Genomic DNA, 57,671 nt, shown 5'->3' with positions numbered 1-57,671 from the left:
AGCTACACCGCGACGAAAGCGAAGCGCAGGCACTGGTAAAAGAGGAGCAAGCGCTCACTCAAGAATGGCAGACGCTGTGTGACGCGCTGAACGTTACGCTGCACCCTCAGGACGATATTTCACCGTGGCTGACCGCCCGGCAGGACTATGAACAACAGCTGTATCAGCTCAGCCAGCGCCATATGTTGCAGGCGCAGATCGCCGCCCATACCGGGCAGGTTACGCAATTTCAGCAGCAAATCGACCAGCGTCAAACTACGCTGCTGTCTGAACTGCGCCGCTACGGGTTATCCCTGCCCGCCGACGGAGAAGAAGCGTCGTGGTTAAACGCCCGCGCGGATGACGCGCAAACATGGCAACAGCGCCAGACGGAACTGGGCGAGCTACAAACGCGCATCGCGCAGTTGACTCCCCTGCTGGAGACACTACCGGAAACAGATATTCTCCCGGAGAGCGATGAGCGCGTGGCGCTGAATAACTGGCGGCAGGTACATGATGATTGCGTTTCGCTACAGAGCCAGTGGCAGACCTTGCAGCAGCAGGAAGCGCAGGAAATGCAGCGGGTAGCACAGGCGCAGGCGCACTTTGACGCCGCGCTCAAGGCCAGCGTATTTGACGATCGCGCCGCCTTCCTTGCCGCGCTGCTGGACGATGAGACCATCGCCCGCCTCGAACAATATCGCCAGGCGCTGGAAAACCAGTTACAGCAGGCGCAGGCCTTAGCCGCTCAGGCGAGCCAGGCGCTGGCAGAACATCAACAACATCCGCCCGAGGGGCTGGATCTCACGCTCACGCCTGAACACATTCAGCAGGCCGTGACGCAATTAACCGGACAACTGCGGGACAATACGACGCGTCAGGGGGAGATCCGCCAGCAGCTCAAACAGGACGCGGGTAACCGCCAACAGCAGCAGTCTCTGATGCTGGAGATTGAAAACGCCTCGCAGCAGGTGGAGGACTGGGGTTATCTGAACGCGTTAATCGGCTCTAAAGAGGGCGATAAATTCCGCAAATTTGCTCAGGGACTGACGCTGGATAACCTGGTCTGGCTGGCGAACAATCAGCTGACTCGCCTGCATGGTCGTTACCTGCTCCAGCGCAAGGCCAGCGAAGCGCTGGAACTGGAGGTGGTCGATACCTGGCAAGCGGATGCCGTTCGCGATACCCGCACGCTGTCGGGCGGCGAAAGTTTCCTGGTCAGTCTGGCGCTGGCGCTGGCGTTGTCCGATCTGGTCAGCCACAAAACGCGCATCGACTCCCTGTTCCTTGATGAAGGGTTCGGCACGCTGGACAGCGAAACGCTGGATACCGCGCTGGATGCCCTGGACGCGCTGAATGCCACCGGTAAGACGATTGGCGTAATAAGCCATGTGGAAGCGATGAAAGAACGCATTCCTGTGCAAATTAAGGTGAAGAAAATCAACGGGCTGGGTTACAGCAAACTGGATAAGATGTTTGCTGTGGAATGACGGTTGTTCTGCCGGATGGCGGCGTAAACGCCTTATCCGGCCTACAGGGAGCACGTTGTAGGCCCGGTAAGCGTAGCGCCACCGGGCATTACGCCTTATCCGGCAAAAAACGATTTACTCCTGCGGCCACAACCATGCCGCGCCGCGAACGCCGCTGGAATCGCCATGTAACGCCTTACGAACCGGCGTTTCGCATTCGCCGCCAAAAACAAACGGTTTAATCAACGATGGCACGGTGTTGTACAACCGGTCGACATTGCTCATCCCGCCGCCTAACACGATAACGTCCGGGTCGAGGATGTTGACCACATGGGCTAACGATTTCGCCAGGCGCAGTTCATAACGGCTAAGCGCCCGTTCCGCCAGCGCGTCCTGCTCGTTAACCAGACGGATAATGTCATTCCCTTTCAGCGGATGACCACTCAGACGATGGTAATCCGTGGCAAACCCGGTTCCTGAGATAAAGGTTTCAATGCAGCCTTGTTTGCCACAATAGCAGGGCACTTCTTCACGGTAGCGCAGTTCATCTTCATCCATCCACGGCAAGGGATTGTGCCCCCACTCGCCTGCCGTACCGTTGCCGCCGGTATGGGCCCGACCGTTCAGCGCCACGCCAGCCCCGCACCCGGTGCCGATGATCACCGCAAAAACGGTCTGCGCTCCGGCCGCCGCGCCATCCACCGCTTCGGACACCGCCAGGCAGTTGGCGTCGTTCGCCAGGCGCACTTCCCGCTGCAAACGCGCACTCAAATCTTTATCGAACGGCTGACCGTTAAGCCAGGTTGAGTTGGCGTTCTTTACCATGCCGGTATAAGGCGAGATCGAACCGGGAATACCCATCCCTACCGTACCCGTCTGGCCCGTCGCCTTTTCCGCCATCTCGACCAGCGAAGCGATGGTCTCTATCGTTTGTCGATAATCATCCCGCGGCGTAGGCAGACGATGGCGAAACAGCTGTTCCCCCGCATCGCCGAGCGCAATCACTTCCGTTTTCGTGCCGCCTAAATCGATACCTATACGCACACATCGCTCCTCATTTTTAGGGAATATCAACAGAGTAGAGGCGGGTGTTCTGGTTGGCAATGCAAGCCCGCCGACAATTCGTTATTATACCCGCTGGATTTAACGACAAGGCCGTGGAAATTATCATGCTGTGGTTCAAAAATTTAATGGTTTACCGTCTTAGCCGCGATATTTCGTTGCGCGCCGAGGAGATGGAAAAACAGCTAGCCTCGATGACGTTTACCCCTTGCGGCAGCCAGGATATGGCAAAAATGGGCTGGGTTCCGCCAATGGGCTCGCACAGCGATGCGTTAACGCATACCGCCAATGGCCAAATTATTATCTGCGCGCGTAAAGAAGAGAAAATTCTGCCGTCGCCGGTAATCAAGCAAGCGCTGGAAGCGAAAATCGCCAAACTGGAAGCTGACCAGGGGCGCAAGCTGAAAAAAACGGAAAAAGACTCGCTGAAAGATGAAGTGCTGCACTCACTGCTGCCGCGCGCCTTTAGCCGTTTTAGTCAGACAATGATGTGGATCGACACCGTTAACGGTCTGATCATGGTCGATTGCGCAAGCGCTAAAAAAGCGGAAGATACGCTGGCGCTGCTGCGTAAAAGCCTCGGCTCGCTGCCGGTGGTTCCGCTGGCGCTGGAAAATCCTATCGAGCTGACGCTCACCGAATGGGTGCGTTCCGGTACGGTGGCGCAGGGATTCCAGTTGCTGGACGAAGCAGAGCTGAAAGCAATGCTGGAAGACGGCGGCGTGATCCGCGCGAAGAAACAGGATCTGGTCAGCGACGAGATCGCCGTGCACATTGAAGCGGGTAAAGTGGTCACGAAACTGGCGCTCGACTGGCAGCAGCGCATTCAGTTCTTGATCTGCGATGACGGTTCGATCAAACGCCTGAAGTTCAGCGATGAACTGCGCGATCAAAACGAAGATATCGATCGCGAAGACTACGCTCAGCGTTTTGATGCCGATTTCATTCTGATGACGGGTGAACTGGCGGCGTTAATTCAAAGCCTGGTTGAAGGTCTGGGCGGCGAAGCGCAACGCTAAGTGAATATTCCCTCTCCGCCGGGAGAGGGAAGCGCCATTATAAATAGCGGCAAAGATAGGACGTCGGTTCAGCCACCTGCAAATGGAACTCACTTTGGCCAGGGACGTTAAACACCTCGCCCGCCGCGTAGACTTTCCACTCGGTTTCCCCCGGAAGCAGTACGTTCAACGCGCCACTGACCACCGTCATCTCCTCCGGCGCGGCAGTGCTAAAGGCATATTCGCCTTCCGCCATCACGCCGACACTGGCGCGACCAGTACTGCTGCTGGTAAAGCCGATCGATTTCACTTTGCCGGAAAAGTATTCGTTACTTTGTAGCATAAACTGGCCCTTTCTCATGGTTACGTTAAGCACCAATATAGGGTCGCGACCTTCTGCCTGTCACGCAAAATTAACCGAGTAACTCCGAAGCCAGTCGTGCAATCAAGACATTAGAGAGCAAGACCGGAACATCCAGCGCTCTTTGCAATAAATCACGATGACGCTGATTAAATCCAATGGAATCCAGCATGATCACATCCGCGCCCTGTTCCAGCAAATCTTTACCGGCATCAATCAGTTGTTGTTCCGATCCCTGCACGGGATTCGCCAAAGAAAAGACCGGAGGACGTTGTAAGACCTGCCATTTTCTCGCCTGCACATCCAGTAACTCTTCAACCGGCACAATCACGCCCACCTGGTGGCCATCAACAATCGACGCCACTAACGGCGGGATAATACGCAACGGTTCCAGCAGGATCGTGTTACGCGCGGTCATACTGTTAATCGCGGCGGTATTCATCAATAAAATGACATCGTAGCCCTGGTTATCCAGCACTTCGATAATACTTTGCAGGTCGCGCTCTACTTTCTGGCGCGAAACATGGACGATTTGGTTATCACTGAGCAACGTTAATAGCGGATCATCTCCGGCCTCGACGGCGTACTCCGCCAACACCTCTTCACGGCTGATCTCACCCAACAGACTATGATGGGTAATATGTTGCTCATCAATATATTCCGTCAGAAGCGGCAGCACTTCGCTCATTGGCACAACGCCGATCGTGAGGATAGCCAACGACGCACTCATTTTCTGTTCCACCTTCTTTTTACTTCGTCGTTAATTCCCGGGTAAATGCCTGAACACTTACCTGCCCTGCGCTACAAATGCAGAAAAGCGTAGCAGGAGATCGGCAATGCATTGTGTAAAGATTCCAAATCACTCCAGTAGTATATTGTTATCGTTTAATTTTCAGTTTTAGCAGAATGCGGCAATGAGTGAAAAGTGTGATGCAAGTACGTTGTGACGTGACTCAGACGCCTTGCCGGGCGTTCCACACGTCAGGATTTATCAGCTTTTATCGGGATCTTCATAGCGCGTTTTGGCATCCATCGCTTCCTGCGCGGAAGGATGCTCGCTGATCAGTGCGTTGGGTTCGGGATAGTCGGCGCGGAGCTGATACCAGGTCACCGTCTGACCTGGCGTTCCTTTCTCAACGGTGACGATATACGCTTCCCGGGGATAAGGCGGTTTTGTTGGCATAGTTCTTCCTTTTTACTGGATGAACTTTAATTATAGACGCCGCCCTGCAATCGTTGCGCCGCCTGCGACAACGCCGCAAGAATTTCAGAAACAACCTGGTCAGGGGCATGGCTCGCATCGATGATGTAATGCGCGGCTTCACGATACAGCGCGTCGCGCTGTTCGAGCACTTCCTGCACCTCTTCACTTAAGGGCTTGCCGGTTAGCGTCGGGCGCAGTCCCTCTTCTGGCGCGGCCTCCAGCCGGTTCACCAGCGTGGACACTGGCGCGCTTAAATAAATCACAATGCCATTTTCGCGCATATAGCGACGATTGTATTCGGTGAGGATGATCCCTCCCCCCGTCGCAACCACCGTTGACGGCGCGGTAACCGCCTTCAGCGCTGCTGTTTCTCTGGCGCGAAAGCTGTCCCACCCTTCCCGGTCAACAATCTCCGCAACCGTCATCTGAACGTGCGATTGCAACCACCGATCGGTATCAACAAACTGGAAATCCACTGCCTGCGCAAGCGCCATACCGGTTGTTGTTTTACCACAGCCGCGAGGGCCAACAAGAAAGAGAGGTTGCGTCATAGCGGGCTTTCCCCAGAGAGCCGCAAAGGTGCGGGATCTGATGTCATCAAAGTAATAATCATACCACCAAACTAGTACATCGTTAAATGTAAATAAATCATTCCACAAAAACCGTGAAAGATTGTACGCGCTTACTATAACAAGAAATCATCAGCAGCAAAGTGTAAAAATAACATTACATTTAGCGCGTTCTGCGCTGGACTTCCAGCCACCACTTATCCAGCTCGGCGGCGAAATGCTGGCGATCGCGCGGAGAAAGGCTGTCCGGCCCGCCCGTCTGAATCCCGCTGGCGCGCAGGGTATCCATAAAGTCACGCATTGTCAGGCGTTCGCGGATCGTTGACTCCGTATAGCGTTCGCCGCGTGGATTCAGCGCCGCCGCCCCTTTTTCCAGCACTTCAGAGGTCAGCGGGATATCCGCCGTAATGACCAAATCTCCGGCTTCGCACTGACGCACAATCTCGTTGTCAGCGACATCAAATCCGGCGGGTACGCGCAGTGTGCGGATAAAACGCGAAGGCGGTACGCGTAAATTCTGGTTTGCCACCAGAATAAGCGGCATCTGCATACGTTCAGACGCACGGTACAAAATCTCTTTAATCACATTCGGACACGCATCCGCATCCACCCATATTGTCATAACCGCTCCAGGCTCATGTGCAATCGTCTATTGTCTCGTGCTTTTGTCTTCCGTCAAAGTGCTGTTTCTCCTTCATGAGACTTTCAATCCACGTTAAGCTAATAACCCCAACTAAAAATACGCATAGGGAGTGACGAAATGGAGAAGAAAATCGGTTTTATCGGTTGCGGTAATATGGGAAAAGCCATTCTGGGCGGCCTGATTGCCAGCGGTCAGGTTCTCCCCGGGCAAATCTGGGTCTATACCCCGTCCCCGGATAACGTCGCCGCGCTGCACGATCGGTACGGCATCAATGCGGCGCAGAGTGCGCAGGACGTCGCGCAGGTTGCGGATATCGTTTTCGGCGCCGTGAAGCCGGGCATCATGATTAAAGTGCTGAGCGAAATCAGCTCCAGCCTGAACAAGGACTCATTAGTCGTCTCTATCGCTGCGGGGGTCACGCTCGATCAGCTGGCGCGCGCGCTGGGGCACGATCGCAAAATTGTTCGCGCGATGCCAAACACGCCGTCTTTAGTCAACGCGGGCATGACCTCCATAACGCCAAATGCGCTGGTCACGCCGGAAGATACCGCTGACGTGCTGAACATTTTCCGCTGCTTTGGCGAAGCGGAAGTGATTGCCGAGTCGATGATCCACCCCGTCGTTGGGGTCAGCGGTTCCGCTCCGGCTTACGTCTTCATGTTTATTGAGGCGATGGCCGATGCCGCAGTGCTGGGTGGAATGCCGCGCGCGCAGGCCTATAAATTCGCCGCGCAGGCCGTAATGGGCTCCGCCAAAATGGTGCTCGAAACGGGTAAACATCCGGGTGAACTGAAAGATATGGTGTGCTCGCCTGGCGGGACGACCATTGAAGCCGTTCGCGTGCTGGAGGAGCGAGGGTTCCGGGCGTCGATTATCGAAGCGATGGCGAAGTGTATGGAAAAATCAGAGAAACTCAGTAAGTCCTGAGCCAGTTGCCGGACGTCAGGCCGCCACTTCGGTACGGTTACGTCCGGCGTTCTTTGCTTTATAAAGCGCCATATCCGCCGATTTCAGCCATTCCCGGTAGTGTCCGATTTGCGTGGTCAATGGCGCAACGCCCACGCTGATGCGCAAAATAACCTGTGGCGCGCACGGCAGGCGTAACGCGTTTAATCGCTCATGAACCCGCGACATCGCGGCAATCGCGTTATCCGCTGGCGTACCGCACATGATCACCGCAAACTCGTCGCCGCCAAAACGTCCTATCACATCGCTGCCGCGCAGCGTCATCTGCAACTGGCGCGTCAGGGCAATAATCGCCTCATCTCCGACATCGTGCCCCCAGGTATCGTTAATGCTCTTAAAGTGATCGATATCGATGATGAGCAACGTGGCGTCCCGGTGGTAGCGGCGACAGTTATCAAATTCATTACGCAACAATATTTCCCAGTGACGCCGGTTATAGACGCCGGTCATGCCATCCCGCATGCTCATCACCTGTAGCCTGCGTTTATGTTCCGCCAGTTTGGTCGCCGTCTGGTAACTCACCCAGGCAAACAGCAAGGGATAAATCACAATCACCGGCAGGGAGAACCACCACTCCAGCGGCGCGCTGCGAAAAGCCACGGTAATTCCGGTCAGCTGTAACGTCACCAGACATGACACAACCATTAACACCATACCGGCAATAAAGAGCCGCAGCCCTCCCGCGCCCATCAAATTCATACACATCATCATCAGCAGAGCCGTGGAGGGCAGCACGTTGACGCCCATCACCCCAACCCAGACGCCAGCAAGAATGGCGTCCGCCTTTAAGTTGTATATTTCCCGGCTTAAGGGATCGATGGCTTTACTCGCCAGCTGCCACGCCAGGTGCGGCCAGACGAAAGACCAGCCGACCAGAAACAACCACCATCCTCCCGCAATCGGTTGTGAAGCCAGTACAGCGGCGATCGGGAGAAACATCCATCCCAGTCCTACCGCACGCGGCAGTCTCACCCGCCTGGCGAATCGCAGCCCGGAGCGTTGATGGTCATTTTGAGGAGAGTGAGGTGGCTCACTCTGTGCGACCGCTTTTTTGTAAAAGTTTTCATCATTCATTATTTTTTGGGAACATTCTGAAACAATTTTCCCAAATTATAGAGAGGGGGATTGTGAAGGAAGTATGAAATTTCGGGTGAGTGATTTTCTCAGCTCACCCGTTAGCACTATGCGGATTTTTTCAGACAGGCACTCATAAACTTGCTGCGATCGTCGCCTTTCAGCGACTGGTCCGTCGCCTGCTGGTTGCACTCACGCATTCTCTGTTGCTGCGGCGTCAGGCTTTTCTCACCTGGGGCGGATTTACTGTTTTTCAGGCAATCGCTCATGTAGGTCTTACGCGCATCCCCTTTTAACGCCTGCGCCGTCGCCTGCTGATTGCAGCTCGTCATACGCTGTTGTTGCGGGGTTAATGTCTTCTCGGCAGCGCCGACGGCGGTTAAAAAAACCAGCCCAAACAGCAGGGTAACCAGTAATGTTATTTTCATAGCACCATCCTTCTGTGAGTGTTGACACTACACGTCATCCTTCTGGTTACGTGCGCCGTAACCGAAGGAGGCTAACTCTAAGTCTGGCTGCTGACGACGAAAATACCACCTGACGGCAAAAGTATTGCCGTCAGGTGTCCGTTTACTTCAGTCCCAACGCTGCTTTCATGGTGTAGAACAGATCGGTCTGGTCCGTTAATCCGACGACATTCGCCGCATGCGGGCCGTATGCGGCAATGCGCAACTGGCTGCCGGTATGTTCCTGCGACTCCTCTTCCGAGTTGCCGTAGCTGATGACCATCACCGCGCCATCTTTGGTATTTAACGCCTGCGTCAGTCCCGGCGCTTTGCTTTCCGGCGCGATAATCTGGCTGGAATGCGCATGATCGGCAGTCACCACAACCAGGGTATTGCCCTCTTTTTTAGCGAATGCCAACGCACGCTGCACGGCTTCGTCCAGATCGACCGTTTCGCCGATCTGCCCGCATGGGTTGGCGGCGTGATCCTGTTTATCGATAGACGCGCCTTCAACCTGCAAGAAGAAACCTTTTTCATTCTTACTCAACAACTCAATCGCTTTATCCGTCATTTGCGCCAGCGTAGGCACGGTATCATCGCGCTGCGGGTTTGCCTTGCAGGTCACCGCAGGTTGTTCAAGGTTGCCGTGATAAGAGGCTTTCGGGCCTTCCCAGCGAACCGGCATGTTGCCGTCGGAGAACAAGCCCAGCAGCGGCTTATCCTGATTTGCCGCCGTTACCGCCTTCAGCGAGGCGGCATCGTTCACCAGCTGATATCCACGCGCCAGCGCCTGCTCACGCAGCGTTTTCCCCTGCCATTCGCCTGCGGTCGCCATTTCAGCAAAGGTGGCCGCGCCGCCGCCAAGCGTAACGTCCGCCCGCGCATTCAGCAGTTGCTCGGTGATCGACCCTTTTCCACCCTTCTCCAGCGCGTTTGTCGGGCAAAGAGTGCTGGTAAGGCTGGGGCCGTAGCATTTGCGTGAGGTTACATGGGAGACTAACGCGGCGGGTGTCGCATCCTGTAATTCTGCGGTCGAGACGTTGCCCGTCGCCAGACCTGCCGCTTTGGCCATCTCCAGGATCGTGGTGTGATCTTTTTCGTGGATATCGACGCCTAACGCGCCGTTATAGGTTTTTACTCCCGTAGACCACGCCGTTGCCGACGCGGCGGAGTCTGTGACGTAATCCGGTTTGCCCGTTTCTTTATCCAGCGCGTAATGGGTGTATTGCCCGGTCAACGGTAAAGCATCAATTCCTTTAAAAAAGCCGCCGGCCCCTTGCGCATAATTTCGCGCCGCAGTGATTTCAGAATCCCCCATACCATCGCCGATCAGCAGGATAATATTTTTGGCCGGTTTATCGCTCAACGAATCTCGCAGCGCCGCCGTTTGATCGCCCGCTAATCGGCGCGCCCCGCCCGGCGTGGTAATATCTCCCTGTGCGGCACGATTATCCAGCACCGTCATCGTGGACGTCCTGGCATGCGTAATGGGGGTAAACAGCAGAGGTAACAGGGCAATAGCAATAGCGCTTTGTTTCACTTTATTTTCTCCATGTGCCTACCCTAAATAATTCGGATTACAGAAAGCCAATACATATGCAACCTGAAGTACAACGGGTATAAATACAGTAAAATAAAAACAAAGCGACTATAGGTAACTGACGTGACAAGGTTATGACAGTGTTTACTCTGAATACGATCAGCTACGAGGATGCCTCAGTAACTTTTTTACATACTGGCGCAGCAATTCCGTATCGTAATCTGGAACGCTGGCATCCGGCTTTACGCCGTCGAGCGCATCCTCAACCTGATGAATGAGCTTCTGCTGCTCATTTTGCGCCATATTACGCAGCATCGCCGTGACAATAATCTCTAACGCTTCTACCTGAGCAACCAGTTCTTTCGACTCTTCTTCTTTTTGGGCGAGCCTCAGCAACAACTCTGAAATGAGATTTTTCATGACCGTATTTCCTTATCCGAGGAATGCTGACGTTATCATTATGGTTCACGACTGCCTAGAGGGTAAAAGTAGTATTTTTATGATAAAGGAAAGACTTTCTGTAAATAATGCGCTGACAAAATGGAGCGAAACGTTTCTCGCAAGAAAATAATTCAACCGTAAAAAATCAGGGTATATATAGTCACGCCATTGCATAAATTAAAGTTATGGTAAATACGCCAAAATTTAACTTAAAGCGTATCGCCATAATATATTTGATATCCCAGATTGACCCTGTCCAGCGTCTCTTTTCCGCCCAGACGTTTAATCAGCATATCTGCGGCTACGCTTCCCATATCGTAGCGGGGGGTAATCACGCTCGCTATTTTTTGCAAACGTGCGCGGCCGATTTCCAGGCCATGAAATCCGGCAATAGCAACCTGTTGCGGAACGGGGATCTGCTGCGACTGACACTCCAGCAGCGCGCCAACGGCTAAGTCGTCGTTGGTGCAAAAAATCGCGTTAATATCCGGTCTGTCGCGCATCGTCTGCAAAAACAACTGACGACCTAAGGCCAGTGACGAAATGGCTTTTGGCACCACATGGTAAGGCTGTAACCCCTGCTCGCTCAGCGCACGCTCAACGCCGCGATAGCGACTGACATCACGCGGGTCGTCCATAGAGCCGAAAAACGCCACGGCGCGTTTTCCCGCCTCCAGAAACGCCTGAGTCATATCCCACGCGGCTTTTTCGTTATCAATACCAACCTGCATATCCAGACAATGCTCGGTGATATCCATTAACTCCGCCACGGGGATACCGCTGGCGCGCACATACTGCACCATACGTTCAGTATGTTGTTTTCCGGTCAGAATCAGCGCATCAATGTTGTAGGAGAGCAGGTTAAGCACTTCGCGCTCTTCCCGCTCCGGGTCATATTCATAGTTAGCGATCAGCGTCTGGTATTGATGAGCGGAAGTCACCGACTCAATCCCCGCCAGGACATCGGCAAAAATCTGGTTGCGAAAGGAGGGAATCAGCACCCCGATCGTTTTACTGCGCGCATTAAGCAAAATCTCGGGGGCGCGATTGGGAATATAATTATTCTCCTCCATGATCTTCGAAATCAGCTCGCGGCTACGCTGCGAGACCTGATTGGGATCGCGAAGATAACGGCTTACCGTCATCTTATTTAGCCCAGCCAGCGTGGCGATATCCTGCAAGGTCATCCGATTGTTTTTCATGAAGTTCTCTGCGAAAGACAGCGTGATCAATTCGCAGAGAACCTTAACACAGCCAGCGAGGGACTGCATCTTATCCGACCGGATTAGCCCACCGCTTTCCCGGTTTGTAAGGATGTGGACGACGGCGCCTGGTTAGCGCGCACGTTATACATCAATACCACCGAGGCCAGCAGGGAAATCGCCATAAAGGTGTACGAAACGCCCGGCCCGCCCGTCAGACCATTGAGATACCCCACCAGCCATGCGCCGAGGAATGCCCCTAACGCGCCGAAACTGTTGATTAAGCCCATCGACACGCCCGCCACATTACGCGGCAACAGTTCAGGAATTAAGGCAAAAAACGGGCCGTAAGGCGCGTACATGCAGGCTGCGGCAACCACCAGCAATCCATAAGAGAGCCAGAAAGCGTTGCTCCCCAACAGCCAGGAACATAAGAAAGCGATGGCGGCAATCAGCAGCAACGGCCAGATAAACAGCTTACGGTTCTGAAACTTATCCGATAACCACGATACGGTAAGCATCAGACAGATCGCCGCCAGATAAGGCACGGCGGCCAGCCAGCCGACGGATACGATATCCATTTGGGCCGCTGATTTCAGGATGGATGGCATCCACATCATGAATCCGTACACGCCGATACTCCACAAAGCATGTACCGCGCACAGCATGACAACGTTACGCGAGCGCATGGCTTCGCCGTAGTTACGTACCGGTTTAATATGGGTTTGCTCACGATCCATCGCCTGTTGCAGCGTCTCTTTTTCCTCCGCCGTCAGCCAGCTGGCATCGGCCGGTTTATCACGAACCAGCACCCACCAACAAAATGCCCACAGTACCGCCGGGATGCCCTCAATAATGAACATCTCGCGCCATCCCCAGGCCTGAATCAGATAACCGGAGACAATCGACATCCACAACACGGTGACCGGATTACCCAAAATCAAAAAGGTATTCGCCCGCGAGCGCTCGGTTTTCGTAAACCAGTTGCTGATATAAATCAGCATGGCTGGCATCACCGCCGCCTCAACCACGCCAAGAGTAAAACGGATCGCCATCAGCATGGGAATATTACTGACAAACCCCGTCGCGGCGGCACATATTCCCCACAGAATCAGGCTGAAAAAGATCATTTTCCGTACGCTGCGTTTAACGGCGTACAAAGCTCCCGGCACCTGAAAAAAGAAATACCCGAGGAAAAAAAGCGCGCCAATTAAGGATGCAGTTCCTTTCGTAATACCCAGATCGGTTTCAATACCTGCCGCGGCGGCAAAACCATAATTGGCGCGATCGAGATACGCTAAGCTGTAAGTAATAAAAATAATCGGCATTAAATACCACCAGCGCCGGGCTGGTAATTTAGCAAGAGCGTTCATACACATTCCTTTTGATAATGAGTCTATACCGCAGCTAACATTCCGCCGTCGACGAAGAGAATATGACCGTTAACAAAATTCGAGGCCGGGGCCGCAAGATAAACTGCCGCGCCAATCAACTCCTCCGGCTTTCCCCAACGCGCGGCAGGCGTGCGCTGGTACAGCCAGGCAGAAAAGGCGTCGTCGTTCACCAGCGCTTCCGTCATCTCTGTGGCAAAATAGCCCGGCGCAATGCCGTTAACCTGAATATTATATTCCGCCAGTTCCACGCACATTCCTCGCGTCAACATTTTCACCGCGCCTTTTGAGGCAGCGTAGGGTGTAATTGTTTTCCGGCCTAATTCACTCTGCATGGAACAAATATTAATAATCTTCCCTTCCCGGCGCGCCATCATATATTTGGCTACCTGTTGAGAAACAAGGAAGACGGATTTCTGATTGACATCAATAACGCGATCCCACTCTGCTTCAGGAAATTCCGTCAGGGGGTAACGACGCTGGATACCGGCATTATTGATGAGAATATCAATCGCCCCAATTTCCTGCTCAATATGCGCAATCGCTTTTTCCACCTCCGCCGCGTGAGTGACATCAAACCCATAACCCACGGCGTCATAACCCAGAGCCGTCAGTGTGCTCGCGGCCTGTTCCGCCCGCTGCTGCGTAATGTCGTTAATCACCAGGCTGGCGCCATGCTCTGCCAGCCCCCTTGCCAGCAAATTACCGATTCCCTGCGCTGACCCCGTAATCAATGCGCGTTTACCTGCAAGACTAAAAATATTTTTCATCAAAAACCTCTTTTTCGATAGCTGTTACGCGTAACTGTATACGCGTAACAGTAGAAAAAAGAAGTTCTCTTACACAACTAATGGTCAATTTGTGATCTACGTTGGATTTGGTAGCAAAGAAAGGATCATGTACAGAATGCTTTCTGCACATGATCACGATTAACAGCGGATCTCAGGCAGCGTGACGGCGGCGCAACGCAATCGCCAGTTGCCAGATATTCACCAGCACAATGAGCGCCGTCGCGACAAATACCCAGCGAAAGCCCGCCATCGCCGATACGGACGCCCCCATCAGCGGCCCGGCCACATTTCCGAGATACATAAACGACTGGTTATAACCAAAGATACGGCCGGTTATTCGATCGCTGGAATACTTCACCAATAAGGTCTGTACGGCAGGCAGCATCGCGCCATCGGCAAAACCTAACAGAAAACGCAGAACCCCCAACTGGAACGGCGTCGTCACCCACGACATGGCGAAAAACAGCACCACGGCACAGACCAGCGTCGCCATCAGAATCCTTTCCGTCCCGATCCTGTCGCCAAGTTTGCCAAGGCGGGGGGCGGAAATGAGCGCTGAAACGCCGGGCACCGACGCAATTAATCCGCTCAAAAAGGCAATGTTCGTGCTGTCCGGCAGCATGGATTTGATAAACAGCGCCAGGATGGGGCTGATCGAACCGTTACAGAGCTGTATCACCATCGTCGTGAAAAACAGGCTAATCACCAGACCCGGATAGGGCAATGAGGCAAAAACCGCTTTGCCGCTCAGTCGTTCACTCTTTTTGAGAGTCGGACGAACGCCCTCTTTAATTAAAAACAGCGTTACCAGAAAGCTCACCATCAACAACGTGGCGGTAATAAAAAAGACCGCCCGCAGCCCGATATGATCGGCAATGACTCCGCCCATTAACGGCCCGCCGATCACCCCGCTGATCTGGGCGGTGGAAAGCGTGCTGAGCGCCCAGCCGCTACGCTCTCTCGGCACCTGCGAAGCCACCAGCGCCATCGCGTTAGGAATGTACCCGGAGGTAAGCCCCATGACGCCGCGCAAAAGAAACAGTTGCCAGACATTGGTCGCAAACGCCTGAAGTAAAATCGCGATCGCCATGCCGAGCGATGCGCGCAGTAGCATCAGTTTGCGGCCTTTACGGTCAGCCAGACTGCCCCACATGGGCGAAACAATCGCGGAGATGAGAAAGGTAATACTGAAGGTTAAGCCAGACCACATGGAGAGCGCTTCATGCGAAGTGACGCCCATTTGCGAGATATACAGCGGTAAAAATGGCAGGATCTGACTGATCGCCAGCCCGGTAAAAAAGCAGCCGAACCAGACGGAGATAAGATTAACCTTCCAGGATTCCATAAGTGCTCATAACGATAAATAGCTGAAAACGCTCACCAGCTTAGCAAGTTGCGTCAGCAGAAGCGGTTCCAGAGATGCGGTAACCTCTATTTTGCTATTTTATCTCCCCGTTCATCAGATTTGTGAAATATGTCACATTATATACCCGTTCAGAACAGGGATTTATGCTTCAACGACAAAGCCCGTATCCGCGCATACCGAGATGGAAATGGTTGGCGTGCGCGGCGTTGTACTCCGGCCCCAGTCCATTGCCATAATAAGTGCAACTGGCGTTAAGCATCGCGCGCAGCCAGGGGGCGGTTTTCTCATCCTTCCATCCCCGCAGAACCGTAACTTTTCGACCGTCCGCCAGTTGAAAACCGCTGATATCCCACGCCTGTGCGCTGGCATGTTCACTGCGACGCGCATCCGCCCGGTGATAGATATTGCGACAGGCATAGCTGCCAAGGTGCTCAATACGGGTCAGTTGACTGCCCATAAACGACTGGGTTAGCGGTTTCGCCTGGCGCGCCACAAACAGCGCAGAACTCAGCGCCAGCGGGCAAGAGGCCAGGAAACTGCTGCTCAACGACACGGAGCCAAAATGCCTGACCCGTACCACGTCTGACAGCGGACATTCGCCCGCGCTGTCGGCAACGGGTTGCGACGAGATCATTCCCTGGCGATTGGCCTGCTCAAGTAATCCCTGGCACTGTTGCGGCGTCAGACGCTGTAGTTTGAATTTGGTGAGCCAGCCCGGAGGATCGGACAGTTGCAGGGGAACAAAAGGATTGTAATGCGACGGAAGAGAGCGGTAACCCACCACACCCACGGCCCCCAGCAGCACAATCGCAAGCCAACCCTTACCTTTCACGCCCCCTCCTCTCTGATTCCCTTAAACATTATGGCAGAAGCCCGCGAATCCGACGTTTTGTCGTGGTAATGTATACGCTTTGCGTTCGATGGAATGGGTTTTTAAGATGGCAAAATTGCGGGTAGGTATCGTATTTGGTGGTAAATCAGCGGAACATGAAGTGTCTTTGCAATCGGCAAAAAATATTGTCGATGCTATCGACAAAGCCCGCTTTGACGTTGTGCTGTTAGGCATTGATAAACAAGGGCAATGGCATGTCAGCGATGCCGAAAACTATCTGCTGAATGCAAACGACCCCGCGCACATTACGCTGCGCCCCTCTTCTACCAGCCTGGCGCAGGTTCCGGGCAAACACGAACACCAGTTAATTGACGCACAGAACGGCCAGCCGTTGCCGACGGTGGACGTCATTTTCCCGATCGTACACGGCACGCTGGGGGAAGACGGCTCGCTGCAAGGGATGCTGCGCGTAGCGAATTTACCGTTTGTCGGCTCCGATGTGCTGGGTTCCGCCGCCTGCATGGATAAAGACGTCACCAAACGTCTGCTGCGCGATGCCGGGCTGAACATCGCGCCGTTTATTACGCTGACTCGCGCGAATCGCGATGCGATCCGTTTTGCGGAAGTGGCGTCCCGGCTGGGCCTGCCGCTGTTTGTGAAACCCGCAAATCAGGGCTCCTCTGTGGGCGTCAGCAAAGTCACCAGCGAAGCGCAATATGAACAGGCCGTCGCGCTGGCGTTCGAATTCGATCACAAAGTGGTTGTTGAGCAAGGGATCAAAGGCCGTGAGATCGAGTGCGCCGTGCTGGGCAACGATCACCCGCAGGCCAGCACCTGCGGCGAGATCGTCCTGAACAGTGATTTTTACGCTTACGACACCAAATATATCGACGACAACGGGGCGCAGGTCGTGGTTCCCGCCCAAATCCCGCAAGAGGTGAACGACAAGATCCGCCAGATCGCCATTCAGGCGTACCAGACGTTAGGTTGTGCGGGAATGGCGCGCGTGGACGTTTTCTTAACGGCGGAAAACGAGGTGGTGATTAACGAGATCAATACGCTGCCGGGATTCACCAACATTAGCATGTACCCGAAACTCTGGCAGGCAAGTGGCTTAGGGTATACCGATTTGATTACCCGTCTGATTGAACTGGCGCTGGAACGTCATGCGGCGGATAACGCCCTGAAAACCAGCATGTTATGATGACGATGCGCCATCTGGTGTTGATCGCCTGATGGCGCTTTGGCTTATCAGGCCTACGACGTTTTACGCTCGTAGGCCGATGCCGCCATCCGGCACACTACCGCATTAAGCTTCTTCGGTTTTATCATCCTCACGGCGACGAATAATCAGCCCGGCAAGCCAGAAACTGAATACCCACGTCACCAGGCCTACCGCGTAGGTTTGCCATCCTTTTGCTTCAAAGCCCAACAACCCCACCACGCCATTCAAAATAAAGATCAGCCCAATGGCGAAAGCATAATAGTGCCAGTCACGGCGAATTTTTACAGGCAGGTTCATGACAGCTCCGACGCTAAAACAATAAAAAATCATCCTCGCACATTTCTGCCTGAGCGTCTGTGGCCTGTGCGGAATTTCTCAAATGTTAATCAATTTAGATTAAGGTAACAAAATTGTGACATCAAACAAAAAATCCGCAATCCAGGAGTCATCCCTGAGTGAAATTACCATCATTCTGATATTGACAAACACGATGACCTGTCAGACTTCACGATAAGCCGCTGGCATGACGCCAGATTCGTGCAGAAGACTATCCCGGAGGTCTTTATGGCTGACTTTACCCTCTCAAAATCCCTGTTTAGCGGGAAACATCGAGATACCTCCTCCACGCCAGGTAATATCGCCTATGCCGTGTTTGTGCTGTTTTGCTTTTGGGCAGGGGCGCAGATCCTGAACCTTCTGGTTCACGCGCCTGGCGTTTATGAACATCTGATGCAGATGCAAGAGACCGGACGCCCCCGCGTGGAAATTGGATTAGGCGTCGGCACCATTTTCGGACTGGTGCCTTTCCTGACAGGTTGCCTGATTTTTGGCGTCATTGCCGTAATTTTGCGCTGGCGTCACCGTCATCAGTAACCCTCCCTGTGCCGGATGACGCCAGGTTTATCCGGCCTACAAATTCATACAACGCGCCCGACGCTCATCCACACGTTTAGCAAACCACGCGGTAGTGAGATTACGGGTGATCTTCGGACTTTCCAGCTGAATACCTGGCAACATCTCGCGCGGTAATGCCTTACCGGTTTTGGCTTCCGCCAGCTTATACACTTTCTCGTACAACGCCGTCTCCTCAAAAGCGAGGCTGTCTCCCTTTTCCAGTTGACGTCGAATCGCGCTGTCGCTCATGTCCAGCTTGCCCGCCAGCTTACGGATTGCCTGTTCCGTTTTCCCGGCTTCTTTGCTGTCATAACGAATCAAGTCGCCGTCCAGCGCCAGCTTAACGCCGCTGGCTTTACTGACCGCATTCTGAAATGCCGCATTACGACTGGCATACCAACCGGCATTAAAATCAGCAAAACGAAATACAGGCGCGCTGTAATTCGCCGGATAGTTCAACAGATGCCAGGTTCCAAACCACAGTCCGCCACGGCGGCTAAAGACCTCCTGGCGAACCGTCCCGTTCATGGTCCACGGATAACCTTTTGTGTGCTGTTCGGCAAAGGCGATGCTGACCTGCATCGGCCCGCCGGTATGCACCGGATTAAGCGAACCGAACAGCGTCTGCCCCATCGGCACCATATTAATAAAATCATCAAAAATCGCACTGAGCTGTTTTTCCGTTTTCACCGCGTCCAGACGTTCGCTGTAGCTTTTTCCATTCGGGGAGTTAATTTTCAGCGCGGTATGCACCAGAAAAACGGGGATATGCATCCGCTCAGCACGCCTGTCGATCTCCTGCCAGGCGATTTTGCTCAACCCCGGCACCACCGGGTCCGCCTGATAGTTAGACTCCTGCTGCGCCACCGCCAGCACCGAGCAAACATTCTCAACCGTTGGCGCCAGCCCCTGGCTTTCGAAGGTCTTTGCGATGTCCTGCGCCCACGCGTCCCTGTCTTTTACGCTGGAGGGCATTTTCTGGCGCACCACGCTTGCCACATCGACAGGTTTTTCCCCTTTTTTCAGCGGTTGCGAAGGCTGGCTACTACACCCTGCCAGCACCAAGGCAGCCAGGAATGACAAAGGGTAAAGACGGGACGCCGCCGACATAACGTTTCCTTTTGTTTGTTAGCTAAATGTATTCGTCACTTCCTGGATATCCTGTCCATCCAGTTCGCGCTCAAAGCTGCGCAGACGTTTGTAGATGGACATCAGTTCCACCAGCGTGGTCCAGGAGTTAATCAGATACTGGAAGGAACCGCGCACCTGACCAAACACGTTGGTAATCTGCGTCATCAGGCCCAGCGTAATCGTACCGGCAACAATCGACGGAAACAGCAGGAACAGACCGAAAACGTTATCCACCTGTAGATAGAGAATGCGCGCAATGTTGAAGTACATATAGTGGAAGTAGAGGCGGAAATAGTTCCGGCGCACCGCGCTGAACAACTCACGCACGGTGGGCGGCGTAGCGCGGCTGGCGTCGTCTTCACCGTAGACCAGCTCTTTACGGTAAGCGGCCTCAACCCGCTGGTTTTTAAACTCCAGCCCCGGCAGTTTGATCCCCACCACGGCCAGCAATCCTGTTCCCATCAGCGACCAGATGATAGCCGCGATAACCAGCCCATAAGGAATATGCCCGACGATCGGCAGATCCGGTACGTGCGCAGACAGCGTAACCAGTACGGGTAAAAAGGCGATCAACGTCATGATGGCATTGATAAAGCTTACGCCCATATTCTCCAGCGTAGAGGCAAAACGCATCGTATCTTCCTGCACACGCTGTGCGGCGCCTTCAATATGGCGCAAATGCTGCCAGTGCGCCATGTAGTGCTCGTTCATCGCGGTACGCCAGCGAAACACATAGTGGCTGACGAAGAAATTGTTCATCACGCCAATCACTACGGCAATCAGCGCTATCCCGAGGAACACGCCGACTTCACGGTAAAACTGTTCGATAGTGACCTTATGCGGCGAGCTAAGCGCCGTCTGGATCAGGTCGTAAAACGGCGCGTACCAGGCGTTGACCGCCACGCCTACTTCCACCAAAAACCAGGTCACAAAGATGATCAACGAGGTGCCCAGAATCGACCAGTATTGCCAGCGATGCGGGCTATAAATAAACCAGAACATCGCAAACAATCCGACGCAAAGGACGTAATACGCGTAGAAAATCAGGTAGTCCAGCGACCAGAAGCGTGCGGCACTGATGGGAACATCACCGGAAGCGCCAGTAAGATGCGCAACCCAGGCGCCTCCGCCCGCTTGCCAGAAAATGACGGCGACAAGCGCCCAAAAAAACGCCGAGATAAAAAACGGCCCCGGCTTTGGGAAAAAAGACTTAAACATGATGCTCTCCTGCTAACTTCTTATCGTTATGACGACTGCTGTGCTTTTGCCGCAGCGCTGAGCGCGACAAGACGGGCCTGACCCAACAAAACCGCGACGGAAACCGAGCATTGTGACCCGTATTCGCCAGCTTAGTTCGCACATCGTTTTTTCAGAATTGTTTCAGCGAGTTTCGGCTCCCTTCAACGGCAACAGGAAGGCGAAACCCAAAAACCGACCAAGGTTACCACAAGCGCGGGATCACAAAAGCGGACATTCGCGATTGGGAAAAAATGCCCTGTTTACTCGTCGTTACGTTTTTCACACTATTATTGTCTTTTTAGCGCTTTGCAACGCGCCGCCAGGTAGTATAAATACGCATAGTTTTTTCATTTAACTGATGGACACAACCGTTGAAACGTAGTCTGCTTTTTTCTGCCGTGCTGTGCGCGGCGTCATTGACATCTGTCCAGGCGGCACAGCCAATCACCGATCCGGTTTTCGCTTCCGATATCGTTGATCGTTATGCCAACCATATCTTTTACGGCAGCGGCGCGACGGGAATGGCGCTGGTGGTGATTGATGGTAATCAACGCGTGTTCCGCAGTTTCGGGGAGACTCGCCCCGGCAATAACGTACATCCTCAACTGGACTCCGTTATTCGCATTGCGTCTATCACGAAACTCATGACCAGCGAGATGCTGGTCAAACTGCTCGATCAGGGGACGGTGAAATTACACGACCCGCTGAGCAAGTATGCCCCGCCCGGGGCGCGCGTACCGACCTACAACGGAACGCCTATCACCCTGGTGAATCTGGCGACCCATACCAGCGCCCTGCCGCGTGAGCAACCCGGCGGCGCGCCGCATCGCCCGGTATTTGTCTGGCCAACCCGCGAACAGCGCTGGAGCTACCTCTCTACCGCAACGCTAAAAGCGGCTCCTGGCTCGCAGGCGTCTTATTCCAACCTTGCGTTTGATCTGTTGGCTGACGCGCTGGCAACCGCATCCGGCAAACCCTACACGCAGTTATTTGAAGAACAGATTACGCGCCCATTGGGGATGAAAGACACAACCTTTACCCCCTCCCCCGATCAGTGCAAGCGCCTGATGGTGGCGGAGAAAGGGGCCAGTCCCTGTAACAACACGCTGGCAGCAATTGGCAGCGGCGGCGTCTATTCCACGCCGGGAGATATGATGCGCTGGATGCAGCAATATCTCTCATCCGACTTTTATCATCGCAGTAATCAGGCCGATCGTATGCAGACGCTGATTTATCAGCGAACTCAGCTCACACGGGTGACAGGTATGGACGTGCCGGGCAAAGCCGATGCGCTGGGCTTAGGCTGGGTCTATATGGCGCCTAAAAACGGACGCCCGGGGATTATTCAAAAAACCGGCGGCGGCGGTGGTTTCATCACCTATATGGCGATGATTCCGCAACACAACGTTGGCGCTTTTGTGGTCGTCACTCGCTCACCGCTTACGCGATTTACTAATATGAGCGATGGCATCAACGACCTGGTAACAGAATTGAGCGGAAATAAACCGCTGATCGTGCCTGCGTCCTGATCAATACTCTGAAGGCAAATGGTTGATATTGACCAGTTTGCCTTTTTTCATTTCGATGTAGTTCCCTTTGCGTAACGCGGCGAGCACTTCAGCCACTACGGAACGGGAAATTCGCGTTCTCTGATGAATGTAGTTCATCACGCCAATACGCGCTCGCAGGCCTTCATCCCAGTCAACCATCGCGATCAACGTCGCCCGAATTTGATCATACGAGTTGTTGCCAATTAATTGCAGATCGCGCAGTTCCAGAGTTCTGTTTTCCCATGCCAGCCAGCAAAAGGCTTCGCGCCATAACTGGTGTTGCTCAAGGATTTTTATCGCATGGGAAGAAGGAAGAAAATAACCGGTACAACGACTTTCCGTGACTAATTTATATTCGATATCATTTTTCATCACGCCATCAGCAATACCCATAATAAAGGGAGCCTGCGTTATCCCCATAAGCACGTTCTCCCCTCTGCGCAAAGAGATGAGACCGTCTAAAATGACAAACGTATCGCCTTGATTGGCATCATTCGAATAGACAACCTGCTTTTCATCGGCGTATTCAAAGTACGTGCCGTATTTAGACAGGCACTTATCGAGCTTACTAAATTCCTGAAGTGGTTTATTCAGAGACAGCATATGCGCATCCTTGCATTAATGCCCGCCATATCCATGACGGGCATTTCCTTTGATTAAATCACCTGTGTTTTCATCATGAAAAACAATTACCAGGTGTATTTAACGCCCACATTCGCGGACCAGTCTTGATCGACATCACCACCACCGAGGTAGTTGGCATCGGTATAAGCGCTGAAGTTTTTGGTGAAGCTGAACTGAGTGCCCAGACCAACACGCACCGCTGAACCTTCTACGCCGTTATCGATGGAATCGCCATTTACGTCGGCGTCGTTATTCGCATCGTCATAAACATAGGCCAGCTTGAAGTAAGGCGTCAGCGCCTGATCTTCGCTGTAGGTGAAGGTATAACCTGCATCAACACCCAGTTCATAACGCATGCTGTCATAAGACTGACCGTCAACTTTCATGTCGTTGCTGAGCTGATAATCATCGCCGGACTGGAACAGGCCGGATACGCTACCGTACGGCGTGACATAGCCAGCGTCACCCAGTTTCCAGTCATAACCCAGTTTCAGACCAAAGCCCCACGCATCCGCAGAGGTGTTGCCATCAACGTACTGGCCGTTGCTCATGTTGGCAGACAGATCGTTGTTGAAGTGAGAGTAGCTCAGGCTACCATCAACAAAGACATTGTTGGCAAAGCGAGCGGAAGAGTAGATATAGGCAGACTGGCTGTCCTGATCCACCTGACCGGTACGGTCGCTCATGTCGCCTTTCGCAAAGCCAGCCGCCGCACCGACAATCCACTTAGCGTTGTTACCGTCAATTTTGGTATCAACACCGACCATGATGCCGTTCACATCCTGATCGTAGTTAATGGTGCCGTTGTCGCCATCAAAGCTGCCGCCAAAGTAGCTCACCCATGCGCCGCCGTTATCAGCCAGACCATGACGAGAGTTGGTCAGACGAGTACCAACGGTGTCTTGTTCCAGGTTCCAGATATTGGTGTTTGCAGACGGGATGCTCAGCGCCATGTTCGCGTAGTCGGTCAGTTCCATCTGTTGCATAACAACAGTGTTGCCTTCCTGCTGAGCCTGATAGGTGTATGCCCCCAGGTCAGCTTTGTTCGCTGCGGAGAAGGTGGCTTTGCTGTTCTTGTCGTTAACGTAGATCAGCTCTTTGCCTTTGTAATCAGCGACAGAACCTTCACCGGTCGCGTTATCGATACGCACTTTGTAGTTACCGGTTGCCGCAGCAACGTTATCACCCACGTTATCAACTTCAGATTGATCGCCAGTCCAGGCATCGCCATTACCGTTGATGGTCAGGTGGCCATCAGAGTTCATCGCGATCACACCGTAGCCGTAGTTAGACTTAGTGATGTCGTTAGTACGATCGTTAGTCAGATCGGCATCCAGCACAAAGCTGTTGCTGTGAACGTTGAAGACACCTGCATTCACGTTACCGTTAGCATCGGTGTAGCTGGTCAGATTCAGGGTATCAGCTTGCAGCGCATACGCGGTGCTGTTGCCCACATCCAGAACGCCGTTGTTGGTGACGTTGATGGTGTTTGCATACAGTGCGGCATCGTACACGCCCCAGCCAGCAGACACATCATCAGCAATCGTGACGGTACTGTTGTTGATTGTCAGTTCATCAGTTGCAACATGACCATCTTCATTGATATTCAGGGCTGCGCCGCCGGTCAAGGAGATGCTGTCAGAAACCAGATCAGAGTCTGCCACATTCACGACGGAACCGCTGTTGATGCTCAGCGTATCAATCAGCGAGGTTTTCGTGGTATCCCACTGTGAACCACCGTTCAGCGTCACATTGAACAGGCCGCTTTGATAGACTTCGTTACCAACAACATGACCATCTTCGCCATACGCGGTGTCATTATTGTCAATGCCGTAAGTAGAGGAAGGCCACAGGCTGTTAGCCGCAATGTCGATCAGCGTCGCAGTGGCATCGGTGCCCGCAGCAAAGCTGTCGTACACGCCATCGCCATCAGAATCAACCTGATGTACGGACATTGCCGCGCCAACCCACTTGCTGCCGTTGTTCAGCGTAACATCCATACGGTCAGTGCCATCCCAGCCGTTGGTGTCCAGGTCAGCGTCCGTATCACGATAAGTATCCGCCCCGTTCGGGAAGAAGTTTTCGTCAAAGTTGCTGGAGAAAACAACGTCGCCCATCAGGGTAGAATTGCTGAGGTTAACAGTGGTCTGCATTGCGTTATCCGCATTCGGATGCGCAATCGCCGCAATCGCCACGTCATCAGCAGTATAAGAATCGCTGTAATCGCTCGCGTTGTTGGTGTTACCGAACCAACCGGAAGTCCCTTCATCTGACCATGAGCCAGAGGTCACCGTAGAGTCAGTCACCGTGACGGTGTTGTTGAACACTTCAGCGCTGTTGACGCCGGTGCTAACGGTATTATCGTCAATGTCTTCCCACTCATAACCCTGAGTCAGCGTAATACCCGCAACGTGGGAATTATTTTTGATGACCAGGTCAACTTCCTGATCCAGCGTAATCGCAGTACCCAGGTTGTAAACGTCAACAACATGCGTATCCGCCGTACCATCAGTGTACGTGCCATTATAGGTATAATGCTCGTAGTTATCATCGATGGTTGAGTTATCAACAGTTAACGCCAGACGGTCATAAACATAACCGGTCGCATCACGACCCACGCAATCAGTGGTCATGCACTCAGAGGTGATCATCCCGTGAATGGTGCTGTTTTTGATTGTCAGACTATTACTGTTGGTGTTGGTAGAAAGACCATCATCCAGATAGTAGGTTGAGATTACGCCGTTAACGGTAGCGTTGTTGATAACCGGATAAATATCACCGTTATAAACGCTATCGGTCGCGTAGTTGTTCCAGCCTACGTAACCATCATAATAAACACCATCAGCGTAGGTTGCGTCGTTATAGTGGTTGAATGTTGTGTAGGTGGTTCCAGAAATATCCGTAGAAGCATTTGCCTGAGAGGTGATTGCCAGAGTGCAGGCCAGTGCTAATTGTGAGACTACAAGTTTCTTTTTCCAGGAGTGCATTTGTCATCCCTCCTCAGGGACGTAATATAGTTGATCCATCAATTATCAATGCATAGAAAACATTTTATGTTTCGCAGGTCGATTATGCGGCGTCAGCATTGAAAGGTTCAATTATTCTTTGTTTAATGTCCGAAAGCGGACAATTAAAAAATCACCAGCAAAATCACAGATATTTTTTAAATCGCCAGTTTTCAATAAATTAGAAAGGGAAATAGAAGTTACTTATTTAACTGAATGATATATGATGAAGAAATAAAGAAATCACCAATAAATAAAGGACAGAAGAGCTTAAAACAACATTTAATAAAATTAAAACCAGAAATAAATGTATCACTAACAAAAATAATCTTATTCATAGAAATACTAATTGCGAATATTTAATCGCTTCATTAACAGCAACCCGCAATACTTCACATAAGGACAACTTTCGTAAAACACCTCGCGGCAGGTTCAGGTATACTCGACGTTTCGATTCCACAAACATCAGGCATACCATGACAGACCTAATCCAACGCCCCCGTCGCCTGCGCAAATCCGCTGCGCTGCGCGCCATGTTTGAAGAGACAACACTCAGTTTAAACGACCTGGTGTTGCCGATTTTTGTTGAAGAAGAACTCGACGACTACAAAGCGATCGACGCCATGCCTGGCGTCATGCGCATTCCTGAAAAACACCTGGCGCGCGAGATTGAACGCATCGCCAACGCCGGCATTCGGTCAGTGATGACCTTCGGCATTTCCCACCATACCGACGACACCGGCAGCGATGCCTGGAAAGAAGACGGCCTGGTGGCGCGCATGTCGCGCATCTGCAAGCAAACCGTGCCGGAAATGATCGTGATGTCTGACACCTGTTTCTGTGAGTACACCTCCCACGGCCACTGCGGCGTGCTGTGCGAACACGGCGTCGATAACGATGCAACCCTGGCGAACCTCGGTAAACAAGCGGTGGTCGCCGCCGCTGCGGGCGCTGATTTTATTGCCCCTTCCGCCGCGATGGACGGTCAGGTGCAGGCTATTCGCCAGGCGCTGGATGCCGCCGGTTTTACGGATACGGCCATCATGTCCTACTCCACCAAGTTCGCCTCCTCTTTCTACGGCCCGTTCCGTGAAGCGGCCGGTACGGCACTGAAAGGCGATCGTAAGACCTATCAAATGAATCCGATGAACCGCCGTGAAGCGATTCGCGAGTCGTTGCTCGACGAAGCGCAGGGCGCAGACTGCCTGATGGTGAAACCCGCTGGCGCTTATCTGGATATTCTGCGTGATATCCGCGATCGTACCGAATTACCGCTCGGCGCGTATCAGGTCAGCGGCGAATACGCCATGATCAAATTCGCCGCGATGGCGGGCGCGATCGACGAAGAGAAAGTGGTGCTGGAAAGCTTAGGCTCGATCAAACGCGCGGGCGCGGATCTGATCTTCAGCTACTTCGCGCTGGATCTGGCGGAGAAAAAAATCCTGCGTTAATCCTTTCTGACCTGCGGTGCCTGCTGGCGCTGCGCTTATCCGGCCTACGGAATTGACATCTGTAGGCCGGGTGCCGCCATCCGGCGCTGTCACAAAACGTCACCTCATCGTCATACAAACGACATTTGTACCTTCTACTGTCAGCACAGGACGGGAGGAGGAGCCGCTATGTTTAGTCTCGATAACGTACTCGACGACCTGTGGCCTCAGGCGAGGCCGACACCCTGGCAAAAAAATCTGCTCAGGCGGTTGCTGTATGAAGAAGAATTTCAGCAATTTGCATCCCGCCATCCCCATCTGAAAGGGGTGGACATGGTGGAACAGGTTCTCGAACACCTTGAAATACGCTGCGATATCCCCGCACACGACCTCGAAAACATCCCCGCACATGGCCCGCTGGTCATCATTGCCAACCACCCGACAGGCACGCTTGATGGGCTGGCCCTGCTGTATGCCATCTCGCGTGTGCGCCGTGACGTGAAAGTAGTGACCAACCGCCTGCTCTCGCATCTGCAACCGCTCAGCTCACTTTTCATTCCCGTGGACAACATCGGCGGGCGCACGCCAAAATCATCGCTACAACAGATAGATGCGCATTTACAGGCTGGCGGAGCGTTAATTTTCTTTCCGGCGGGCGAAGTAGCGCGCTTCACATCGCAGGGAATCAGGGAAGGCCGATGGCATTCCGGGTTTATCCGGGTGGCGGAGAAATACCGCACGCCGCTGCTTCCCGTACATATCAACGCGCGTAACAGCTCGCTGTTTTACGCCAGCAGCCTGGTGTCCCCCACCTTCGCATTGCTGCTCCTGATGCAGCAGATGTTTCGTCGGCGTCGCAGCAGCCTGCCTCTCCGCATCGGCCAACAAATCGCCTGGACACAGTGGTCCGCCACGAAAACCAACGTCCGCGAGCAGGCCGAAAAATGCCGTCAGCACGTCGCGGCATTAGGTAAAGGACGCCCTGGGTTATTCACCACCGAAAGTACGATAGCCCGCGCAGAAGACAGAGCGCACCTCAAACGCGATCTCGCCCAGACGGAATGCCTTGGGCACACCGCCGACGGGAAGCACATTTACCTCTGGCAGCGCAACGGCAAAGAGGATGTCCCCATCCTGCGGGAACTGGGGCGGCTGCGTGAAATCGCCTTTCGCGCGGTTGGCGAAGGCAGCGGAAAGCGTCGGGACACCGACCGCTATGATGACGACTATCTGCACCTGATTTTATGGGACGAAGACGATCTGGAAATTGTTGGCGCCTATCGATTCATTCCCTGCGCGCAGCAGCAGGAAAAACGCGGCATAGAAGGGCTTTACAGCTACAGTTTGTTCCATTACGACGAGCAGATGGCGCAAGTGATGCAGCACGGCATTGAGCTGGGTCGCAGTTTTATCCAGCCGCGTTACTGGGGACGTCGCGGGCTGGACTATCTCTGGTCTGGCATTGGCGCTTATCTGGCGCGCTATCCGCAATACCGATACCTGTTCGGCCCGGTGTCTATTTCCGGCGGTCTGCCTGCGGATGCGCGGGATTTACTGGTGGCCTTTTATCGCCTGTGGTTCCCGCCGACGCACCCGCTGGCGATATCACGCCAGCCCTACCCCGCGTCATTGCCGGACGTACTGGCGCAGTTTGAAGGCAAAAGCTACAACGACGATCTGACGCGGCTGAAATCGCTGCTCGGCAATCTGGGCTGCGGTATTCCCCCGCTCTACAAACAGTACTCCGAACTTTGCGACCCCGGCGGCGTGCAGTTTATTGATTTCGGTAACGATCCGGCATTCAGCAACTGCGTGGATGGTCTGGTGCTGGTCGATTTAACCTATCTGAAGGCAAACAGGTATCAGCGCTATATTGGCGCGCATTTGGGTTTCCAGGCAGGATAAGGCGTTTACGCCGCCATCCGGCGCGGTGCCACATTGAGCCTGATGGCGCTGCGCTTACCAGGCCTGCATTTCCCTAACCGTTCCTTAACCGAATAGTGAGATTATCTATTACGGCACGCGATAAAACGGCTTATCTCCCAGAATCGTCGCCCGGTGCATAATGCGCCGCTGCGGCAGGTAATCAGCGTTGGCATAATGCTGGGTGACGCGGTTATCCCAGATAGCTACGTCATCAGGCTGCCAGCGCCAGCGCACCTGAAACTCCGGTTTTGTGATGTGCGCAAACAAGAATCCAAGCAGCGCCTCGCTCTCTTTCTCCGTCACATCGACAATCCGCGTAGTAAAGCCTTCATTCACAAACAGCGCCTGTTTGCCGCTCACCGGATGGGTACGCACCACCGGATGCAGCAAAGGCGGATGTTTTGCTACCGCCTCAAGCCAGCGCTGATGATCCTCATCAGTTTTGCGGTATTTGTATTCCGGGAACGATTTACGGAAATCATGCTCCGCCCGCAAACCGCTCAGCAACTGGCGAAACGGTTCGGAAAGCGCATCATATGCGGCAATACCGCTGGTCCATAGCGTATCCCCGCCGCTAGAGGGCAGTTCTTTTGCCGCCAGAATCGCCCCTGCTGGCGGCGTCTCAATAAAGGTCACATCGGTGTGCCAGTTATCATTATCCGGCGGGTTATCGTTATGGGTATCCAGCACGATAATCTCTTCGACGCCTTCGGCGTGGGGATAGACCGGATGAATATGCAGATCGCCAAAACGCTGTGCCAGCGCGCGCTGTTGCTGCGGCGTAATGGCTTGTTCACGCAGAAAAACCACCTGGTGGCGCAGCACCGCGTGATACAGCTGTTCGAATTGATTATCGCTCAGCGGGCGGGTCAGATCCGCGCCGGAAACCAGCGCGCCAATATACGGCCCCAGCGGGGTAATGCTCAGACGTTCACTCATTGTACTTCTCCATGCCAGGGCGTCAGGCGGCGCTGAAGCGCACGCAGACCCAGTTCTAAAATAAACGCGATCACCGCAATCACCGCGATCCCCGCCAGCACCACGTCGGTTGCCAGAAATTCCCCGGCGGACTGCACCATAAACCCTAAACCCCGGGTGGCGGCAATCAGCTCAGCCGCCACCAGCGTTGACCAGCCCACGCCCAGGCCAATGCGTAATCCGGTGAGGATCTCCGGCAGCGCGCCGGGCAGAATCACAAACCACAATACCTGTACTCGTCCGGCGCCTAACGACTGCGCCGCACGAATGCGAACCTGCTGCGCGCTTTTGACGCCCGCCAGCGCCGACATGGCGACCGGGGCGAAAATCGCCAGATAGATCAGCAGGATCTTGGAGGTCTCGCCAATCCCAAACCAGATCACCATCAGCGGTAAATACGCAAGCGGCGGGACTGGTCGGTAGAGTTCAATGATCGGATCGAGAATGCCGCGTATCGTTGGGCTTAGCCCCATCGCAATGCCCACCGGAATGCCGATAATCACGGCGGCCAGCAGCGCCAGCAGAATGCGCGTCAGGCTCGCCGCCAGATGCTGCCACAGCGTGGCGTCCATAAACCCTTGCGGCCCGGCGATGGCGATCAGTTTTTGCAGCACTTGCCCCGGCGGCGGCAGAAACAGCGGGCTGATTAACTGCAACGCCGCTACGCTCCACCACACGGCCAGAATCACCGCTAATGTGCTGATACTTAGGGTAATGCGACGAGAGAACGGCCAGCGCCATTTCAACCCGCGTTGACGCAGCTTATCGTTGATGACCACGCTCATGAGAAGGCCTCCCGTTGTTCAAAGACGCGGCTTAACACATACTCCCGCGTCTCGATAAACTGCGGATCGGATTTAATGCTGCGGCAGGATTCGCCCCCCACAAAGCGGCGGGCGAAATCAAGCGACAGCCGCTCCTGTACGCGACCGGGGCCAGGAGAAAGCAGCACCAGCTCCGTCGCCATAAACACAGCCTCTTCAATATCATGCGTAATGAGCAACACCTGTTTGCCGGTCTCATGCCAGAGTTTCAGCAGCAGCGTTTGCATCTGCTCACGGGTGAAAGCGTCCAGCGCGCCGAAAGGCTCATCCAGCAGCAGGAGTTGAGGATTGGCCGCCAGCGCGCGGGCGATGCCGACACGCTGGCGCTGCCCGCCGGAAAGCTGCCAGATAAAGCGTTTTCCCGCCCCTTCCAGCCCGACTTTTTTCAGCATCTGCTGCGCAACATGCCGACGCCGGGTTTTGTCCGCTCCCGCCAGTTGCAGGCCAAGTCCGACGTTATCCTGCACGTTGCGCCAGGGCAGCAGCCCTTCGTTCTGAAAGACGACGCCGCGCTCCGCACCCGGCCCATCGACCCTTTTGCCCGCCAGTTGGATCGTGCCATGCTGATAAGGCAAAAAACCGGCGATCAGATTCAGCAACGTGGTTTTCCCACACCCTGACGGGCCCAGCACCACTAACAGCTCACCGCTGTCGAGCGTCAGATTGATATCTTCCAGCGCCGGTTTACCGGCGTAATCGGCAAAGAGATGGGAAACTTGCAGCATCCGCGCCTCCTTATTGCACAAAGCGATCGGTGACGTACTGGCTATAATCCGTCGCGACGGCGGGCACTTTGCCCTGCTCTTTCAGGAACTGCGCGGTGTCGATAATCGCTTTATTGACCGGCCCGTTCAGCTCAACGGCCTGCTGTTGCGCCGTCAGGTAGGTATTGCCTTTCACCAGCCCCGGCACGTCCGTTTCCGGCACGCCGCTTAAGCGCGACAGTTTGCTGATGTTATCCGGCTGCTGAAGCCACGCCTCAGGATTGGCAATGTAGGGTTGCTGCGCGTCGATGGCGCTTTTCGCGAATGCCTTGACCACCTCTGGATGTTTTTCCGCGAAGTCTTTACGCACTACCCACACATCCAGCGTCGGCGAGCCCCATTCGCCAACTTTCCCCGAGTCTGTCAGCACGTTCCCGTCTTTTTCCAGCGCGTTAACGGCGGGTGCCCAGACGTAAGCGCCGTCAATATCGCCACGCTGCCATGCGGCAATGATCGCCGGTGGTTGCAGATTGATGATTTCGACCTGCCCGGGCTTAATGCCCCAGTGTTTCAGCGCGGCCAGCAGGCTGTAATGAGTGGTGGAGATAAACGGCACCGCAATGCGTTTGCCGATGAGATCCTCCGGCTTAGCGATCGTTTTCTTCACCACCAGCGCTTCGGATTCCCCCAGTTTTGACGCCAGCAGGAAAACCTCAATCGGCACCTGTTGGCTGGCGGCGACCGCCAGTGGGCTGGAGCCAAGGTTGCCGATCTGTACATCGCCGGAAGCCAGCGCGCGCACGATGCTCGCGCCGCTGTCGAATTTACGCCAGTCAACGGTCGCCCCGCTCTCTTTGGCGAAGGTGTTATCCGCCTGCGCCACTTTCGCCGGTTCGGCGGATGTCTGGTACGCGACGGTGACGTTAACCGCCTGCGCCTGAAATGCAATAAACGCCAGTGCGGCGAGAAGTGTGTTACGCGATGAAATACCCATTATTGTCTGCTCCCCTGTCTTGTTATGGGGGCAGTATTTCGTTGCGGCCGAGTTTGATAAAGGAATTAAAAATTCTTGCTAATAGCAAAGCGTTTTTAGAAAAAAAACGGGAATGGTTAGTGTGGAAATGTATTTAGCATTGAGTTGCAGGCCAGATCAGGCGCTTGCGCCGCCATCCGGCAATCCATGCCTGATGGCGCTGCGCTTATCAGGCCTACCACGGCAACAACACCCTGCAAATTATTGCGATTTTGTTACATTCATTCCATAACCACACCCGGATGATTGCCAGCGCAGCGGGGGCAGGCATCATAGAGGCATTATTCGGCAAGAGAGTAAGCATATGATTCGTGTGGTGCTGGTTGATGACCATGTGGTGGTGCGTTCCGGCTTTGCGCAATTATTAAGTCTTGAAGACGATCTGGACGTAGCAGGCCAGTACAGCAGCGCGGCGGAAGCCTGGCCCGCATTATTGCGCGATGACGTTAACGTCGCGGTGCTGGATATCGCGATGCCGGACGAAAACGGGCTGAGTCTGTTAAAGCGGCTACGCGCGCAAAAACCCACGTTTCGCGCCATCGTCCTCAGCATTTACGACACGCCAGCGTTTGTGCAAAGCGCGCTGGATGCAGGCGCCAGCGGCTATCTGACCAAACGCTGCGGGCCGGAAGAGTTGGTTCAGGCGGTGCGTTCCGTTGGTATGGGCGGCCACTATCTGTGCGCCGATGCGTTGCGGGCGCTGCGCGGCGGCGAACAGCCGGCGCAGGTTCTGGAGGTATTAACCCCCCGCGAGCGAGAAGTTTTTGATTTACTGGTCAAAGGCGACAGCGTCAAAGAGATCGCATTTAAGCTCGACCTCAGCCATAAAACCGTTCACGTCCACCGTGCTAACGTACTGGGTAAATTGCAGTGCCACAGTACCATCGAGCTGGTGCATTTCGCCCTCGACCACCAGCTGCTGACGGGGCACTGATGTCTCGCGGCGTGCGTTACTGGGTGATCTCACTGTTTATCCTGCTGGCCTGGGGAACAGGTTGGCTGATGCTATGGACGCTGGGCTTTTACCTGACCCATAACGGCCAACAGGCGGCGCTCTTTTTGCCGCACGGCGTTTATCTTGCGCTGTTGATTTTACTCTCCCGCCGTTACTGGCCCGCGCTGATACTGCCGCCGGTGCTGATGCCGTTATGGCTCCATAGCGAGCAACTGCTCAGCGGCTACGTCCTGCTGGCGGCGCCGCTGATCTGCCTGATCCCGGCCAGCATCGGACAAAAATTCTGGCACCGTTTTCCCCTGTACTGGCAGCGTCTCACGCTGCTGCTGGCCGCCGTCACGCTGGCCTCGCTGCTGAATACCGCCCTGCTGTCGCCCTTTATAAAAAGCCCGGCAATGCTGACTGGCCTGGCGTCGTTTACCGGCGGCGTGCTGCTCACCCCCTTTGTTTATCTGGTATTTGAATTTTTACGCCAGCAGCACCGTTATCATCTGTTGGGGCTGGATACCAACAACCCGCCGCTGCGCACTTCGCTGATCATCTGGTGCAGCCTGTTCTTTATTATCGGCATCGGCACGCAAATGGTGCTGTCGCCGGAAATTGAACGCCTGCTGCTGATCGTGGTGTTCCTGCCTAACGTGGTGATGGCGTGGAAGTTTGGCTGGCAGGGCGGCGTGCTCTCCGGGCTGCTGGGCAGCATGATGATCACCATCGCCCGCCAGGTCGGCGTCGGGTTTAACAACCTGGTCGAGCTGGAGATTTTCCTCGCCACCCAGGCGCTACTCGGCATAGGTCTTGGGATCGCCATCAGCCGCCAGCAGCATCTGGCGCAAAACCTGCACCACTATCGCCAGCGTCTGGAGGCGGAGCTGGCGGCGCGCCGGGCGCTGACCGAAAAGCTGATCCATACCGAAGAGGATACGCGCAAAAACCTGGCGCGCGAGCTGCACGACGAGATCGGGCAGAACATCACCGCCATTCAGATCCAGTCACAGCTCGTGAAACGCGCGCGCGATCCGGCGCAGACGCAGGCCGCCGCCAGCCAGATAAACGATCTCGCCCGCCGTATTCACCACTCTACCCGCCAGCTGTTACGCCAGCTACGTCCCCCCGCGCTGGATGAGCTGTCGTTTAAAGAGGCGCTGCATCATCTGGTCAACGAATTCGCGTTCCCCGAACGTGGGATTCGCTGCCAGTTTGAGTATCGCCTTACGCTTACCCCGGAAAATGAAACCGTCAGGTTTACTCTCTACCGCCTGTTGCAGGAACTGCTGAACAACGTCTGTAAACATGCCGAAGCCAGCGAGGTCACGATTCTGTTAAGCCAGCAGAAACAGACCCTCCATCTGGAAGTTCGGGACAACGGCACCGGCATCCAGCCTGAAAAAATGCCGGGATTCGGTATTCAGGGGATGCGCGAACGGGTCAGCGCGCTGGGCGGCGAACTGACGCTCGAATCGCTGCACGGCACGCGGGTAATTGTTAACTTGCCCACAATTTTGCAACAAACCACGTCCTGACCAGGAAAAAGTCTTAGTCACTGCGGACTTTCTCTCATCCCCTTTGGTTTTCACTTTCCTATAGTCAGTACAAACGGAGACGGCCATGCATCCACGCCCAGTAAACGAAACAGACCAACGATACCGGGCGCTACGCCTGCGGTTGCTGATGTGCATGGTCATCGGGTACGCCGCATTTTACCTGACGCGAAAAAGCGTGAATTACGTGCTTCCGGCGCTGCAAACGGATCTCGGACTCGATAAAGGCGATATCGGCCTGTTGGGTTCACTGTTTTACCTGACCTACGGCCTGTCGAAGTTTACCGCCGGGCTGTGGCACGACAGCCACGGGCAGCGCTGGTTTATGGGCGTCGGCCTGTTCGCCACCGGCCTGCTGAATGTGGTGTTCGCCTTTGGCGAGTCGCTGACGCTGCTGCTGGCGGTCTGGACGCTGAACGGTTTCTTTCAGGGCTGGGGATGGCCGCCCTGCGCCCGACTGCTGACCCACTGGTATTCGCGCAACGAGCGCGGCTTCTGGTGGGGCTGCTGGAATATGTCGATCAACATCGGCGGGGCGATTATCCCGCTGATTAGCGCTTTCGCCGCCCACTGGTGGGGCTGGCAGGCGGCGATGCTGGCGCCGGGGATCATCAGCATGGCATTAGGTATCTGGCTCACGCTACAGCTGAAAGGCACGCCGCAGGAAGAGGGATTGCCAACGGTCGGCGCATGGCGTCATGACCCGCTGGAGCTGCGACAGGAGCAGCAAAGCCCGCCGATGGGACTGTGGCAGATGTTGCGCACCACGATGCTGAAAAACCCGATGATCTGGCTGCTGGGTGTCTCATATGTGCTGGTCTATCTGATCCGCATCGCCCTCAACGACTGGGGCAACATCTGGCTCACGGAAAGCCACGGCGTCAATCTGCTCAGCGCCAACGCCACGGTGATGCTGTTTGAAGTTGGCGGTCTGCTCGGCGCGTTGTTCGCCGGTTGGGGGTCGGATTTGCTGTTCAGCGGCCAGCGCGCGCCGATGATTTTGCTGTTCACGCTGGGGCTGATGGTGTCCGTCGCCGCATTGTGGTTAGCGCCGGTACACCATTACGCACTGCTGGCGGTCTGTTTCTTTACGGTGGGCTTTTTCGTTTTTGGCCCGCAAATGTTGATAGGCCTTGCCGCCGTCGAGTGCGGGCACAAAGCGGCGGCCGGTTCCATCACCGGGTTTCTCGGCCTGTTCGCCTATCTGGGGGCAGCGCTGGCGGGCTGGCCTCTGTCGCTGGTCATTGAACGCTACGGCTGGTCGGGCATGTTCAGTTTGCTCTCGGTCGCCGCGGTACTTATGGGTTTATTGCTGATGCCGCTGCTGATGGCGGGCATCACCACCTCGCTCAGTCAAAGGATAAAACAATGAAATTGACGCTTACCTCTACCCTGATTGCATCCGGCATTGCGCTGGCAACCTTAACCGGCGCCGCGCAGGCCAAAGGCCGCCTGGTGGTTTATTGCAGCGCCACCAACGAAATGTGCGAAGCAGAAACCAAAGCGTTTGGCGACAAATATGACGTCAAAACCTCGTTCATCCGCAACGGCTCCGGCAGTACGCTGGCGAAAGTGGATGCCGAGAAGAAAAACCCGCAGGCGGACGTCTGGTACGGCGGGACGCTGGACCCTCAGTCTCAGGCGGGTGAAATGGGGCTGCTGCAACCCTACAAGTCTCCCAATCTTGAGCAGGTCATGGAGAAATTCCGCGATCCGGCAAAAGTAAAAGGCAACCTCTCTTCAGCGGTGTATGTCGGTATTCTCGGCTTTGGCGTCAATACCCAGCGCCTGAAAGAGAAAAATCTGCCGGTACCAAAATGCTGGAAGGATCTGACCAAACCGGAATACAAAGGCGAGATCCAGATTGCCGACCCGCAAAGTTCAGGCACCGCGTATACCGCACTGGCGACCTTCGCCCAGCTGTGGGGAGAAGATCAGGCCTTTGATTACCTGAAACAGCTCAACGCCAACGTGTCTCAATACACCAAATCCGGTATTGCCCCGGCACGTAACGCCGCCCGTGGCGAAACCGCTATCGGCATTGGCTTCCTGCACGACTATTCGCTGGAAAAAGAACAGGGCGCGCCGCTGGAGCTGATCTCTCCGTGCGAAGGCACCGGCTATGAAATTGGCGGCGTCAGCATCCTGAAAGGCGCGCGCAACCTCGACAACGCCAAACTGTTCGTGGACTGGGTGCTGTCAAAAGAAGCACAAGAACTGGCGTGGAAGAAAGGCAAGTCTTATCAGATCCTGACCAACACCACAGCGGAAACATCACCGAACTCGCTGAAGCTCGACGACCTGAAGCTCATCAATTACGACATGGATAAATACGGTTCTACCGACGTCCGTAAGCAGCTTATCAATAAGTGGGTTAGCGAAGTGAAGATGGGTAAATAAGCCCACATTGCGTTCATTTGCCGGGTGGCGGCGTAACGCCGTACCCGGCCCACAATACCGGAACCGCTATGTCACACACACTTGCACACCATCCCGTGAAAAAACGGGATGCGATATTCTTTTGGGTTCTGCTGGGCTGGCTGGCGTTTGCCCTGCTGCCGAGCTGGAGCCTGGATTACGGCCTGCTGGAGTCCACGGGCGATGAAATCCTTGAGTCCTACGGCTGGTCACAGCGCAATATCAGTTGGCTGTGGTATCTGCTGCCGAGCCTACTGCTGATTCGCCCGTTCCATGAAGCCAGGCGCGAACAGCGCAGCCGCCATTACCTTGATGCGGGCTGGGCGCTGTTGTGTATGGCCTTTATCGTCATTAGTGCCACCGTTGAAGGCCGTGGTTTAGGCTACGCCACTATCGTGCTGTTCGTCGCGCTGGGCGCGATCATGACGCTGGCGTTGACCCGTCTGGAATGGCTGGGCGGCGACCGCTTCGTGATCGGCTCACTTACCGCCATTGTGGCGCTGATCGGCATCTTTATCGTCTGGCCGAGTATCGCGATTTTCATCCCGATGTTCACCAACGACGCCGGGGAGTTCGCGCCGCTGGCGTTTATGACGGTGCTGTCGCAGGCGCATATCATCCAGGTGATCCTCAACTCCATCGCCCTGTCGATTGCGGTGGGCATGGGCTGTACCTTCTTCGGCCTGGTGCTGGCGATTTACACCACCCGCATTGCCAAACGCAGCGCCATTATTGGCCGCATCTTCTCGATTTTGCCAATCGTCACGCCGCCGTTCGTAGTGGGTTTAGGCGTTACGCTGATGATGGGACGCTCCGGCTACGTCACCGAATTTATGGTCGAGTGGTTCGGGCTGACCAACACCAACTGGCTGTACGGGTTTACCGGCATCTGGCTGGCGCAGGTGCTGGCCTTTACGCCGATGGCGTTTATGATCCTCGACGGGGCGATCAAAACTATCCATCCATCGCTGGAAGAAGCGTCATATACCCTGCGCGCCAGCCGCTGGCAGACCTTTAACGGTGTGTTTGTCCCGCTGCTGAAACCGGCGCTGGCGAACGCCTTCCTGATCGTGGTGGTGCAGTCGCTGGCCGACTTCAGTAACCCGCTGGTGCTCGGCGGTAACTTCGACGTGCTGGCGACGCAGATCTATTTCTATATCACAGGTTCGCAGCTTGATTATCAGGCCGCCAGTACGCTGGGCGCGTTCCTGCTGCTGTTCTCGCTGCTGGTGTTCTGTGTGCAGTATATGTGGATCGGTAAGCGCTCTTACGTCACGGTCTCCGGGAAATCGTACCGTGGCGACGTCCAGCCGCTGCCTGTCACCCTGGTGTGGAGCGTCATCGCCATTCTGGCCGTGTGGATAGCCTTCAACGCCCTGCTCTACGGCAGCATTTTCTACGGTAGCTTCACCGTCAACTGGGGCGTGGATTACACCCTGACGCTGGCGAACTTTATCAAGCTGTTCGGCCAGGGAATGAGCGACGGCGCGTGGCCTTCCCTGCTTGATACGTTGCTCTACGCCGGAATTGCCGCGCCGATCACCGCCATCTTCGGTCTGCTGATCGCCTGGATTGTGGTACGCCAGCAGTTCAAAGGCAAAAAGACTATCGAGTTCACCACCATGCTGTGCTTCGCCGTACCGGGCACCGTGGCGGGCGTGTCGTACATCCTCGCCTTTAACAGCGCCCCGGTGTACCTCACCGGAACGGCGGCGATTGTGATTATTTCGATGGTGATGCGTAACGTGCCGGTTGGGATTCGCGCCGGGATCGCCGGATTAGGCCAGATCGATAAATCGCTGGATGAAGCGTCGCTCAGCCTGCGCGCCGGGAGCTTACGCACCATTACGCACATCCTGCTGCCGCTGCTGCGCCCGGCGATCCTCTCGGCGCTGATCTACAGCTTTGTGCGCGCCATTACCACCGTCAGCGCCATTGTATTCCTCGTCACGCCAGACACCCGCGTGGCGACGGCCTACATCCTCAACCGCGTGGAAGACGGCGAATACGGCGTGGCGATCGCCTACGGCTCGATTCTGATCGTGGTGATGCTGGCGATTATTTTCATCTTTGACTGGCTGATCGGGGAAGCGCGTATCTCCCGTTCAAAAGCCAAAAACCAGGCGTAATGGAGCGCACTATGAGTCAGAAAAATTTTGTTGAACTGCGCAACGTCACCAAACGATTCGGCAGCAACACGGTTATCGATAATATCAATCTCACCATCCCGCAGGGGCAAATGGTGACGCTGCTCGGCCCTTCCGGCTGCGGCAAAACGACCATTTTGCGTCTGGTGGCCGGGCTGGAAAAACCGAGCGAAGGGCAGATTTTCATTGATGGCGAAGACGTCACCCATCGCTCTATTCAGCAGCGTGATATCTGTATGGTCTTTCAGTCTTATGCCCTGTTCCCGCACATGTCGCTGGGGGAAAACGTCGGCTACGGTCTGAAGATGCTTGGCGTGTCGCGCAGCGAAGTGAAAGCCCGTGTGCAAGAGGCGCTGGCGATGGTGGATCTGGAAGGATTCGAAGACCGCTATGTTGATCAGATCTCCGGCGGTCAGCAGCAGCGCGTGGCGCTGGCGCGCGCGCTGATCCTCAAGCCGAAGGTGCTGCTGTTTGATGAGCCGTTAAGTAACCTCGACGCCAACCTGCGTCGCAGCATGCGCGACAAGATCCGCGAACTGCAAAAGCAGTTTGATATCACCTCGCTGTACGTCACCCACGATCAGAGCGAAGCCTTTGCGGTTTCCGATACCGTGCTGGTGATGAACAAGGGGCATATTATGCAGATCGGTTCGCCGCAGGATCTCTACCGTCAACCTGCGTCACGCTTTATGGCGAGCTTTATGGGCGATGCCAACCTGTTCCCGGCGACGTTCAGTCAGGAGTATGTGGATATCTACGGCTATCGACTGCCGCGCCCGGCGCACTTTGCCGCCCAGGGTTCCGGCACCGTTGGCGTGCGCCCGGAAGCGATTACCTTGAGCGATCGCGGCGAAGAGAGCCAGCGCTGTGTGATTCAGCATGTCGCCTATATGGGGCCGCAGTATGAGGTGACGGTGGCGTGGCACGGACAGGAGATTTTATTGCAGGTTAACGCCACCCGATTGCAGCCGGACGTGGGGGAAAATTATTACCTCGAAATCCACCCGTACGGGATGTTTGTTTTAGCAGACGCAGTGTAATTGATGCCGGGTGGCGCTACGCTTACCCGGCCTACGGTTCGTGTACGTTGTAGGCCGGGTAAGGATCAGCCGCCACCCGGCACACACTCAACGTTGCGCGTTCAATTCAGCAATATCCTTCGGCGTCGTCCGGCAACAGCCGCCAATCAGCTTCGCACCCGCCGCCAGCCACTGCGGTAAATACTCCGCCAGCGTGGCGCACGCTTCGCCGTGATGATGCCAGGTTTTGCTTACCGCATCGTACCGCTCGCCCGAATTGGGATAAACCACCAGCGGCAGCGCGGTCAGCCCGTGCAAATGCTGCAATGCGGCGGTGACGTTTTCCAGCGCGATGCAGTTTACGCCAGTCGCCACAACCTGCGGGCAGGCGTTGAGGAACGCCGCCACGTCACGCAGCGGCGTACCGTCGCTCAGATGCTCACTGTCGCGCAGCGTAAACGAGAACCATGCCCGCGCCCGTGGATATTCGGTTAACAACTCAGCCAGCGCTTTAATCTCAATAAAATTCGGCAGCGTTTCGCAGGCCAGCAGGTCAACGCCCGCATCCAGCAGCGCTTCCACACGCGGGCGATGAAAAGCCTGGAACGCTTCGGGAGTACATACGTAATCCCCGCGATATTCCGCACCGTCGGCCAGATACGCGCCATATGGCCCGACGGAACCCGCCACCAGCAGCGTGCCCGCCTGCGGGTTCTCAGCCAGATACGCCTCCCGCGCTTTGCGCGCCAGTTCCACACTCTTGCCGATCAGCGCTTTCGACTGCGCTTCATCAAACCCACGCGCGGCAAGTCCTGCGGGCGTCGCCTGGTAGCTGGCGGTAATCGCGCATTGCGCCCCCGCCCGGTAGTAATCAAGGTGGACTTCGCGGATCAGCGCCGGGTTTTCTACCAGCACCTTCGCTGACCACAGGCTGTCGGCTAAATCACAGCCGCGCGCTTCCAGTTCCGTCGCCATCGCCCCGTCCAGCAACAGGAAATCCTGTTTATCAAGGATGGCGCTCAACGGATTATGTTGCGACATAGTCTGGCTCCTGTTTCTGCTTATGAAATCGGCAATGAAACAAGCACCATAACACAGCGCGCCGGGTGGTAATCGGGAGCGCTACGCAATTATTAAAGACCCGTCAGCCTTGTACCAGCCGCAAACGCGCGCGCCGGGCGCTCAGCACCGGGTGAGGAGTAACAATGAGGTAAAGAAAGGGTCGCCAGCTCATAATGCCTCCGCTGCCAGAATCTCTTACAACTCTGGCAACAAGGCAACGCACCGGCGCTCAGACAGAAGTGGGAACATACCGTCCCCACTCATACGACGGAATGAGGACAACGTCAGGAGCCGGGGTCGATATCAGCCGACAAACTGACGTCAGCCCGGCAGAATGGCGAAAAACCTTCAGGGTGTGGCATCATAACGCGCAGATAACAACAAATTCAGGGTGATGAATGTGAAACCGGTAACGCTCTATGATGTTGCAGACCGTGCAGGCGTCTCTTATCAGACCGTCTCTCGCGTGGTGAATCAGGCCAGCCACGTTTCCGCCAAAACCCGTGAAAAAGTCGAAGCCGCGATGGCGGAGCTGAATTACATTCCCAATCGCGTCGCGCAGCAGCTGGCGGGTAAACAAACCCCGCTCATCGGCGTCGCCACCGCTAACCTCGCGCTGCACGCGCCGTCGCAAATTGTCGCGGCGATTAAATCCCGCGCCGACAGGTCAGGCGCCAGCGTGGTGATCGCGATGGTGGAGCGCAACGGAGTAGACGCCTGCAAAGCGGCGGTACATAACCTGCTGGCACAGCGGGTAAGCGGGTTGATCATCAACTACCCGCTTGATGAGAACGATGCCATTGCCGTTGCCGCCGCCTGCGGCAACGTGCCGGTACTGTTTCTCGACGTGTCCGATCGGTTCCCCGTTAACAGCATTATTTTTTCCCATGACGACGGCGCGCGTCTGGGCGTTGAGCATCTGGTAGAACACGGGCACCAGCGCATCGCGCTATTGACAGGGCCGCGCTCGTCCGTCTCTGCACGGCTAAGACTGGCGGGCTGGCATAAATATCTGACCCACTATCAGCTGCGACCAGTGGCAGAAACGGAAGGCGACTGGAGCGCGATGTCCGGTTTCCAGCAAACCATGCAGATGCTCAATGACGGAACGATTCCTACCGCAATACTGGTGGCTAACGATCAGATGGCGCTGGGCGCCATGCGGGCGATCGCTGAGTTTGGCCTGCGCATCCCGCAGGATATCTCGGTGATAGGCTACGATGACACCGAAGACAGCGCCTGCTACATCCCACCGCTGACCACCATCAGACAGAATTTCCCCCTGCTTGGCGCAACCAGCGTCGACAAACTGCTGCAACTCTCCCGTGGCGAACCCGCCACCGATAACCAGCAACTCCCCGTTTCATTGGTTCAGCGTAAAACCGTGCAGCCCCCCAATGCTCAGGTCACTTCTCCGCAGGCGTTGGCCGACTCCCTGCTCCAACTGGCTCGGCAGGTTTCGCTGTTAGCGCCGAAAATGTGAACGCATAACAATTGTGTGAGTCAGTTCACTCATTGAACCTCCTGTCCTTTACAGCAGGAGTCCCTTCTTCGTATTTTGACTGAAATTGTGAGCGAATAACAAACTCAATCAGGATACCGCTATGCCCCAGAATGCAGATTCACTCGCCGTCGTTCTGAAACGTCGCGACTGGGAAAACCCTGGCGTAACGCAACTTAATCGCCTGGAGGCGCACCCTCCTTTTTGCAGCTGGTGTAATGCCGATGACGCCCGCGCGAACCGTGACTCCGCACAAAAGCGCAGCCTGAACGGTGAATGGACGTTTGCCTGGTTTTCAGCGCCTGAAGCAGTCCCAGAGAGCTGGCGGACAAGCGATCTGCAACAGGCGAATAGCGTGCGCGTGCCGTCTAACTGGCAAATGGACGGTTACGACGCCCCCATTTATACCAACGTCACCTATCCCATTCCGGTTAACCCGCCGTTCGTTCCGGCAGATAACCCAACCGGATGTTACTCGCTCACATTCAGTATTGACGCAGACTGGCTACAGGCAGGCCAGACGCGGATCATTTTTGATGGCGTGAACTCCGCCTTCCATTTGTGGTGCAACGGTCGCTGGGTCGGATACGGTCAGGACAGCCGTCTGCCGTCTGAATTCGATCTCACGCATTTTTTGCTTAAGGGTGAAAACCGCCTCGCGGTAATGGTGCTGCGCTGGAGTGACGGCAGCTATCTGGAAGATCAGGATATGTGGCGGATGAGCGGCATTTTTCGCGACGTCTCGCTGCTGCATAAACCGGCAACGCAAATCCGTGATCTGCGCATCAACACCCGCTTCAACGATGATTTCAGCCGCGCAGTGCTGGAAGCGGAGGTCAGAGCGACGGGGGAACGACGCGATGATTTACGCGTGACGGTACAGCTGTGGGATAGCGAAACATTCGTCGGAGAAAAAACCGCCCCGCTCGGCAGCGAGATCATTGATGAGCGCGGCGCTTACCCTGATCGCACAACCCTTCGTCTGAATGTCGAACACCCGTCGCTGTGGAGCGCGGAGGCCCCGCATCTGTATCGTGCCGTTGTACAGCTACACACCGCCGATGGCACGCTGATTGAAGCCGAAGCCTGCGACGTCGGTTTTCGTCAGGTCAGCATTGAAAACGGTCTGCTGCTGTTAAACGGTAAGCCGCTGCTGATCCGCGGCGCCAACCGCCATGAACATCACCCGGAAAACGGCCAGGTGATGGATAAAGAGACCATGATTAAAGACATTCTGCTGATGAAGCAGAACAATTTTAACGCCGTGCGCTGCTCCCATTATCCGAATCACCCGTTGTGGTACACCCTGTGCGATCGCTACGGCCTGTACGTGGTGGATGAGGCCAATATCGAAACCCACGGCATGGTGCCGATGAATCGCCTGAGCGACGATCCGGTCTGGCTGCCCGCCATGAGCCAGCGCGTGACGCGGATGGTACAGCGCGACCGCAACCATCCGAGCATTATTATCTGGTCACTGGGCAACGAGTCCGGGCACGGTGCCAACCACGACGCGCTGTACCGCTGGATTAAGTCGGAAGATCCCTCCCGCCCCGTGCAGTATGAAGGCGGCGGCGCGAATACGGCGGCAACCGACATCATTTGCCCGATGTACGCCCGCGTCGATCAGGATCAGCCCTTCCCCGCCGTACCGAAATGGTCGATCAAAAAATGGCTGTCGATGCCGGGCGAGCAGCGCCCACTGATCCTGTGTGAATACGCCCACGCGATGGGCAACAGCCTCGGCGGTTACGCGAAATACTGGCAGGCGTTTCGCCAGTATCCGCGCCTGCAAGGCGGTTTTGTCTGGGACTGGGTGGATCAGTCGCTTATCAAATACGACGACGACGGTCGGCCGTGGTCAGCCTACGGCGGCGACTTTGGCGACGCGCCTAACGACCGTCAGTTCTGTATGAACGGCCTGGTGTTCGCCGACCGAACGCCGCATCCGTCACTGTATGAAGCCAAACACGCGCAGCAGTTTTTCCAGTTTACACTGCTGCCGGGAGCCGAATGCCAGATTGAAGTGACCAGCGAATACCTGTTCCGCCATAGCGATAACGAGGTGCTCCACTGGTCACTGGCGCTGGATGGCAACCCGCTGACCGCAGGCGTTGTGACGCTGGATATCCCGCCGCAGGGACGCCAGGTCATCACGCTGCCAGCGCTCCCGGAAGCGGAAACCGCAGGCCAGCTGTGGCTGACGGTACGCGTTGAACAACCGCAGGCAACCGCGTGGTCGCAAGCCGGACATATCAGCGCCTGGCAACAGTGGAAGCTCGGCGAAAAACTCGCTACGCAGTGGCCACAGCACGCTGGCAACGCGCCACAGCTCACCAGCAGCGGGACGGCATTCCGTATTGTCGCAGGCGAGAAACGCTGGGAGTTCAGCCGCCAGCAGGGCGTATTAACGCAGTTCTGGATTGGCGAAGAGGCACAGTTGCTGACTCCGCTTGTCGATCAGTTCACCCGCGCGCCGCTGGACAACGACATCGGCGTGAGCGAGGCAACCCGCATCGACCCTAACGCCTGGGTTGAACGCTGGAAGGCCGCCGGCCATTACCAGGCTAAAGCGGTATTACTGCAATGCGATGCCGACACGCTTGCCAGCGCGATACTGATTACCACCGCCCACGCCTGGCAGTATCAGGGAGAAACGCTGTTCATCAGCCGGAAAACCTACCGTATCGACGGCAACGGTGAAATGCAGATAACGGTAGATGTTGACGTCGCCAGCGGGACACCGCATCCGGCGCGCATCGGCCTGAGCTGCCAGCTTGCGCAGGTAGCGGAGCGGGTCAACTGGCTGGGATTAGGCCCGCACGAAAACTACCCGGATCGTCTCTCTGCCGCCTGTTTTGATCGCTGGGATCTGCCGCTGGAAGAGATGTACACCCCGTATGTTTTCCCGAGCGAAAACGGCCTGCGCTGCGGAACGCGTGAATTGCGCTATGGCGCGCATCAGTGGCGCGGCGATTTTCAGTTCAACATCGGTCGCTACGACCAGAAACAGCTGATGGAAACCAGCCACCGCCATCTGCTCCAGCCGGAAGCGGGCACCTGGCTCAATATTGACGGTTTCCATATGGGCGTGGGCGGCGATGACTCCTGGAGCCCTTCTGTCTCTGCGGAATATCAGCTCAGCGCCGGGCGCTACCACTACCAGATAAGCTGGCGGTAAAAGGGAAATTGCCGGATGGCGGTGCAAGCACCGTATCCGGCCTGCGATACATTTTCTTCCTGGCCCGATAAGCGATAACGCCATCGGGCACCTCGGTTACTCCTCAATCACCTGACGGATTTGTTGCAACGAAGCGGGATCGTCAAGCGTGGACAAATCGCCCGGATCGCGGCCTTCGCAAATCGCCTGGATCGTACGACGCAGCATTTTGCCAGAGCGTGTTTTCGGCAACTGTGAAACAAACCAGACGTGCGCCGGGCGGCCAAAATTACCGATCTGACTGTCCACCAGCGACATAATCGCCTTCTCTTCCGTTTGCGCCACGTCCCTGTCCTCCAGCGTGTCGCTCTGTTTCGGGATCACAAACGCTACCGCCACCTGTCCCTTCAGCGCATCTTTCACCCCCACCACCGCCACTTCCGCCACGTTCGGGTAACTGGAAATGCTTTCCTCGATCTCGCGCGTGCCCAGACGGTGTCCGGCAACGTTGATCACATCATCGGTGCGCCCGAGGATGAAATAATAGCCGTCCGCGTCGCGAATCCCCCAGTCGAAAGTGGCGTACACCTGACGCGAGAACAGCGACCAGTAGGTATTCACAAAACGCGCATCGTCCCCCCAGATAGTCTGAACGCAGCCAGGCGGCAGCGGCCCCTCAATGACCAGCATCCCCTTCTCGTTCACTTCGCAAGGTTCGCCAGTGACCTCGTTGAGCAACTGCACGTTATAGCCGTACATCGGTACGCCGGGGCTGCCCAGCCGTGAAGGCCGGTCGTCCAGCGCGCGGGCGATCGCCATAATCGGCCAGCCGGACTCGGTCTGCCAGTAGTTGTCGATAACCGGCACATCCAGCGTCTCCGTCACCCAGGCGGCCGTCGGCTCATCCAGCGGCTCACCGGCCAGATAGAGCACCTCCAGCGAGGAGAGATCGTGATTGCGGATCTGCGCCGTCGGGAACTTCTTCAACACGCGGATGGCGGTCGGCGCAGAGAACATCCGGCTGACGCGGTATTTCTCTACGATCTTCCACCAGACGCCGCAGTCCGGGTACGTCGGCAATCCTTCATAAACGATGGTTGCCATTCCTGCCAGCAACGGCGCGTAGACAATATAGGAGTGCCCCACAACCCAACCGATATCCGACGCGCAAAAGAACACGCCGCCCGCTTTGCCGCCGAAGATAGTGTCCATCGAGGTTGCCAGCGCCACCGCATAGCCGCCGACGTCGCGCTGTACGCCTTTCGGTTTTCCGGTCGTGCCGGAGGTATAGAGAATGCAGGAGATCTCATTGGATTCCAGCCAGGCCACCGGCACCCGCGCCCCGAGATGCTGCTGACGCAGCGACGCAAAATCGAGATCGCGCGCCGGTACTCGCGCCATTTTCGCCAGCCCGCGATCCACCAGCAAAACGTGGCGCGGCTGATGCTGCGCCTGCGCGATGGCATCATCCAGCAGCTTTTTATACGGCAGAATCTTACCGCCGCGCGCCCCGGCGTCTGCCGAGACAATCAGCACCGGCTTAGCGTCGTCGATTCGCGCCGCTACGCTGTGCGAGGCAAAACCGCCGAACACCACCGAATGAATCGCGCCAATCCGCGCGCAGGCCAGCAGCGTAATGTGCGCCTCGGCAATCATCGGCATATAAACCAGCACCCGGTCGCCGCGCTGCACGCCCAGCGACAACAGCATCGACGCCACCACGTTCACTTCGTCATACAACTGGCTGAAGGTAAACGTGCGCTCCTCTTCCGTTTCAGAAGAGACGGCAATCAGCGCCAGCGCATCCGGCTGCTTGTCCAGCCAGCGGTCGATAGCGTTATGGCACAAATTAGTGGTTCCGCCGCAAAACCAGCGGGCAAACGGCGGATGGCTGTGATCCAGCGTTTGAGTAAACGGCTGCTGCCAGTCGATACGTCGGGCCTGCTCGGCCCAGAACGACGCCGGCTGCGTAATGGAACGCTGATAAAACTCGCTAAAAGACATGAAGCTCTCCTGTTGAACTTACTGCCTGCTGGCTCAGATGACAAATAAGTCGAGGTATTCATTGACCGGCATCTGCTCCAGGCGAGTTCTGTCCAGGGAGACATCCAGAATGCGCTGCTGCTGACGGGTCGGGAACTGACGCGCCAGGTTGATTTTGAATTTATCGATAAGCTTCGGAATGCCGTCGGCGCGGCGGCGAGCGTGGCCAATCGGGTACTCCACTACCACCTCGGCAAACTGTGAACCATCGGTAAATTCAAGGGTGATAGCGTTGGCGATGGCGCGTTTTTCCGGGTCGTGGTAGTCGGCGGTAAACGCCGGGTCTTCAAAGCAGGTTATCTTCTCGCGCAGGGCGTCAATGCGTTTGTCCTGCGCTACGCCGTCCTCATAATCCGCCGCCGTTAAGCGCCCGAACAGTAGCGGGATCGCCACCATGTACTGAATGCAGTGGTCGCGGTCGGCCGGGTTATTCAACGGCCCTTTTTTGTCGATGATGCGAATGCAGGCTTCATGGGTGCGAATCGTCACTTTCTCAATATCCGCCGCCGTTTTACCCGCCGCCTGCATCTGTTCAAAGAGGGTCATGGCGGCTTCAACCGCCGTCTGCGAGTGGAACTCCGCCGGGAAGGAGATTTTGAACAGCACGTTTTCCATGACGTAAGAACCATACGGACGCTGGAAGCGGAACGGCTCGCCGTTGAAAGAGACGTCATAAAAGCCCCAGGTTTTCGCCGTCAGCGCCGACGGATAGCCCATCTCGCCAGTTTTTGCCATCAGCGCCAGACGCACCGCGCGGGAGGTGGCATCGCCCGCCGCCCAGGACTTACGTGTTCCGGTGTTTGGCGCATGGCGATAGGTGCGCAGCGACTGACCATCCACCCACGCCAGCGACACCGCGTTGAGGATCTCATCACGCGTCAGCCCCAGCATTTCGGCGACAACCGCTGTCGAAGCCACTTTGACCAGCAGTACGTGATCCAGGCCGACGCGGTTGAAGGAATTTTCCAGCGCGATGCAGCCCTGAATCTCATGGGCTTTGATCATCCCGGCCAGCACCTGCTTCATGGTCAGCGGCGCTTTGCCTGCGGCAACCGCATTACGCGACAGCCAGTCCGCGGTTGCCAGAATCCCGCCGAGGTTATCAGAGGGGTGGCCCCACTCTGCCGCCAGCCAGGTATCGTTGAAGTCGAGCCAGCGGATCATCGCGCCGATATTAAACGCCGCCTGCACCGGATCGAGCTGAAACTGGGTGCCCGGTACGCGTACGCCGTTCGGCACGACGGTGCCCGGAACGATCGGCCCCAGCAGTTTTTTACAGGCCGGATATTCCAGCGCTTCCAGACCGCAGCCCAGCGTGTCGAGCAAGCAGTAGTGGGCGGTATCCCAGGCCACTTTAGAGGTGATGTCGTAGTTCATGACGTAATCGACGATATCCACGATTTCACGGTCAAATTCCGGGCGAATGTTCATTATTTGTGCGGACATAGGGTACATTTCCTGCGTTTTATCGTTAGAGAAATAAAGTTATTGGCGCTGATCCAGCGGAATAAATTCGCGATCTTCCGGGCCGGTATAATTGGCGGAAGGTCGGATAATTTTGTTGTCCTGACGCTGTTCGATGATGTGCGCCGCCCAGCCGGTGACGCGGGCGATCACAAACAGCGGGGTGAACATTTCGGTGGGGACGCCCATCATGTTGTAGGAGACCGCCGAGAACCAGTCGAGGTTGGGGAACATCTTTTTCGATTCCCACATCACGTTTTCCAGACGGTCGGCGATGTTGTACATCTTCAGCGAACCACCGGCCTCCGAAAGCTGTTTCGCCACGCGTTTGATCACCTGATGGCGCGGATCGGCAATGGTGTAGACCGGATGGCCGAAACCAATGATCACCTCTTTATTTTCAATGCGTTTGCGGATATCCGCCTCGGCTTCCTCCGGCGTTTCGTAACGCTGCTGAATTTCCAGCGATACCTCATTCGCCCCGCCGTGCTTCGGGCCGCGCAGCGCGCCAATCGCGCCGATGATGGCGGAGTAGACATCGGAACCCGTCCCTGCAATCACCCGGCTGGTAAAAGTGGACGCGTTGAATTCATGCTCGGCATACAGCACCAGCGAGATGTGCATCGCCTTTTCCCAGCTTTGCGACGGCTTCTCGCCGTGCAGCAGATGCAGGAATTGGCTACCGACGGAGTCGTCGTCAGTTTCCGGCTGAATACGTTCGCCGTTATGGCTGTAGTGATACCAGTAGAGCAGGATGGAACTGAGCGAGGCCAGCAGTTTGTCGGCGATATCGCGCGCGCCGGAAACGGTATGCCCCTCTTTTTCCGGCAGCGTACAGCCGAGCGCCGACACGCCGGTGCGCATGACGTCCATCGGATGCGACGCCGCAGGCAATGCTTCCAGCACGGTGCGTACATTGGCCGGTAATCCACGCAATGCTTTCAGCTTATTTTTATAGGCATGGAGTTCATCGCTATTGGGCAATTTGCCGTGAATTAACAGATGCGCGACTTCTTCAAATTCACAATGCTCCGCGAGATCGAGAATATCGTATCCGCGATAGTGTAAGTCGTTGCCGCTTTTTCCCACGGTACACAACGCGGTATTTCCGGCCGGAACGCCCGATAATGCGACAGATTTCTTGGGCTTAATGACATGGGTGTTGTTTTGCAGGATCGTCGTATCGCTCATGTTGTCCTCGTCATTGTTATATGTAGGGTATTGAGGGTGTACGTTTCGCCGCCGTAGGCCTGATAAGGCGTAGGCCGGATAAACGAAGTGCCATCCGGCAATGCCCGATGGCGGCTGCGCCTTATCAGGCCTACGGGTCTACTACAGCTCTACTTCAGGTTCAGCGCATCCAGCTTCTCTTCGTACTGGTAATAATTGATGCTTTCGTACAGCTCGTTGCGGGTCTGCATGATGTCGATAACGTTTTTTTGCGTGCCTTCCTGGCGCAGCACGTTGTAGACACGCTCGGCAGCGCGATTCATGGCGCGAAATGCCGACAGCGGGTAGAGCGCCATCGCCACGTTAGCGCTGCGCAGTTCGTCGGTGGTAAACAGCGGCGTCGCGCCAAACTCCGTGATATTCGCCAGGATCGGCACCGGTACGGCATCGGCGAACTGGCGATACATTGACAGCTCGGTAATCGCTTCCGGGAACAGCATGTCAGCCCCCGCTTCCACATAAGCCCGCGCGCGATCGATCGCCGCCTCTAATCCTTCCACCGCCAGCGCATCGGTACGCGCCATGATCACGAAGTCAGGATCGGTACGCGCATCCACCGCCGCACGAATCCTGTCCACCATCTCCTCTTTGGACACGATCGCCTTATTCGGGCGATGGCCGCAGCGTTTCGCGCCGATCTGATCTTCGATATGCAGCGCAGCGGCGCCGGCTTTGATCATCGACTTCACCGTACGCGCCACGTTAAAGGCGGAGGAACCAAAGCCGATGTCAGCATCCACCAGCAGCGGCAGCGGGCAGACGTCGGTAATACGGCGGATGTCGGTCAACACATCATCCAGCGTGGAGATCCCCAGATCCGGCAGACCCAGCGATCCCGCCGCCACGCCGCCGCCGGAAAGGTAAATCGCCTGATAGCCTGCGCGCTGGGCCAGTAATGCGTGATTGGCATTGATGGCGCCGACGATCTGTAAGGGGTTTTCTTTGGTGAGCGCAGCGCGAAACGCCTGGCCCGGAGAGTGTAGAGACATATCCCATCCTCTTGTTATCAACTTGTTATTTAATGTTGATTCACATAAAGCAAAGGGAATGCCAGAGCGGTCGCTGAAAAAGAGAGAATTTTGTTTTTTCTTATAATTCAAACAAATAACAAAAAATACAAACTTAACCATACCTTTCATCAGGACAAAAGCGTGTCAGCTAACGTTTCATGAAACGGTTCGCGCTGTTTCATTGCAACATTTATGAAACACGACTAAAACAAAATCTCGGTCCCTCAATACAACATCAACTGCTATGGCTGACACGCACCTTCCCGCTCGCGATAATCATGACAAGCCGGTGATCTGGACGGTCTCGGTAACGCGTCTGTTCGAGCTGTTTCGCGACATCAGCCTGGAGTTCGACCATCTGGCGACCATCACCCCCATCCAGCTTGGGTTTGAAAAAGCGGTGAACTATATCCGTAAAAAACTGGCGACCGAGCGCTGTGACGCCATTATCGCGGCGGGTTCCAACGGCGCTTATTTAAAAAGCCGCCTCTCCATACCGGTGATCCTGATAAAACCCAGCGGATTCGACGTGCTCCAGGCGCTGGCGAAAGCCGGCAAACTGACTTCGTCCATTGGCGTTATCACCTACCAGGAGACGATCCCCGCGCTGATCGCCTTTCAAAAAACGTTTAATTTGCGTCTGGAACAGCGCAGCTACATCACCGAAGAGGATGCCCGTGGGCAAATTAATGAACTGAAAGCCAACGGCATTGAGGCGGTAGTCGGCGCAGGGCTAATTACCGATCTGGCGGAAGAAGCCGGGATGACCGGCATTTTTATCTATTCTGCGGCCACCGTGCGTCAGGCGTTTAGCGATGCGCTGGATATGACCCGGCTGACGTTGCAACATAGCGGCCAATATGCCTCCGGCAACGGGCTGCGCACCCGCTACGATCTGGGAGATATGCGCGGCCATTCCGCGCAAATGGAGCAGGTTCGCCATACGATCATGCTGTACGCCCGCTCCAGCGCGGCGGTGTTGATTCAGGGTGAGACCGGCACCGGTAAAGAGCTGGCGGCGCAGGCGATTCACCGCGAGTTTTTTGCCCGTCGGAGCCAGCGCAGCGGTAAAAAAACGCCTCCGTTTGTGGCCATTAACTGCGGCGCAATTACCGAATCGCTGCTTGAAGCAGAGTTATTCGGTTATGAGGAGGGGGCATTTACCGGTTCCCGACGCGGCGGACGCGCCGGTCTGTTTGAAATCGCCCACGGCGGGACGCTGTTTCTGGATGAGATTGGGGAAATGCCCCTGCCCTTACAGACTCGTCTGCTGCGCGTACTGGAAGAGAAAGAGGTGACGCGCGTTGGCGGGCATCAGCCAGTCCCGGTGGATGTACGGGTTATCAGCGCCACGCACTGCAATCTGGAACAGGCGATAAAGCAGGGGCAATTTCGCACCGATCTGTTTTATCGTCTCAGCATTCTGCGCCTGACGCTTCCGCCCCTTCGGGAGCGCCCGTCAGATATCGTGCCGCTGGCGGAGGGATTTTTGAAACAGTCTCTGGCGGCATTAGACGCGCCGTTTGGCGAATCGGTGCGCGAGGGGCTGGCGCAAAGCCAGACCATTCTTCTGCGCTATGCCTGGCCCGGCAATATTCGCGAGTTGCGTAATATGATGGAGCGCCTGGCGCTTTTTTTAAGCGTCGAGCCGCAGCCCAGTCTGGATAGCCAGTTTTTACAGCAGTTTTTACCCGAACTGGCGACGATTCCCGAAGCGCCATCAGCGCTTACGCCGCAGCAGGTTCTGGCGCAGTTTAACGGCGATAAAACCGCGGCGGCGCGATATCTGGGTATTAGCCGGACGACATTCTGGCGACGATTAAAAGAGTGAAGGTTTATTGCCGGATGGCGCTAACGCTTATCCGGCCTACGAGCTGAGTGAGAACTTATTGCCGGATGGCGCTGCCGCTTATCCGGCCTACGAGCAGAGAGAGAACTTATCGCCGGATGGCGCTGGCGCTTATCCGGCCTACGAGCTACGAGCAGCACTGAACCGTAGGCCGGATAAGACGTTTTACGTCGCCATCCGGCACAATGACAGCTTATTTTTTCTTGTAGATATCCGCAGTACCATGAATTTTATTATCGGTTTGACCGGAGGTCAGTACGACCACATCAGCCCCTTTTTCATCGGCCTTTTTAAGCAGATCCTCTTTTGCCTCCATAGTTGACGTCTCGTTGCTGGTATTAATGGTGCCTATCTTCGTGTATTGCGACTCCACTTTCTCAAACTCGACCTTTGTCAACAGCTCCGCGGCATAGACGTTGGTTACGACAAACGCTAACGCACCAATCAATACTTTATATCCTGTCTTCATATAAAAGCTCCGGTTGTGTTATTACGCTATCATCGCCTTCTCGGAACGGATGCTCTGTTCTGAGTGATTAAATAACTAGTTGAGATTAGCGGAAAAATCCAGTCAGCCGGATGTATCATAATTTGTGATCTTTCTCTCACCCCTGCACTTTTACTATAAATAGTATGGCGTTAACTATCAGGCCCTGGAAATCTCACTATGGAACCTCTGCACGCGGTTGTCCTGACCGTCAGCCTGTTCGTCTTAACCTTCTTTAACCCCGGCGCAAACCTCTTTGTGGTGGTACAAACCAGCCTCGCCTCCGGGCGTCGGGCCGGTGTATTAACGGGGCTGGGAGTGGCGCTTGGCGATGCGATTTATTCCGGGCTGGGACTGTTTGGCATGGCGACCCTGATTACCCAGTGCGAAGAAATTTTCTCGCTGATCAAAATCGTCGGCGGCGCATATTTGTTATGGTTTGCCTGGAACAGCATCCGCCATCAGGCCACCCCGCAAATGCCGACTCTGCAACAGCCCATTTCCGCTCCCTGGAGCGTGTTCTTCCGCCGGGGACTGCTAACCGATCTGTCAAATCCGCAGACGGTGCTGTTTTTCATCAGTATTTTCTCGGTCACGCTCAGCGCGGAAACCCCGACATGGGCAAGACTGATGGCCTGGGCCGGCATCGTGCTCTCTTCCGTCATCTGGCGCATCTTCCTGAGCCAGGCCTTTTCCCTACCGGCGGTACGCCGCGCTTACGGGCGGATTCAGCGCATTGCCAGCAGGGTGATTGGCGCGATCATCGGCGTGTTTGCCCTCAGGCTGATTTACGAAGGCGTGAACCACCGCTAGCCAGTAGCAGAGCGGCCACATAACAGAGCGCCACCGCCAGACTCATTTTCAGCATAGTTTCGCCGCCCAGCCCCGACAACGGCGCGGCGATGCCACCGAAAACAAACATGCTCATCCCCATCAGCGCGGAGGCGGTTCCTGACTCCTGAACGTCCACCACGCTCATCGCCTCAGCGCCCGCCACGGTGCCAATTCCGCTGCAAAAGGCGACGGTAAAAAAGAGCGCCACCAGCGCCAGAACCGGCTGCTGTAGCCAGGCGCAGAGCAAGGTGATTAACGCGCAGATGACGGCCAACAGCAAGCCGCCGCGCAGCAGCGTCATTGCCGTGATTCGACGCGCAAGACGGGAAAAAATCAGCGAGGCGACGATCAGCCCGATCCCATTAAGACCAAACAGCAGGCTGAACTGCATCGGGCTTAAGCCATACTCGCTTTGCAGCACAAATGACGAAGAGCCGATATAAGCAAACAACCCCGCCAGCATGAAGGCCTGCATCAGGCAAAAGCGCATAAAGAGACGATTTTTCACCACGCTGCGCCCGGTCGAAAATAACGATGCGCCGCGCGTTCGCTGCGGCAGCGTCTCACTGATAAACAGGATGCAGCAGAGCAAAAGCAGTGTCGCAATCCCCGCCATTACCCAAAACAACATACGCCAGTCAAACGCGGTGGCAATGTAGCCGCCCAGAACCGGAGAAAGCACCGGGGCGATGCCGTTCACCGTCATGAGCAGCGCGAAGAACTGGGTCAGGGTCACACCCTGATATTTATCCCGCGCAATAGAGCGCGAGAGCACCGAACCACCGGCCCCCGCCGCGCCCTGCACAAAACGCCAGACGATCAGCCAGTGAATATCCTGAGTTGTCGCGCACAGTACCGAAGAGGCAATAAACAGCAACAGCGACAGGATCAACGGAACCTTACGACCAATCCGGTCGCTGAGCGGGCCAAACAGCAGTTGCCCAAGCCCAAGACCGATCAGCGAAGACGTCAACGTCAGTTGCGTCAGGGTGGTCGTCGTTGCCAGCTGTTCGGACATCTCCGGCAGAGCGGGCAGATAAAGATCGGTACACAGCGGCCCGATCCCGGTTAACAAACCGAGGATCAGCACCCACGAAAGCGACACGCGCGCCATAAAAACACCTCCCTCTGATTACCGGGCCCCGCCGCCGAGCGACTGCCAGAGCGTTATGCGGTTTTCATTGTCCGTCAGTTGCAGGGCGATAAGCGTTTGCTGCGCCGACCACAGCGTGCGTTGCGCCGTCAGTACGGTCAGATAATCCCCGACCCCGGCGCGATAACGACGCATCCCGACATCCAGCGTTTTTTGTTCTGCGGCGACATACTGGCGCTGGGCATCCAGCTGTTCATCCAGCGTCGCACGCCGGGCAAGCGCATCAGCCACATCTTTGAACGCGCTTTGCACCGTTTTTTCATAGGTAGCAATGAGTCCCCGTTTTTGCGCTTCGGCATAGCGAAGCTGCGCCAGGTTGCTGCCGCCGGTAAACAGCGGCAGCGTAATGGAAGGCGCAAACGACCACACCTTCATGCCATGACTGAACAAGGACGAGAGCGCATCGCTGCCGACACCGGCGCTTGCCGTCAGGGAGATGGTCGGGAAGAAATTCGCTCGCGCCGCGCCAATATCGGCATTGGCGCTTTTCAGGTTATGTTCCGCTTCCTGAATATCCGGCCGACGCAACAGCACGGAAGAAGAGACGCCAGCGGGCACCAGCGTAATCACCTGCGCATCAAGGCTTTCCAGCGTACCGGGCAGCACGCTTTCCGGCAGCGTTGTGCCCGCCAGCAGGTTCAGGGCGTTGATATCCTGCGCCACCTGAGTCTGATAACTGGCTACGCTGGCGCGCGCCTGCTGGTAAACGCTCATCGCTTCACTGACATCCGTTGCGGCGGCTGTCCCGACCTGCTGCTGACGTTGAACAATTTTCAGCGAGTTTTCCGCACTGGCCATCGTCTCCCTGGCCAGCGCCAGATTGCTGTTATCTGCCGCCAGGGTCAGCCACGCGGTGCTGATCTCGGCAATTAACGTCAAACGGGTGTTCTGCGCGGTAAATTCG

Annotated in this window: 50 protein-coding genes (2 of these 50 cut by a window edge); 18 read left to right on the top strand and 32 right to left on the bottom strand. The window is 55.6% G+C overall.

Translation table 11 applies throughout. The annotated features are described in order from the left end of the window. Positions 1-1,469: the 3' portion of an exonuclease subunit SbcC gene (gene sbcC / locus OGX75_RS15815; protein WP_286450929.1), read on the top strand. Its footprint begins 1,675 nt before the window's first position; only the last 1,469 of its 3,144 coding nucleotides appear in the window; its start codon lies off the left edge, out of view; its stop codon occupies positions 1,467-1,469. 114 nt (positions 1,470-1,583) lie between these two features. On the opposite strand, the gene mak is transcribed toward sbcC, so the two are convergent. Then, positions 1,584-2,492 carry a fructokinase gene (mak, locus tag OGX75_RS15810; protein ID WP_130028804.1) on the bottom strand — a complete coding sequence of 303 codons (909 nt, stop codon included), beginning with the start codon at positions 2,490-2,492 and terminating at the stop codon, positions 1,584-1,586. A gap of 125 nt (positions 2,493-2,617) precedes the next feature. Here mak and rdgC point away from each other — a divergent pair, with 125 nt between their 5' ends. Next, on the top strand, positions 2,618-3,529 hold the full coding sequence (rdgC, locus tag OGX75_RS15805; RefSeq protein ID WP_024130604.1) for a recombination-associated protein RdgC: 912 nt from the start codon (positions 2,618-2,620) through the stop codon (positions 3,527-3,529). 37 nt (positions 3,530-3,566) lie between these two features. Here the strand turns inward: rdgC and ppnP are convergent, their stop codons facing one another. The 5 genes from ppnP to OGX75_RS15780 form a co-directional block, all read right to left on the bottom strand. Continuing rightward, entirely contained in the window at positions 3,567-3,851 is a 285-nt protein-coding gene (ppnP, locus tag OGX75_RS15800; RefSeq protein ID WP_024130605.1) for a pyrimidine/purine nucleoside phosphorylase, read from the bottom strand. A gap of 70 nt (positions 3,852-3,921) precedes the next feature. After that, positions 3,922-4,599 (bottom strand): AroM family protein, encoded by a 678-nt coding sequence (locus tag OGX75_RS15795; RefSeq protein ID WP_012133600.1) that lies wholly within the window; start codon positions 4,597-4,599, stop codon positions 3,922-3,924. A 261-nt stretch (positions 4,600-4,860) separates the two neighbouring features. Further along, entirely contained in the window at positions 4,861-5,052 is a 192-nt protein-coding gene (yaiA, locus tag OGX75_RS15790) for a protein YaiA (protein WP_012133601.1), read from the bottom strand. A 26-nt stretch (positions 5,053-5,078) separates the two neighbouring features. Next, positions 5,079-5,624, bottom strand: a complete 546-nt coding sequence (gene aroL, locus OGX75_RS15785) for a shikimate kinase AroL (protein ID WP_047458531.1) — start codon at positions 5,622-5,624, stop codon at positions 5,079-5,081. Between the two features lie 181 nt (positions 5,625-5,805). Beyond that, the gene (locus OGX75_RS15780) at positions 5,806-6,264 is read right to left on the bottom strand and encodes a YaiI/YqxD family protein (RefSeq protein WP_286450928.1); all 459 of its coding nucleotides are present in this window, start codon (positions 6,262-6,264) and stop codon (positions 5,806-5,808) included. 138 nt (positions 6,265-6,402) lie between these two features. On the opposite strand from OGX75_RS15780, the gene proC reads away from it, so the two are divergent. Next, positions 6,403-7,212, top strand: coding sequence for a pyrroline-5-carboxylate reductase (gene proC / locus OGX75_RS15775; protein WP_047458533.1), 810 nt, complete (start codon positions 6,403-6,405; stop codon positions 7,210-7,212). A gap of 15 nt (positions 7,213-7,227) precedes the next feature. On the opposite strand, the gene adrA is transcribed toward proC, so the two are convergent. The 9 genes from adrA to OGX75_RS15730 form a co-directional block, all read right to left on the bottom strand. Beyond that, entirely contained in the window at positions 7,228-8,325 is a 1,098-nt protein-coding gene (gene adrA / locus OGX75_RS15770; RefSeq protein ID WP_012133605.1) for a diguanylate cyclase AdrA, read from the bottom strand. A gap of 107 nt (positions 8,326-8,432) precedes the next feature. Beyond that, on the bottom strand, positions 8,433-8,753 hold the full coding sequence (gene psiF, locus OGX75_RS15765) for a phosphate starvation-inducible protein PsiF (RefSeq protein WP_012133606.1): 321 nt from the start codon (positions 8,751-8,753) through the stop codon (positions 8,433-8,435). 142 nt (positions 8,754-8,895) lie between these two features. Next, a complete protein-coding gene (gene phoA, locus OGX75_RS15760) occupies positions 8,896-10,311 on the bottom strand; it encodes an alkaline phosphatase (protein WP_200030802.1) in 1,416 nt (471 codons plus the stop codon). 159 nt (positions 10,312-10,470) lie between these two features. Beyond that, positions 10,471-10,731, bottom strand: coding sequence for an anti-adapter protein IraP (gene iraP, locus OGX75_RS15755; protein WP_012133608.1), 261 nt, complete (start codon positions 10,729-10,731; stop codon positions 10,471-10,473). A 230-nt stretch (positions 10,732-10,961) separates the two neighbouring features. After that, on the bottom strand, positions 10,962-11,954 hold the full coding sequence (idnR, locus tag OGX75_RS15750) for a DNA-binding transcriptional regulator IdnR (RefSeq protein WP_058668690.1): 993 nt from the start codon (positions 11,952-11,954) through the stop codon (positions 10,962-10,964). A gap of 83 nt (positions 11,955-12,037) precedes the next feature. Further along, positions 12,038-13,327 carry an MFS transporter gene (locus OGX75_RS15745; RefSeq protein ID WP_024130608.1) on the bottom strand — a complete coding sequence of 430 codons (1,290 nt, stop codon included), beginning with the start codon at positions 13,325-13,327 and terminating at the stop codon, positions 12,038-12,040. 23 nt (positions 13,328-13,350) lie between these two features. Next, a complete protein-coding gene (gene idnO, locus OGX75_RS15740) occupies positions 13,351-14,115 on the bottom strand; it encodes a gluconate 5-dehydrogenase (RefSeq protein ID WP_112002465.1) in 765 nt (254 codons plus the stop codon). Positions 14,116-14,287: 172 nt separating this feature from the next. After that, positions 14,288-15,481: a multidrug efflux MFS transporter gene (locus OGX75_RS15735; RefSeq protein ID WP_012133614.1), complete on the bottom strand. Its 1,194-nt coding sequence runs from the start codon at positions 15,479-15,481 to the stop codon at positions 14,288-14,290. 169 nt (positions 15,482-15,650) lie between these two features. Continuing rightward, positions 15,651-16,334, bottom strand: coding sequence for an extensin-like domain-containing protein (locus OGX75_RS15730; protein ID WP_047458542.1), 684 nt, complete (start codon positions 16,332-16,334; stop codon positions 15,651-15,653). Positions 16,335-16,440: 106 nt separating this feature from the next. Between OGX75_RS15730 and ddlA the strand changes: the two genes are divergently transcribed. Further along, positions 16,441-17,538 (top strand): D-alanine--D-alanine ligase, encoded by a 1,098-nt coding sequence (ddlA, locus tag OGX75_RS15725; protein ID WP_130028802.1) that lies wholly within the window; start codon positions 16,441-16,443, stop codon positions 17,536-17,538. A gap of 105 nt (positions 17,539-17,643) precedes the next feature. Here the strand turns inward: ddlA and OGX75_RS15720 are convergent, their stop codons facing one another. Next, complete coding sequence (locus OGX75_RS15720; RefSeq protein ID WP_024130610.1) at positions 17,644-17,856, bottom strand: DUF2754 family protein; 213 nt, start codon at positions 17,854-17,856, stop codon at positions 17,644-17,646. Between the two features lie 267 nt (positions 17,857-18,123). Here OGX75_RS15720 and OGX75_RS15715 point away from each other — a divergent pair, with 267 nt between their 5' ends. Next, the gene (locus OGX75_RS15715; RefSeq protein ID WP_024130611.1) at positions 18,124-18,432 is read left to right on the top strand and encodes a YaiY family protein; all 309 of its coding nucleotides are present in this window, start codon (positions 18,124-18,126) and stop codon (positions 18,430-18,432) included. A gap of 36 nt (positions 18,433-18,468) precedes the next feature. Here OGX75_RS15715 and OGX75_RS15710 read toward each other — a convergent pair whose 3' ends face one another. Then, positions 18,469-19,563, bottom strand: a complete 1,095-nt coding sequence (locus OGX75_RS15710) for a DUF1615 domain-containing protein (protein ID WP_286450927.1) — start codon at positions 19,561-19,563, stop codon at positions 18,469-18,471. An 18-nt stretch (positions 19,564-19,581) separates the two neighbouring features. Beyond that, a complete protein-coding gene (sbmA, locus tag OGX75_RS15705) occupies positions 19,582-20,802 on the bottom strand; it encodes a peptide antibiotic transporter SbmA (protein ID WP_049011958.1) in 1,221 nt (406 codons plus the stop codon). Between the two features lie 392 nt (positions 20,803-21,194). On the opposite strand from sbmA, the gene ampH reads away from it, so the two are divergent. Next, entirely contained in the window at positions 21,195-22,352 is a 1,158-nt protein-coding gene (gene ampH / locus OGX75_RS15700; RefSeq protein ID WP_049011959.1) for a D-alanyl-D-alanine-carboxypeptidase/endopeptidase AmpH, read from the top strand. Here the strand turns inward: ampH and iprA are convergent, their stop codons facing one another. Both iprA and ehaB read right to left on the bottom strand, forming a co-directional pair. After that, a complete protein-coding gene (gene iprA / locus OGX75_RS15695; RefSeq protein ID WP_047458555.1) occupies positions 22,353-22,976 on the bottom strand; it encodes a hydrogen peroxide resistance inhibitor IprA in 624 nt (207 codons plus the stop codon). An 86-nt stretch (positions 22,977-23,062) separates the two neighbouring features. Then, positions 23,063-25,984: an autotransporter adhesin EhaB gene (ehaB, locus tag OGX75_RS15690; RefSeq protein ID WP_286450926.1), complete on the bottom strand. Its 2,922-nt coding sequence runs from the start codon at positions 25,982-25,984 to the stop codon at positions 23,063-23,065. 494 nt (positions 25,985-26,478) lie between these two features. On the opposite strand from ehaB, the gene hemB reads away from it, so the two are divergent. Both hemB and olsF read left to right on the top strand, forming a co-directional pair. Further along, on the top strand, positions 26,479-27,453 hold the full coding sequence (gene hemB / locus OGX75_RS15685) for a porphobilinogen synthase (protein WP_012133626.1): 975 nt from the start codon (positions 26,479-26,481) through the stop codon (positions 27,451-27,453). A 168-nt stretch (positions 27,454-27,621) separates the two neighbouring features. Continuing rightward, positions 27,622-29,337, top strand: coding sequence for a bifunctional ornithine lipid synthase OlsF (gene olsF, locus OGX75_RS15680; RefSeq protein WP_058668685.1), 1,716 nt, complete (start codon positions 27,622-27,624; stop codon positions 29,335-29,337). A gap of 108 nt (positions 29,338-29,445) precedes the next feature. On the opposite strand, the gene tauD is transcribed toward olsF, so the two are convergent. The 4 genes from tauD to tauA are packed head-to-tail and all read right to left on the bottom strand — an operon-like array spanning position 29,446 to position 32,858. Further along, positions 29,446-30,297, bottom strand: coding sequence for a taurine dioxygenase (gene tauD / locus OGX75_RS15675; protein ID WP_286450925.1), 852 nt, complete (start codon positions 30,295-30,297; stop codon positions 29,446-29,448). Continuing rightward, complete coding sequence (tauC, locus tag OGX75_RS15670) at positions 30,294-31,121, bottom strand: taurine ABC transporter permease TauC (RefSeq protein ID WP_012133629.1); 828 nt, start codon at positions 31,119-31,121, stop codon at positions 30,294-30,296. Before tauC ends, tauD begins: the two co-directional genes overlap by 4 nt. Then, positions 31,118-31,885: a taurine ABC transporter ATP-binding subunit gene (gene tauB, locus OGX75_RS15665; RefSeq protein ID WP_286450923.1), complete on the bottom strand. Its 768-nt coding sequence runs from the start codon at positions 31,883-31,885 to the stop codon at positions 31,118-31,120. The genes tauC and tauB overlap by 4 nt, the downstream gene beginning before the upstream one ends. 10 nt (positions 31,886-31,895) lie before the next feature. Beyond that, complete coding sequence (tauA, locus tag OGX75_RS15660) at positions 31,896-32,858, bottom strand: taurine ABC transporter substrate-binding protein (RefSeq protein WP_012133631.1); 963 nt, start codon at positions 32,856-32,858, stop codon at positions 31,896-31,898. A 343-nt stretch (positions 32,859-33,201) separates the two neighbouring features. Between tauA and OGX75_RS15655 the strand changes: the two genes are divergently transcribed. From OGX75_RS15655 to fbpC, 6 genes are all read left to right on the top strand, one after another. Beyond that, positions 33,202-33,831 (top strand): response regulator transcription factor, encoded by a 630-nt coding sequence (locus tag OGX75_RS15655; protein ID WP_047458568.1) that lies wholly within the window; start codon positions 33,202-33,204, stop codon positions 33,829-33,831. After that, on the top strand, positions 33,831-35,372 hold the full coding sequence (locus tag OGX75_RS15650) for an MASE1 domain-containing sensor histidine kinase (protein ID WP_012133636.1): 1,542 nt from the start codon (positions 33,831-33,833) through the stop codon (positions 35,370-35,372). The genes OGX75_RS15655 and OGX75_RS15650 overlap by 1 nt, the downstream gene beginning before the upstream one ends. An 85-nt stretch (positions 35,373-35,457) precedes the next feature. Further along, positions 35,458-36,762, top strand: a complete 1,305-nt coding sequence (gene uhpC, locus OGX75_RS15645; RefSeq protein WP_024130613.1) for an MFS transporter family glucose-6-phosphate receptor UhpC — start codon at positions 35,458-35,460, stop codon at positions 36,760-36,762. Next, positions 36,759-37,790, top strand: coding sequence for an ABC transporter substrate-binding protein (locus OGX75_RS15640; protein ID WP_012133638.1), 1,032 nt, complete (start codon positions 36,759-36,761; stop codon positions 37,788-37,790). Before uhpC ends, OGX75_RS15640 begins: the two co-directional genes overlap by 4 nt. Positions 37,791-37,858: 68 nt before the next feature. Beyond that, the gene (locus tag OGX75_RS15635; RefSeq protein WP_286450922.1) at positions 37,859-39,937 is read left to right on the top strand and encodes an ABC transporter permease; all 2,079 of its coding nucleotides are present in this window, start codon (positions 37,859-37,861) and stop codon (positions 39,935-39,937) included. Positions 39,938-39,948: 11 nt separating this feature from the next. Further along, on the top strand, positions 39,949-40,995 hold the full coding sequence (fbpC, locus tag OGX75_RS15630) for a ferric ABC transporter ATP-binding protein (RefSeq protein ID WP_024130614.1): 1,047 nt from the start codon (positions 39,949-39,951) through the stop codon (positions 40,993-40,995). 87 nt (positions 40,996-41,082) lie between these two features. On the opposite strand, the gene mmuM is transcribed toward fbpC, so the two are convergent. Continuing rightward, a complete protein-coding gene (gene mmuM, locus OGX75_RS15625) occupies positions 41,083-42,015 on the bottom strand; it encodes a homocysteine S-methyltransferase (protein ID WP_134769687.1) in 933 nt (310 codons plus the stop codon). 421 nt (positions 42,016-42,436) lie between these two features. Between mmuM and OGX75_RS15620 the strand changes: the two genes are divergently transcribed. Next, positions 42,437-43,519 carry a LacI family DNA-binding transcriptional regulator gene (locus OGX75_RS15620; RefSeq protein ID WP_286450921.1) on the top strand — a complete coding sequence of 361 codons (1,083 nt, stop codon included), beginning with the start codon at positions 42,437-42,439 and terminating at the stop codon, positions 43,517-43,519. A 121-nt stretch (positions 43,520-43,640) separates the two neighbouring features. Beyond that, complete coding sequence (locus OGX75_RS15615; RefSeq protein WP_286450920.1) at positions 43,641-46,718, top strand: beta-galactosidase; 3,078 nt, start codon at positions 43,641-43,643, stop codon at positions 46,716-46,718. Between the two features lie 96 nt (positions 46,719-46,814). Here the strand turns inward: OGX75_RS15615 and prpE are convergent, their stop codons facing one another. The 4 genes from prpE to prpB all read right to left on the bottom strand — a co-directional run bounded on the left by prpE (position 46,815) and on the right by prpB (position 52,423). Beyond that, the gene (prpE, locus tag OGX75_RS15610; protein WP_115615027.1) at positions 46,815-48,701 is read right to left on the bottom strand and encodes a propionate--CoA ligase; all 1,887 of its coding nucleotides are present in this window, start codon (positions 48,699-48,701) and stop codon (positions 46,815-46,817) included. Positions 48,702-48,734: 33 nt separating this feature from the next. Beyond that, positions 48,735-50,186 carry a bifunctional 2-methylcitrate dehydratase/aconitate hydratase gene (locus OGX75_RS15605; protein ID WP_071259950.1) on the bottom strand — a complete coding sequence of 484 codons (1,452 nt, stop codon included), beginning with the start codon at positions 50,184-50,186 and terminating at the stop codon, positions 48,735-48,737. Between the two features lie 39 nt (positions 50,187-50,225). After that, on the bottom strand, positions 50,226-51,395 hold the full coding sequence (gene prpC, locus OGX75_RS15600) for a bifunctional 2-methylcitrate synthase/citrate synthase (RefSeq protein ID WP_286450919.1): 1,170 nt from the start codon (positions 51,393-51,395) through the stop codon (positions 50,226-50,228). A 149-nt stretch (positions 51,396-51,544) separates the two neighbouring features. After that, complete coding sequence (gene prpB / locus OGX75_RS15595; protein ID WP_024130618.1) at positions 51,545-52,423, bottom strand: methylisocitrate lyase; 879 nt, start codon at positions 52,421-52,423, stop codon at positions 51,545-51,547. 265 nt (positions 52,424-52,688) lie between these two features. Here prpB and prpR point away from each other — a divergent pair, with 265 nt between their 5' ends. After that, on the top strand, positions 52,689-54,275 hold the full coding sequence (prpR, locus tag OGX75_RS15590; RefSeq protein WP_286450918.1) for a propionate catabolism operon regulatory protein PrpR: 1,587 nt from the start codon (positions 52,689-52,691) through the stop codon (positions 54,273-54,275). Between the two features lie 211 nt (positions 54,276-54,486). Here the strand turns inward: prpR and yahO are convergent, their stop codons facing one another. Further along, on the bottom strand, positions 54,487-54,762 hold the full coding sequence (yahO, locus tag OGX75_RS15585; protein ID WP_012133651.1) for a DUF1471 family periplasmic protein YahO: 276 nt from the start codon (positions 54,760-54,762) through the stop codon (positions 54,487-54,489). Positions 54,763-54,960: 198 nt separating this feature from the next. Between yahO and OGX75_RS15580 the strand changes: the two genes are divergently transcribed. Beyond that, a complete protein-coding gene (locus OGX75_RS15580) occupies positions 54,961-55,593 on the top strand; it encodes a LysE family transporter (protein WP_012133652.1) in 633 nt (210 codons plus the stop codon). On the opposite strand, the gene OGX75_RS15575 is transcribed toward OGX75_RS15580, so the two are convergent. Together OGX75_RS15575 and OGX75_RS15570 are read right to left on the bottom strand one after the other, a co-directional pair. Next, a complete protein-coding gene (locus tag OGX75_RS15575; protein ID WP_115181930.1) occupies positions 55,559-56,728 on the bottom strand; it encodes a multidrug effflux MFS transporter in 1,170 nt (389 codons plus the stop codon). The genes OGX75_RS15580 and OGX75_RS15575 overlap by 35 nt on opposite strands. A gap of 18 nt (positions 56,729-56,746) precedes the next feature. After that, on the bottom strand, positions 56,747-57,671 hold the 3' portion of the coding sequence (locus OGX75_RS15570; RefSeq protein WP_286450917.1) for an efflux transporter outer membrane subunit. 440 nt of this gene lie beyond the right edge of the window; the window shows 925 of its 1,365 coding nt (coding positions 441-1,365); the start codon falls outside the window, past its right edge — the gene reads right to left on this strand; it ends in the stop codon at positions 56,747-56,749.

The sequence above is a fragment of the Citrobacter sp. CK199 genome, assembly GCF_030333285.1.
Classification (GTDB): Bacteria; Pseudomonadota; Gammaproteobacteria; order Enterobacterales; family Enterobacteriaceae; genus Citrobacter_B; species Citrobacter_B koseri.
The sequence above is the reverse complement of the archived record's forward strand: the minus strand, read 5'-3'. Positions and strand labels throughout refer to the sequence as shown.

Coding starts and splice junctions, on each gene's coding strand:
- yahO (WP_012133651.1), bottom strand. CDS start 54,762: ATGAAGACAGGATATAAAGTATTGATTGGTGCGTTAGCGTTTGTCGTA.
- idnO (WP_112002465.1), bottom strand. CDS start 14,115: ATGAAAAATATTTTTAGTCTTGCAGGTAAACGCGCATTGATTACGGGG.
- prpC (WP_286450919.1), bottom strand. CDS start 51,395: ATGAGCGATACGACGATCCTGCAAAACAACACCCATGTCATTAAGCCC.
- tauD (WP_286450925.1), bottom strand. CDS start 30,297: ATGAGTGAACGTCTGAGCATTACCCCGCTGGGGCCGTATATTGGCGCG.
- hemB (WP_012133626.1), top strand. CDS start 26,479: ATGACAGACCTAATCCAACGCCCCCGTCGCCTGCGCAAATCCGCTGCG.
- uhpC (WP_024130613.1), top strand. CDS start 35,458: ATGCATCCACGCCCAGTAAACGAAACAGACCAACGATACCGGGCGCTA.
- iraP (WP_012133608.1), bottom strand. CDS start 10,731: ATGAAAAATCTCATTTCAGAGTTGTTGCTGAGGCTCGCCCAAAAAGAA.
- yaiA (WP_012133601.1), bottom strand. CDS start 5,052: ATGCCAACAAAACCGCCTTATCCCCGGGAAGCGTATATCGTCACCGTT.
- tauC (WP_012133629.1), bottom strand. CDS start 31,121: ATGAGCGTGGTCATCAACGATAAGCTGCGTCAACGCGGGTTGAAATGG.
- OGX75_RS15575 (WP_115181930.1), bottom strand. CDS start 56,728: ATGGCGCGCGTGTCGCTTTCGTGGGTGCTGATCCTCGGTTTGTTAACC.
- OGX75_RS15735 (WP_012133614.1), bottom strand. CDS start 15,481: ATGGAATCCTGGAAGGTTAATCTTATCTCCGTCTGGTTCGGCTGCTTT.
- tauB (WP_286450923.1), bottom strand. CDS start 31,885: ATGCTGCAAGTTTCCCATCTCTTTGCCGATTACGCCGGTAAACCGGCG.
- iprA (WP_047458555.1), bottom strand. CDS start 22,976: ATGCTGTCTCTGAATAAACCACTTCAGGAATTTAGTAAGCTCGATAAG.
- prpB (WP_024130618.1), bottom strand. CDS start 52,423: ATGTCTCTACACTCTCCGGGCCAGGCGTTTCGCGCTGCGCTCACCAAA.
- ehaB (WP_286450926.1), bottom strand. CDS start 25,984: ATGCACTCCTGGAAAAAGAAACTTGTAGTCTCACAATTAGCACTGGCC.
- OGX75_RS15715 (WP_024130611.1), top strand. CDS start 18,124: ATGGCTGACTTTACCCTCTCAAAATCCCTGTTTAGCGGGAAACATCGA.
- prpR (WP_286450918.1), top strand. CDS start 52,689: ATGGCTGACACGCACCTTCCCGCTCGCGATAATCATGACAAGCCGGTG.
- OGX75_RS15720 (WP_024130610.1), bottom strand. CDS start 17,856: ATGAACCTGCCTGTAAAAATTCGCCGTGACTGGCACTATTATGCTTTC.
- OGX75_RS15780 (WP_286450928.1), bottom strand. CDS start 6,264: ATGACAATATGGGTGGATGCGGATGCGTGTCCGAATGTGATTAAAGAG.
- OGX75_RS15650 (WP_012133636.1), top strand. CDS start 33,831: ATGTCTCGCGGCGTGCGTTACTGGGTGATCTCACTGTTTATCCTGCTG.
- mmuM (WP_134769687.1), bottom strand. CDS start 42,015: ATGTCGCAACATAATCCGTTGAGCGCCATCCTTGATAAACAGGATTTC.
- OGX75_RS15795 (WP_012133600.1), bottom strand. CDS start 4,599: ATGAGTGCGTCGTTGGCTATCCTCACGATCGGCGTTGTGCCAATGAGC.
- OGX75_RS15580 (WP_012133652.1), top strand. CDS start 54,961: ATGGAACCTCTGCACGCGGTTGTCCTGACCGTCAGCCTGTTCGTCTTA.
- ppnP (WP_024130605.1), bottom strand. CDS start 3,851: ATGCTACAAAGTAACGAATACTTTTCCGGCAAAGTGAAATCGATCGGC.
- OGX75_RS15710 (WP_286450927.1), bottom strand. CDS start 19,563: ATGTCGGCGGCGTCCCGTCTTTACCCTTTGTCATTCCTGGCTGCCTTG.
- sbmA (WP_049011958.1), bottom strand. CDS start 20,802: ATGTTTAAGTCTTTTTTCCCAAAGCCGGGGCCGTTTTTTATCTCGGCG.
- OGX75_RS15745 (WP_024130608.1), bottom strand. CDS start 13,327: ATGAACGCTCTTGCTAAATTACCAGCCCGGCGCTGGTGGTATTTAATG.
- idnR (WP_058668690.1), bottom strand. CDS start 11,954: ATGAAAAACAATCGGATGACCTTGCAGGATATCGCCACGCTGGCTGGG.
- OGX75_RS15640 (WP_012133638.1), top strand. CDS start 36,759: ATGAAATTGACGCTTACCTCTACCCTGATTGCATCCGGCATTGCGCTG.
- OGX75_RS15615 (WP_286450920.1), top strand. CDS start 43,641: ATGCCCCAGAATGCAGATTCACTCGCCGTCGTTCTGAAACGTCGCGAC.
- OGX75_RS15635 (WP_286450922.1), top strand. CDS start 37,859: ATGTCACACACACTTGCACACCATCCCGTGAAAAAACGGGATGCGATA.
- ddlA (WP_130028802.1), top strand. CDS start 16,441: ATGGCAAAATTGCGGGTAGGTATCGTATTTGGTGGTAAATCAGCGGAA.
- aroL (WP_047458531.1), bottom strand. CDS start 5,624: ATGACGCAACCTCTCTTTCTTGTTGGCCCTCGCGGCTGTGGTAAAACA.
- adrA (WP_012133605.1), bottom strand. CDS start 8,325: ATGAATGATGAAAACTTTTACAAAAAAGCGGTCGCACAGAGTGAGCCA.
- olsF (WP_058668685.1), top strand. CDS start 27,622: ATGTTTAGTCTCGATAACGTACTCGACGACCTGTGGCCTCAGGCGAGG.
- fbpC (WP_024130614.1), top strand. CDS start 39,949: ATGAGTCAGAAAAATTTTGTTGAACTGCGCAACGTCACCAAACGATTC.
- OGX75_RS15605 (WP_071259950.1), bottom strand. CDS start 50,186: ATGTCCGCACAAATAATGAACATTCGCCCGGAATTTGACCGTGAAATC.
- rdgC (WP_024130604.1), top strand. CDS start 2,618: ATGCTGTGGTTCAAAAATTTAATGGTTTACCGTCTTAGCCGCGATATT.
- tauA (WP_012133631.1), bottom strand. CDS start 32,858: ATGGGTATTTCATCGCGTAACACACTTCTCGCCGCACTGGCGTTTATT.
- proC (WP_047458533.1), top strand. CDS start 6,403: ATGGAGAAGAAAATCGGTTTTATCGGTTGCGGTAATATGGGAAAAGCC.
- OGX75_RS15655 (WP_047458568.1), top strand. CDS start 33,202: ATGATTCGTGTGGTGCTGGTTGATGACCATGTGGTGGTGCGTTCCGGC.
- prpE (WP_115615027.1), bottom strand. CDS start 48,701: ATGTCTTTTAGCGAGTTTTATCAGCGTTCCATTACGCAGCCGGCGTCG.
- psiF (WP_012133606.1), bottom strand. CDS start 8,753: ATGAAAATAACATTACTGGTTACCCTGCTGTTTGGGCTGGTTTTTTTA.